The organism is Allobosea sp. 10N428 (genome assembly GCF_056394545.1).
Genome location: NZ_JBFTIC010000007.1, coordinates 1 through 55,580, shown reverse-complemented (window position 1 = coordinate 55,580; position 55,580 = coordinate 1). Strand labels below are relative to the sequence as shown.

Sequence of the window (55,580 nt, the reverse complement as noted above, 5' to 3'; positions counted from 1 at the left end):
ATCGACCCCCACCGACATCTATCTGCTGCTCGGAGTCGCCTGGGCAGCCGGCATCGGCGCCGGCACGTTCCTGAGCCTGATGAGCGGCGACTGGGTGGCGTCCACGCTCGCCTGCCTGTCGGCGGCTGCGATGGTGGGCGGCATCTGCTTTCGAAATTTCGCGGCGCCGCGCATGGCCGGCGTGATGGTCGCACTCACGCTCGGTCCCTGCGTGCTTGCGGCGCCTTTCCTGTCCGAGCCGATGATGCTCATCACCTTCATGCAGATCCCGTTCTATCTCTTCAGCATGACGATGGCGGCCTACAAGCTGAACGGGATGCTGATCTCGACCATGCGGGCGGAACGCGAGAATGCCTTCCACGCGCGGCACGACATGCTGACGGGGCTGTCGAACCGGACCGGGCTGGCCAAGGCCTTCACGACGAAATTCGACGATGCGAAGCCTCCCAAGGGGCTTGCCCTGGTCTATCTCGATCTCGACGGCTTCAAGGCCGTCAATGACAGCTACGGCCACATGGCGGGGGATGCTTTGCTCCAGCTGGTGGCCGAGCGGCTGCGCGGCCTCGTCCGGGCGTCCGACATCGCGGCGCGCATCGGCGGCGACGAGTTCGTCGTCCTCTCCGAGCAGACCGAGCACGTTCAGCTTCAGCGCTTCGGCGAGCGGATCGTGCGGGAAATCTCGGAGCCTTACGAGCTCGACAGCGGCCACAGGCTCCATATCGGCGCCTCCGTCGGCATTGCGCTCGCTCCCGAGCATGGCCGCGACATGAACAGCCTGATGACCGCGGCCGATGCCGCGCTGTACCAGGCGAAGTCGCGCGGCAAATCGCTGTGCGTCATCGCTTCGCAGCGTCCGGTGATCGGGGGCGCCTCCTCCGGCGGGACGCTTCGCCTGCAATAAGCGGTTGCCGGCGCGGCGGGGCTTGACCCGGCGGCCCCGCTCGGGCTTGCCTGCCATGCGCAGCAGCCGGGATCTCAGGCGTGACGGATATCGGGCGGCTCGTCCGCGACATTGCCGACGAGATGCGCGACGCCAGCGAACGCGGCGAGGTTGCGACCTATATCCCGCCGCTCGCCCGCATCGACCCGCGGCAGTTCGGGCTCTGCGTCGTGACGGCGGATGGCGCAGTGCACGCCGCCGGCGACAGCGAGGAACCCTTCTCGATCCAGAGCGTCTCCAAGGTCTTCGCCCTGACCCAGGCGCTCGGCAAGGTGGGCGACACCCTCTGGCGCCGGGTCGGGCGCGAACCGTCCGGCACGCCTTTCAACTCGATCGTTCAGCTCGAGCGCGAGCAGGGCGTGCCGCGCAATCCCTTCATCAATGCCGGCGCGCTCGTCGTCGCCGACATCAATCTCGCCGGCCACGAGCCCCGCGTCGCGATCGGCGAATTGCTGCGCTTCGTGCGCTACCTGGCGGATGACGACAGGATCGTCATCGACGACGCTGTCGCGCGGGCCGAGCAGGCGACCGGTTTCCGCAACATCGCGCTCGCCAACTACATGAAGGCCTTCGGCAACGTCATCCACGCGCCGGAGCTGACGCTCGGCGTCTATTTTCATCAATGCGCGATCGCCATGAGCTGCCGCCAGCTCGCCATGGCCGGGCGCTTCCTGATGCATGGCGGGGTCTACGAACCGGGCGGCCCGCGCGTCGTCTCGGCCCAGCGGGCGCGGCGCATCAACGCGCTGATGCTGACCTGCGGCCACTATGATGCTTCGGGCGACTTCGCCTTCCGCGTCGGCCTGCCCGGCAAGTCCGGCGTCGGCGGCGGCATCCTCGCCGTCGCTCCGGGCAAGGCCGCGATCGCGGTCTGGTCGCCCGGCCTCAACGCCAACGGCAATTCGCTGCTCGGCACGCTGGCGCTGGAACGCCTGGCCGAGGCGACCGGCTGGTCGGTCTTCGCGCGCTAGCGAGAACGTCTAGCTCCGCAGGCCCGGCGCCTCTTGCCCGGTGCGCGCAACGTATTCCGTGTAACCGCCGCCATAGGCATGGACGCCTTCGGGCGTCAGCTCCAGCAGCCGGTTCGACAGTGCGGCGAGGAAATGCCGATCGTGCGAGACGAAGAGCATCGTGCCCTCATATTGCGAGAGCGCGGTGATCAGCATCTCCTTGGTCGCGATGTCCAGATGGTTGGTCGGCTCGTCCAGCACGAGAAAGTTCGGCGGGTCGTAGAGCATCATCGCCATCACGAGGCGCGCCTTCTCGCCGCCGGACAGGAAGCGGCAGCGCTTCTCGACATCGTCGCCGGAGAAGCCGAAGCAGCCGGCCAGCGACCTGAGCGAGCCCTGCCCTGCCTGCGGAAAGCGGTCTTCCAGCGCCTCGAACACGGTGCGCTCGCCGTCGAGCACCTCCATGGCGTGCTGGGCGAAATAGCCCATCTTGACGCTGCTGCCCACGGTGACGGTGCCCGCGTCGGCCTCGGTCGCGCCGGTGACTAGCTTGAGCAATGTCGACTTGCCGGCCCCGTTTACGCCGAGGATGCACCAGCGCTCCTTGCGGCGGATATGGAAGTCGAGCCCCTCATAGATGCTGCGGCTGCCATAGGCCTTGTGCACGTTCTTGAGGCTGGCGACATCGTCGCCGGAGCGCGGCGCCGGCTGGAACTCGAAGGCGACGGTCTGGCGCCGGCGCGGCGGCTCGACGCGCTCGATCTTGTCCAGCTTCTTCACCCGGCTCTGCACCTGCGCGGCATGCGATGCGCGGGCCTTGAAGCGCTCGATGAAGGCGATTTCCTTGGCGAGCATCGCCTGCTGGCGCTCGAACTGCGCTTGCATCTGCTTTTCGGCCAGCGCGCGCTGCTGCTGGTAGAATTCGTAGTCGCCGGAATAGGTGGTCAACGCGCCGCCGTCGATCTCGATGATCTTGCCGACGATGCGGTTCATGAACTCGCGATCGTGCGAGGTCATCAGCAGCGCGCCTTCGTAACCCTTGAGGAAGGATTCCAGCCAGATCAGGCTTTCGAGGTCGAGATGGTTGCTCGGCTCGTCGAGCAGCATCGCGTCCGGGCGCATCAGCAGGATGCGGGCGAGCGCGACACGCATCTTCCAGCCGCCCGAGAGCGCGCCGACATCGCCTTCCATCATCTCTTCGCTGAAGCCAAGGCCCGCCAGGACTTCGCGGGCCCGCCCGTCCAGGGCGTAGCCGTCGAGTTCCTCGAAGCGGCCCTGCACCTCGCCATAGCGGGCGATGATGTCCTCCATCTCGTCGGCCCTGTCCGGGTCGACCATGGCGGCCTCGAGCTCGGCGAGCTCCGCCGCGACCGTGCTGACCGGCCCGGCCCCGTCCATCACCTCGGCGACCGCGCTGCGGCCGGACATCTCGCCGACATCCTGGCTGAAATAGCCGATGGTGACGCCGCGATCGATCGAGACCTGACCCTCGTCCGGTGCTTCCTCGCCAGTGACCATCCGGAAAAGCGTGGTCTTTCCAGCGCCGTTGGGGCCGACGAGGCCGACCTTTTCGCCCTTGAGGAGCCCGGCCGACGCCTCGATGAAGACGATCTGCTTTCCGTTCTGCTTGCTGATGTTCTCGAGGCGAATCATGCGTTTGGAAACCCTGGGAAGCGGCGCCCCCGTGCCACTAAGCCATCGGGAGCGAGTGGGAAAGGCGGCGCGAGGCCGCGATCAGGTTGAGAGCGGGGCGCTGCGCGCGTCGGCAGCACGCAGGAGATCGGCGGGCGTGAGCGCGATCTGCAGGCCGCGCTGGCCGCCATTGACGTAAACCAGCGCCTCGCCTGCCGCCGCTTCGTCGACGATGGTCGGCAGCTTGCGCTTCTGGCCGAAGGGACTGACGCCGCCGACCTTGTAGCCGGTGAGCCTTTCGGCATCCGGCACCGGCATCATCGCTGCCGACTTGCCGCCGAAGGCCGCCGCGACCTTCTTCATGCTGGCCTCGCGATCGGAGGCGAGCACGATGCAGACCGGCTTGCCGTCGACCTGCGCGATCAAGGTCTTGAGGATGCGATGGGGCGGCTCGCCCAGCGCTTCGGCTGCCTGCAATCCGACCCGCTCGGCATTGGGATCATAGTCGTAGCTGCGCAGCTCGAAGCCGACGCCGAGCCGCTTCAATGCCTGGGTGGCAGGGGTCGTCTGGGCCATGATCCGGTGAATACTGGGCTAGTGACGGAGCCGGTGCAGGGCGCGAGCGCTCTCACCGCGACAGCCAAGTACCCCCTTGCCGGCGACTTGGAAAGCGCAGCGCCCGCGACTTCCTGCAGATCCTTCGACGTCGGTCGGCTAGTACTTTACCACACGGGCGCCAGGCACGGGCTCGGGCGGCGGCGCTGCCTGCGCGACGGCGCCGAGCGGGAACGCGATGCTGAAAAGACCGATCGTCCCCTGTGGCCGGTTCTCGACGCTCACCTCGCGCAGCACTTTGAGGCGTGCCGTGACCGGCGTGCCGGCGACGGCGAAGGAATAGGCGATCGTGCCGCCGACCGCGGTCGGACGCGGTAACGAGGACATGGCGGCGCGGGCCGAGCTTTTCGTCGATGCACTCGCCATGATGCTGCAGAGGGCTTCCTTCTCCATCCGCGTGGTGCCGTCGGATGAGCGCCGGGCGGCAGTTGAGTCGATTCAGGCCATCTACTCCGCGCCGCATGAGGCGTTTTCGCTCGATATCGCCGTGCGCCCCGTCGACAGCACGATGCGCTATCCGCCGCCATCGGCCTGCGTCGGCACGCGCGCGGCGCCGGGCGACCGTAACTGTTACAAGCTTAAGCCCGGAATGCCCCCGTGCGATGCATTCGATCGTGTGCGCGGACGAACGCTGTGTCGGCAATGTCTCCACTGTCGCGATGCGAAACCAGGAGCATTTCATGGAACGCCAAAAATTCCTGGCTGCGGTGGCGGCGGCGGCGTTGGCCACCGTCATGGGCCTCTCAGGGGCCGCAAAGGCCCAGCAACCCGCCCCGGCCTCGGCCCCTGCTCGGCCCAACATCCTCGTGATCTTCGGCGACGACATCGGGCAGAGCAACATCAGCGCCTATTCGCATGGGGTCGTCGGCTACCGGACGCCGAACATCGACCGCATTGCCCGGGAAGGCACGATGTTCACCGATTATTACGCGGAGAACAGCTGCACGGCCGGCCGTTCCACCTTCATCACCGGTCAGGTCTGTCTGCGGACCGGCCTCTGCAAGGTCGGCATCCCCGGCGCCACTGTCGGGCTGCAGGACCGCGACGTCACCATCGCGCAGACGCTCAAGCCTTTGGGCTACGCGACCGGACAGTTCGGCAAGAACCACCTCGGCGATCGTGACGAATATCTGCCGACCCGGCACGGCTTCGACGAGTTCTTCGGCAATCTCTACCATCTCAATGCCGAGGAGGAGCCGGAGCGCCCCTATTATCCGAAGAACGACGCCAACTTCGTCAAATCCAATTCACCGCGCGGCGTGCTCAAGACCTCCGCCGACGGCAAGATTGAGGACACCGGCCCGCTCACGGCCAAGCGGATGGAGACGATCGACGACGAGACCACCGCGGCTGCGATCGATTTCATGCAGCGGCAGGTGAAGGCGCAGAAGCCCTTCTTCACCTGGATGAACACCACCCGCATGCATGTCTACACGCATGTGCGCGAGTCGATGAAGGGCCGCAGCGGCATGCCCGGCAACGACTATGCCGACGGGATGCTCGAGCATGACGAGGATGTCGGCAAGCTCCTGAAGGCGCTCGACGATCTCGGTGTCGCCAACAACACCATCGTCGTCTACACCACCGACAACGGCCCGAACCAATGGTCCTGGCCCGATGCGGCGACCACGCAATTCCGCTCGGAAAAGGATACGAATTGGGAAGGCGCCTTCCGCGTCCCGGCAATGATCCGCTGGCCGGGCAAGATCAAGGCGGGCGAGGTCTCGAACGAGATGGTCTCCGGCCTCGACTGGTTCCCGACACTGGTCGCCGCCGCTGGCGATGGCGATATCAAGGACAAGCTCGCCAAGGGCACGACGCTCGGCAACCAACAGGCCAAGGTCCATCTCGACGGCTACAATCAGCTGCCCTACCTGACCGGCCAGCAGCCGAAATCGGCCCGCAACGAGTTCTTCTACTTCAATGACGATGGTGAACTCGTCGCCTATCGCTACAACGACTGGAAGATCGTGTTCTGCGAGCAGCGTCAGCCTGGCGGTTTCATCGTCTGGGCGAACCCCTTCACCTGCCTGCGCGCGCCGAAAGTCTTCAACCTGCGCATGGACCCGATGGAGCGGGCCGACATCGTCTCGGACCAGTATTATGACTGGCTCGCGAAGAACGCCTATCTGATCCAATACGGCGTCTGGAAGGTCGCGCCGTTCCTGCAGACCTTCAAGGAGTTTCCGCCGAGCCAGCGTCCGGCGAGCTTCAGCGTCGACCAGATGGTGGATGCTCTGATGCGCAATCTGGACCGCACGGGCGCCTCAAAATAGCCGCCGGCCGAACGAGGGGGCCTGCGAAGGCGGGCTCCCCAGCTTTCGCGGGGGCGGAGGACGGGCGTGGTCGCAAATGGCGATTGCGCCCTCTTGGGGCGGCATGCGATCCAAGCAGGGAAGTGTAGCAGAATGCCGCGGCGTTGCCTGCGCGGCCGATCTTCGCGAGAAAGGGCTGGCGATGCGGCCGGATGACATCATCGCTCGCTTCCGGGTCGCCGATGGCGACAGCTTCCGACTGAAGCAGTTCGATCCGGCCGAGACCTGCGGTCTCGACATCGAGAAGGACGAGGCGAAGGAGCTGCTGCAGCTTGGCGTCAAGCGTCTGCACGACCTCCAGGAGCGTCTTTACGCCGAGCGCCGCTGGTCGATCCTGATCGTTCTGCAGGCGATCGACACGGCGGGCAAGGACAGCACGATCAAGCACGTCATGTCCGGCGTAAACCCGCAGGGCTGCATCGTGCATTCCTTCAAGGCTCCGAGCCTGTCGGAGCTTCGCCACGATTTCCTGTGGCGGGCCGCCTGCAAACTGCCGGAGCGCGGCGAAATCGGCATCTTCAACCGCTCCTATTACGAAGAGGTGCTGGTCGTGCGCGTCCATGAGGATTTGTTGCGCAAGCAGAACCTGCCGCCCGAGCCCGCCGGCGAAGAGCTCTGGACCAAGCGCTTCGAAAGCATTCGCGACTTCGAGAAACATCTCGCGCGGAATGGCACGGTCGTGCTGAAGTTCTTCCTGAACCTCTCCCGGGAGGAGCAGAGGCGTCGGTTGCTCGCGCGCATCGACGAGCCAGACAAGAACTGGAAGTTCGATCTGAACGACATCGTCGAGCGGGAACATTGGGACGACTACCAGCGGGCCTATCAGGCCGCGATCGCCGCCACCGCGACGAAGGTCGCTCCGTGGCATGTCGTGCCGGCCGACAATAAATGGTTCACGCGGCTCGTCGTGGCGGCGACGATCGTCGAACGCCTTGAAAAGCTCGACCCGCGCTTTCCGGCCTTCGACGAAGATCTGCGCAAGGCGATGGCGAAGGCGCGCAAGCAGCTTCTCGCCGATGGCGAACGCAAGAACGGCAAGGGAGACTAGGGCCATGGCAGATGCCGCGGAGATCGAGGCCCGCGCCGGGACGGATGGAATGGTGCATCTCCCCGGCGGCCTGTTCCGGATGGGCTCGGACAAGCACTATTCCGAGGAGGCGCCGAGCCATCGTGCCTGCGTCGACCCGTTCTGGATCGATGTGACGCCGGTCACCAACCGGCAGTTCCGCGCTTTCGTGGAGGCGACGGGGCATGTCACCTTCGCCGAAATCGCCCCGGACCCGAAGGACTATCCAGGCGCCCTGCCGCATATGTTGCGGGCGGGGTCGCTGATGTTCGACCCGCCTTCGCATCCCGTCGATCTGCGCGACTGGTCGCAATGGTGGACCTTCAAGTTCGGTGCGACCTGGCGCAAGCCCTATGGCGCAGGCTCCTCGCTCAAGGGGCTGGACGATCACCCGGTGGTCCATGTCGCCTATCGCGATGCCGAAGCCTATGCGGCCTGGGCCGGCAAGGCGCTGCCGACGGAGGCGGAATGGGAATTCGCCGCCTGGGGCGGCCGCGACGATTCTGAATTCGCCTGGGGCGACGAGCTCATGCCGGGTGGCCGACACATGGCCAATACCTGGCAGGGGAACTTCCCCTTCGAGAACACCAAGGAGGATGGCTGGGCCCGTACCTCGCCGGTCGGGACCTTCCCGCCGAATGGCTATGGCCTCTATGACATGATCGGCAATGTCTGGGAGTGGACCGCCGATTTCTGGTCGGTGCAACATCAGGGCGATGCGCCGAAAGCCTGCTGCGTGCCGCAGAATCCGCGCGGCGGCCCCGAAGCCGAAAGCTATGATCCGCGCATGCCGGACATCCACATCCCGCGCAAGGTCCTGAAGGGCGGTTCCCATCTCTGCGCGCCGAATTATTGCCGGCGGTACCGGCCGGCGGCGCGTCACGCCGAACCGATCGATACCTCCACCAGCCATGTCGGCTTTCGCTGTGTTGTCCGCGGGCGCTGACCCCTCTAGAGATGAGCTGCAACCACGCGCGACAAAAGGACGGCTGAGGCCGAAATCCGCATGATCGACACCAGCAGTCTCCGTTTCTCCGCCTTGCTCACGCTCATCGTTCCCGCCGCCATGCTGGGTGCCTGTACGACCCAGGAGGCTGCTTCGTCGCCGGAGCCGCAGCTCAGCGTGACGTCGGTGCCGCCGCCGCGCAGCTATCTTGATCCCGGTCCGATCCCGGCGCGCGCCGGCGGACCTGCCTACATCCAGGCCGGCACGAACAGCTTCGCGCGCCAGACGGACAGCTTCGGCAACGATCTCGTTCCCAAGATTCCCTGAAGCCGGCGATGCCGGTTCGGGGCTTCGGCCCCGACCCGGCATTTACGGTTACACGCTTGACGACGCAGGCATGGGCCGCACAGAGCCGCTTCTCGCCATGGCGCGGGCGCGGCCGCCCCCTGCCGCCGTAACGGTTACGCGGCTGACTTGAGCTCAGCTTTCGCCACAGTCCGATCCGGATGCAGTTGAGGGATCGGGCCATGGATGGAGCCGGGCGGACCGCGCGCGATACCGTGAATGACCTGCAGAGCCGGATGAATGCCGACATCATCGGGCAGGAGCGGGTCGTCGAGCGCATCGTCGTCGCGCTGCTCGCCAACGGCAATGTCCTGCTCGAAGGACTGCCGGGCCTTGCCAAGACGCGGGCGATCAAGAGACTCTCGGCCAATCTCGAATCCGAGTTCAGCCGCATCCAGTTCACGCCGGACCTGCTGCCCTCCGATGTGACCGGCGGCGAGATCCTGCGGGCCAATGGCCAGTTCGAATTCCGCAAGGGCCCGGTCTTCGGCAACCTGATCCTCGCCGATGAGATCAATCGCGCCCCGCCCAAGGTCCAGTCGGCCTTGCTCGAGGCGATGGAGGAGCGCCACGTCACCGTGGCCGGCAAGCGCTACGACCTACCGCCGCTCTTCATGGTGCTCGCCACGCAGAACCCGATCGAGCAGGAGGGAACCTATCCGCTGCCCGAGGCGCAAATGGACCGGTTCCTGATGCATGTTCGCATCGACTACCCCTCCGATGCCGACGAGGTGAAGGTGATGCGGCTGGTGCGCTCCGAGCCGCCGCGAATGTGAGGCCGCCGGAGACAGCCGCGTCGATCCCGCAGCAAGTGATCTTCGACGCCCGCGCCGAGATCGACCGGGTGACGACGAAGGGTGTTGTCGAGGCCTATATGGTCGGGCTCGTCGCGGCGACGCGGCGGCCCGCCGAATATGGCGAGCGCCTCAAGAACTGGATCGCGGTCGGCGCCAGCCCGCGCGGGACGCTGGCGCTCGACAAATGCTCACGGACCTATGCCTGGCTGCAGGGGCGGGACTACGTCACCCCCGAGGATGTGCAGGCCGTGGCGCATGACTGCCTGCGGCATCGGATTTCGCTCGGCTACGAGGCGGGTGCCGCAGGTGTCAGCGCCGATGCGGTGCTCGACGAGGTGGTGAAACAGGTCGCCGTTGCGGCGTAGCGAGGCGCGTCATGGCGTTGATGCGGGAGAGGGCGAGGACGGGAGGGCCGGCTCCGGCCGCGGGAGCCCGTGCCTTCGCCACGCTCGACGACCTGCTTCGGCTCAAGCATCGCGCCCTTGGCTTCAGCTTCCTGCCGCGCCAGCCCGTGCATAGCCTGCTCGCGGGGCGCCATGCCTCGCGCCTGCGCGGGCGCGGGCTGAATTTCGAGGAACTCCGGCACTATTTCGAGGGTGACGACACCCGCACCATCGACTGGCTCGCGACGGCGCGGCTCGGCAGCCCGCATGTGCGGGTCTATTCCGAGGAGCGCGATCGTCCCGTCATCCTGCTTGTCGACCAGCGCAGCACGATGTTCTTCGGCAGCAGGCGGGCGATGAAGTCGGTTGCCGCCGCCGAGGCCGCCGCGCTCGCGGCCTGGCGTGTCACCTCCCTCGGCGATCGCGTCGGAGCCGTCGTCTTCGGTGACGACGAGGTCGTGACGGTCCAGCCGCGCGCCCGGGATCTGGGCGCCGTGCGTGTCCTCAGCGAGGTTGCCCGGCAGAATGCGGCGCTCGAACATGCCTCGCCATCCGACCGCAGCCCGGGCCGGCTCAACGAAGCGCTGAGCGCGGCTGCGCGCATGGTGAAGCATGACGGGCTGATCTGCGTCATCTCCGATCTCGCCGGCGAGGACGAGGAAACCCGGCGGCTTGTGACTCGTCTCTGCGCCCATAACGACGTGCTTGCGGTCTTCGTCCAGGACCCCCTGGAGCAGGATCTGCCGGATATCGGCCGGGCGACCTTCAGCTCGGGGCAGGCGCAGATCGAGGTCGATGCCTCCGGGGCGTCGCTGCGCCGGCGCTTTTTCGACGAGCGTGTGGAATGGCGTGCGCGAATGGCGGGGCTCTCGCGCAGCCGCGCCATCCCGGTGCTGCCGATCGCGCCTGATCGCGACGTGGCCGAGCAGATGCGCGAGCTGATCGGCCGGCGGCAGGCGCAGAGGCTCGCGAGCGCCAGCGGGAGATCGCCATGAGCGGCGATCCCGGCGATCTCGCCAACATGGCCGATCTGGCGCCGCCGCCGGCGATCGCCTTTTGGCCGCCGGCCGTCGGCATCTGGATCGTCGGAAGCGCTGCGGTCGCGGCTCTCGCCGTGTTCGGCTGGCGCGCCCTGCAGCGTTATCGCGCCGACGGCTATCTGCGCCGTGCCGCCAAGGAGGTCGATAGCGCTGCGCGAGATGGCGACGCGGTCGGCGCCATTTCGGCCGTACTCAAGCGCGCAGCCATGGTCGCCTATGGGCGCGAGCGCGTAGCCACCCTGACCGGCTCGTCCTGGACGGCCTTCATCCGCGCAACCGCACCTTCCGGCACGCCGATGGACGGATTGGCCGCCCGTCTCGACGCGTTGTTCGCGGCAAATGACGGGGCGCAAGCTCCAGCTCAGGTGGCGCTGGCCACAGAAGCCAAGGCCTGGCTGCGCGGCCAGCGCGGCCGTGTCTCAGGGCGGAGGTGACGATGCTCTCCTTCGCCTATCCCTGGGTCGGATTGCTGGCGCCGCTGCCGCTGCTCGTCTGGTTCGCGCTGCCCGCCCATGCCGAACGGCGCGCCGGCCTGCGGGTGCCCTTCTTCGAGAGGCTGGCGCGGCTGAGCGGAGAGCAGCCCTATTCCGGCGGCGTGGTCGCGCGCCGTCATCTCGGGCGCCTGCTGCTCCTGACGCTGGCCTGGTTCCTGACGCTCGCCGCGCTCGCCCGGCCGCAATGGATCGAACCGCCCCTGCATCACGATGTGCCGACCCGAGACCTGCTCGTCCTGGTCGATCTCTCCGGTTCGATGGACACCAAGGATTTCGTCGACGCATCCGGCAAGACCGTGGATCGGCTGACAGCGGTGAAGCAGGTGCTCGACGAGTTCCTCTCGCGCCGCAAGGGCGATCGCGTCGGCGTGGTCGTCTTCGGCGATGCACCCTTCGCGCTCGTGCCCTTCACCACCGATCTGGAGTTGTGCCGCGCGATGTTGCGCGACACCGATGTCGGCATGGCCGGCCCGCGCACGGCCTTCGGCGATGCCATCGGCCTTGGGATCGGCCTGTTCGCCCATAGCACGGTCAAGGCCAGGACGATCATCGCGTTGACCGATGGCAACGACACGATGAGCAAGGTCCCGCCGGCCGAGGCCGCGCGCGTCGCCAGGGACAAGGGCATCGTCATCCATACGGTCGCGGTCGGCGATCCGCAGGCGGCGGGCGAGGACAAGCTCGACGAAGCCGCGCTGAAGGAGGTCGCGGATACGACCGGCGGCGGCTTCTTCCGTGCGCTCGACCGTGCCCAGCTTGCCGATATCTATCGCAGGCTCGATGAGATCGAGACCCGCCATATCGATACGGTGAGTTTTCGCCCGCGCCGCGACATCTACTGGGTGCCGGTGGCGGGCATGCTGGTGCTGAGCATGCTGGCCCAGGCGCTGTTCATTCTGCGGCGTCACCGGGGCCGGGGAGCGTCTGAGCCCCCCGCGATCGCGGGAGCGCTGCGATGATGGACGCACTCGGCGCCTTCCATTTCCTGCGGCCGCTCTGGCTTTTGGCGCTGCTCCCGGCGGCGGCGCTGTGGCTGATCGAGCGCCGCAGCTCCGACGCGTTGCAGCAATGGCGCCGCGTCATCGATCCGGCGCTGCTGCCCTATCTCCTCATCGGCACGGATCGGCACCAGCGCATCACCCCGTCGGACTGGCTCTTCCTCGCGTGGATCATCGCGACGCTCGCCGTGGCCGGCCCTGCCTGGCAGCGCGAGCCCTCGCCCTTCGCGCAGGCCAAGCCTGCCGTCGCGGTCGTGCTGAAGGTCACGCCCTCGATGCTGACGCAGGACCTCGCGCCGACGCGGCTCGACCGTGCCCGGCAGAAGCTCGCCGACATCATGGCGGCGCGCGAAGGGGCTTCGACGGCGCTCGTCGCCTATGCCGGCTCCGCGCATCTCGTGCTGCCGGCGACGCCGGATAGCGGCGTCGTGCTCGATCTCGCCAAGGCGCTCTCGCCGCGCATCATGCCGAAGGACGGCGACGATCTCGCGGGGGCGCTGAAGCTGGCCGGGCGCGCGCTCGCAGGCAGTGCCGATGGCGGCTCGATCCTGGTCATGGCCGATACGATCGCGCCCGAGGCGGTCGCCGATCTCGGTCGGATCAAGGGGCCGGCCGTGACGCTGCTCGCCCTGGTCCCGCCGGAAGTCGATACGAGCGGCGTGGCCGATGCGGCGCGGGCTATGGGCGCCGCCACGATTCCGACCACGCCGGATCAGACGGACGTCGCCGCCGTGGTGCGCCGCCTCGACAGCGGCGATGCCGCTGCCAGCGTCGCGGGCGAGGGCGAGCATTGGCGCGAAACCGGCTACTGGCTGGTTCCCTTGCTCGGTCTGCTCAACCTGCTCTGGTTCCGCCGCGGTTGGGTGCTGACATGAAAAGCCCCCGCTCCCTGTGGTCTTCTCCCTATGCGGCCATCGCGCTTGTTGCGATCCTGGCACTGTCGGCTGCGGCATATCGGATCGGCTGGCGCGATCTCTGGCTGACGCCCGATCAGCGTGGTCGGCTGTTGATGAGCCGCAGCCGTCCGGCGGATGCCGCGAAGGCGTTTCGCGATCCGCTCTGGCGCGGTGTCGCGCTGTTCCGGGCCGGGGAATTCAAGGAAGCGGCGCAGGCCTTCGCCGCGCGCGATACGGCCGAAGGCGCCTTCAATCAGGGCAATGCGCTGGTGATGCTCGGCCAGTACGATGACGCGATGAAGCGCTATGACCGGGCGCTGGCGCTGCGTCCCGGCTGGTCGGCGGCGGTGAACAACCGCGAGATAGCCCGTATCCGCGGCGAGCGGAAGAAGATGGAAGGCGGCGAGACCGGCAACACCGACGACAAGCCCGACGAGATCGTCTTCGACAAGACGAAGAAGGGCGGCGAGGATTCGACGGTCGAGGGCGAGAAGCCGATGTCGGACGAGCAGGTCCGCGCTCTCTGGCTGAAGCGCGTCCAGACGCAGCCCGCCGATTTCCTGCGGGCCAAGTTCGCCTATCAGCTCCAGTCGCGGGCGGAGGGAGCGGCGCCATGAAGCTCGCCATGGCGTTCGTCTGGACGCTGATCCCGGCTTTGGCCTGGGCGCAGGCCCCTGCGGGCCAACCGGTGATCCGCACGACGATCAGCCCCGCTCAGGGCATCGTGATCGGCCAGCCGGTGCGGCTCGACGTTCAGGTCATGTTTCCGGGCGAGATGCTCCATCCGCCACGCGTAAGCATCTCCGAAGTCCCCGGAGCGCAGATCCTGCGCTTCGAGACGCAGGCGACGACGATGCGGGACCGGATCGACGATCAGGACTATGTCGGCCAGAGCTTCGAATTCATCGTCTTTCCGCGCCGCGGTGGTGAGATAGCCGTTCCCGCGCCGAATGTGACGCTGCTCGATCGCAATGGCGATTCCGTCGGGACAGCGAAGGGCGACCCGATACGGATCGCGGTCACGGTGCCGCCCGGTCTCGATCCGTCCGGTCCGGTGCTCGCTGCCGACGGCGTCAGCGTCGCGCAGAGCTGGTCGCCGGATCCCCGGACCGCGCAGTTCAGGCCCGGGAGCGCGCTTGTGCGGACCATTCGGCGACAGGCGGATGGCGTGCCTGCGCTCGGCATGGCCGAGTTCGCATTTGCCGCACCTGACGGCGTGCGCATCTATGCCGATCCGCCGGTCGTCGAGGATCGCAGCGAGCGCGGTGCCGTCGAAGGCCACCGCACCGACAAGGTCACCTATGTCTTCGAGAAGGCCGGAGCCTATGATCTGCCGGCGCTGACGCAGCCCTGGTGGAGCCTCTCGGCCAAGCGGGCGCGGACGGAAACGCTGCCCGGCGTCGCGGTGACGGTCGCAGCGCCGGCGGGCCGTCCCGAAGTTCTCTTGGGTTGGACGTCGAGACCTCTATGGCTCGCAGCCGGCTTCATTCTCGCCGCACTCGCTCTTGGTTTGATCCTGCTGCGCGGGAGGTTGGCCGCGCTCTGGCAGCGGGCCGAACAGCGCCACCGCGCATCGGAAGGCGCGGCGCGACGGGAGCTGGCGCGCACGGCCAAGGCGGGAGATGCTTCAGCGACCTACTGCGCGCTCATTCAATGGCTCCAGCGTCTGCCGGCCGATCAGCAAGCACATGCGCGTTCGACCGGCGAACTGGGCTCGGCCATCGCGTCGCTCGAGCGCAGCCTCTTCGGCGCCGGCCCGACCTGGGATCGCAAGATGGGGGAACGGCTGGCGGGTGCGGCAGTCGCCTTTCGCAAGCGAAGCGACGGCTCAATACGAGGCTCCGGGAATTCACTGCCACCACTGAATCCAACTGCTTGGAGCGCGAGCATGAACAAAGCGTCCAGCGATGTCCGGCCTTGATCTCTTCGCCTGGATCGTCCTGATCGTGCTGGCCGCCAGCACGGTCTTCGTCATCGTCTTCATGGCGATGTGGCCCGGCATGGTCGCAAGACGACGCAACCATCCCTGGGCCGAGGCGGTGGCGATCGGCGGCTGGATCACGCTCTTCTTGGGCTTCGTGCTCTGGCCGGCCGTGCTGATCTGGGCCTATGTCGATATCCCCGCGAGGCCGGAGCGCCCATCCTCCGGAGCGGAGGCCGCGCGATGATCGTCGTCCTCCTCAACGCCTATCTCGCCCTGCTCTTCATCCTGGTGAAACTCAGGATCGTGCCCTTCAACTCCTTCTGGAAGGTCTCGCCCGTCCTTGTCTTTCTGCTGCTGCTCATCGGCCTTTTCATCCCGATGGGCTGGGGCGCGCCGCAGGGCAGCGTGCTTGTCGTCCGCAACTCCGTCGCGATCGTTCCCGATGTCGCCGGTGAGGTGATCGACGTTCCCGTTCAGGCCAATCAGCCGTTGAAGGCCGGCGACATCCTGTTCCGGATCGATCCGACGCCTTTCCAGTCGCAGGTCGACGCCATCCAGGCGCAGCTTTCGCTCCAGGAGACGCGCCTTGCCCAGATGACGCAATTGCAGACCCAGGGCACCGGCCGCGCCTTCGATGTCGAGGAGCGTCAGGCTTCCGTTGCTCAGCTCCGGGCCCAGCTCGACGGCGCGAAATGGAATCTCGACAAGACGACAGTCCGCGCACCGGCCGACGGCTATGTCACGAATGTCGCGTTGCGCAAGGGCGCTCGCGTCTCCAGCCTGCCGCTCTCGCCGGTCATGGCCTTCATCGACACGGCAGACACGATCACGGGGGTCGAGATCAACCAGGTCGATTCGCGCTATCTCGCGCCGGGCCAGCCGGTTGAGCTCACCTTCAAGATGACGCCGGGAACGGTCCAGGCCGGCAAGGTCGAGAGCATTCTGCAGGCCGTCTCGACCGGACAAGTCCAGACCTCGGGTGCCGCCGTTACGCCGAGCGCGATCACGGCCGCTCCTTTCGTGGTGCGCGTGAAGCTCGACGACGAAGCCTTCGCCCGTTCTCTGCCGGCGGGCAGCACAGGCACGGCGGCGATCTTCACCGACCGGGTCAAGCCGGCCCATCTGATCCGCAAGGTCCTGCTGCGGCAGATCGCGATCACCAACTACATCAATCCCTTCTGAACCGAGGAGACCATGATGAAGCACGTTGCAAACGCTCTTTCCCTGCTCGTGGCGATCCTGATGCTGGCGCTGCCGGCCAGCGCGCAGCAGGGCAATCTTGGCCCGGCGACGGGCAGGGTCCATATCGAGCAAGTCCAGGTCGCGTTCATCGGCTCTGGCCAGGTGGGTGGCGGCACGCTCAACTTCCGCAAGCGGAATTACGGCATCACTGTCGGAGGCCTCGGCGTCGGCGGCATCGGCGCATCGAAGCTGACGGCGAACGGAACCGTCTATGGGCTGACCCGGCTCGACGACTTCCCGGGCGCTTATCTCCAGCTGCGTGAAGGCTGGGCGCTTGGCGGCCAGGGGCGCGGCACGCTCTGGCTGCGAAACGACAAGGGCGTGACCCTGAAGCTGGCCACCCGCCGCAAGGGGCTGCAGCTTTCGCTGGGCGCGGACGGCGTGCTGATCGGCTTCAAATAACGAGAAAACCCGCGCAGATCAGGGTCCGCGCGGGCTGCCGACTTCCCGGATCGGCCTCGGCACCGAATGCGGGGTGGCCGGGCGTCCTCGCTTCGGCCTCGTCGGCGGCCTTCCTCAGCCCTGAGCTGGTGCCGGCGCCGCGGGAGCGCGCACCAGCGGCACCATCTGGTCGCCCCAGTTGCCGCTGCCGTCATGAAAGCGGGAGGCCCGCACCAGTTCGATCGAAATGCCTGCCTCGACCGCGCGCTGGACGGCCTCATTGAGGCGGTGAACCGCATCCGCAAGGCGGTGGATGGCGCGATCCTCGGTGGAAAGTTCGGCCTTCGGGACGATCTTGAATTCCGGCTGGGACATGACGGCCTCCCTCTGGTTGATGGGGCAGAAGCCGGCGCGGGAGCGCGCCGGCCGATTGGATCAGGCGGCGGCGAACTGGTTCATGGTGTTGGCGTGGCCGCCCGCCTTCAGCGCGCGCTCGCCGGCGACCATTTCCTTGAAGCTGTCGCCGAGATCGGAGCCGACTTCGTGCTGGTGCTTCACCGCCGAGATCCCGCGCCGGATTTCCTCGCGTTGGACGGTGTTGACATAGGCCTTCATCCGGTCCGCCCCGAAATAGCCGCGGGAGAGCTCGTCGACGCTCTTCGCGGTGAGGTGGAAGGTCGGCAGCGTGATCAGGTTGTGGAAGACGCCGGCCTCGGCCGAGATATCGACCTGGAAGCAGGCGAGCCTCTCATCGGCCTCGCGCCCGAGCGCGCTGTCGTCGAAATCGGGGCCCATCAGCGCATTGTTGTCCGGGTAGTCCTCGGCCTTGATGCGACCGTCCTTCAGCCATTCGGCCCGGACCTGCTTGCGCAGGTTCAGCGTCCAGTTGAACGAGGGCGAGTTGTTGTAGGCGAGCTTGGCGCTCGGTGCCGCCTTGCGGATTTCAGCGACCATTGCAGCGATCTCGTTGACGTTGGGCGTGTCGGTCTCGATCCAGAGCAGGTCGGCTCCGCCGTCGTTGATGAAGGCGATGCAGTCCTCGATGACGCGCGCGCGCCCCGAGCCTTCCTGGAACTGGAACAGGCCGTTGGGCAGCCGTGCCGGCTTGACGAGCTTGCCGTCCTTCCAGAGCGCGACGTCGCCGTCGCGTAGCGGCGCCTCGGCCGTCACCGGCTCGGTCTTGAGCCATTTCGTATATTCCGCCGCGAGGTCGCCCGGCTGCTGGCTGACGGGGATCTTCTGGGTGAGGCCGGCGCCGAGGCTGTCGGTGCGGGCGACGACAACGCCGTCGGTCACGCCGAGCTCCTCGAAGGCGAGGCGGCAGGCGCGCAGCTTCTCGATGAAGTCCTCGCGCGGCACCGTGACCTTGCCGTCCTGATGGCCGCACTGCTTGGCGTCGGAGACCTGGTTCTCGATCTGCAGGCATGAGGCCCCGGCCCTGATCAGCTCCTTCGCGAGCAGATAGGTCGCATGCTCGTTGCCGAAGCCGGCATCGATATCGGCGATGATCGGCACGACATGGGTCTCGAACGTGTCGATGGCCGCGATCGCCTCGGCCTCGGCCTTGGCGTCGCCCGCCTCCCGCGCCGTCTTCAGCGCACGGAACAGGTCGTTCAGCGCGACCTCGTCGGCCTGGCGCAGCGAGACATAGATCTCCTCGATCAGGTCGGCGACCGCCGTCTTCTCATGCATGGACTGATCCGGCAGGTGGCCGAAGCGGTTGCGCAGGCCGGCAATCATCCAGCCGGAGAGATAGACATACGCGCCCTTGGCCGTGCCCCGCAGCCGCTTGACCGACTTGATCATCTGCTGGGCGTGGAATCCCGACCAGCAGCCAAGCGACTGCGTGAATTGCGATGGGTCGGCGTCGTAGATCGCCATGTCGCGGCGAACCACGCTCGCCATGGCGCGGGCGATGTCGAGATGCGTGTCGAAGCTGTTCTGCTGCCGCAACTGCACGATATCATCCACCGCGACGCCGCCGGGGCCGAAGCCGGAGGGATAGCGGGCCAGAAGCTCGGCCCTCAGTTCCGAATAGGTTTTGCGGGGAGCCGCCTGCGCCTTGGCGGCGGTGTTCGTCCCGCGATGTCCGGCGACTGGGTCGAAACCGATCACATCCATTGCGAAAGCCCTCTCGTTTGATAAGAATGACTCACACAATATTCGCTATTGCTGCAGCGCAAAATGATTGAAAATGTGAAATAATGCGAACGGCATAGGACCTGTTTGCGAATTTTGCGAATGGAACTTGCCTATGAAGAAGGTCTTTGCGGGCGTCCGCCTCAAGCGCCTGCGCGAAGAGCGCGGCTTGACCCAGCTCGCGCTCGCCCAGGCGCTCGAGGTGTCGCCGAGCTATCTCAACCAGATCGAGAAGAATCTGCGCCCGCTGACCGTCCAGGTGCTGCTGAAGATCAACGCGGTCTTCGGCGTCGACGTCCAGCTCTTCTCGGAAGGGGATGAGGCGCGGATGGTCGCCGACCTGCGCGAGGTCTTCGCCGATCCGGCCAATGGCGATTCCGTGAGTGTCAGCGAGATTCGCGAGGTGGTGGAGAACATGCCCGCGCTCGGCCGGGCGGTCGTCGCCCTGCATCGGCGCTACCGCAACGCGCTGGAGCGGGCCGATGCGATGGCGGGGGAACTCGGGCTCGGCAGCGGCGGCGAGGCGACCTTCCGGGCGCTGATGCCGCATGAGCAGGTGCGGGACTTCTTCTACGCGCACCACAATCATTTTTCCGAACTCGACGAAGCGGCGGAGCGCATCTTCGATACGGCGGATTTGAAGGTCGGGCAGGTAGCGGAGGGGTTAGCCCGCCGCCTCGATCGCCGGCATGGCGTCCGTATCCAACTCTCCAACGACATGGCGGGGCAGGCCCAGCGGCGCTATGATCCGAAGGAGCGCCGACTTCACCTTTCGGCTCTCCTCGATCCCGGACAGCGCGCCTTCCAGATAGCCACGCAGATCGGCTTCCTGGAAATGGAGGAGGCGATAGGGCGGCTGGCCGAGGAGGCTGCGGCCGGGGCGGCGGAGGTGCACGCGCTCGCCCGCATTGGCCTCGTCAATCATTTCGCCGCGGCGCTGCTCATGCCCTATCGCACCTTCCTCGATGCAGCGGAGGCCGAGCGCTATGATATCGACCGCCTCGCCCGGCGTTTTGGTGTCGGCTTCGAATCCGTCTGCCACCGCCTGTCGTCGCTGCAGCGGCCGGGGGCGCCCGGCGTGCCGTTCTTTTTTGTCCGGGTCGACCGGGCCGGCAATATCTCCAAGCGGCAATCCGCGACCGATTTCCACTTCTCGCGGGTGGGCGGAACTTGTCCGCTCTGGAACGTCTACGAAGCCTTCGCGCAGCCCGGGCGCATTCTGACGCAGACCGCGCAGATGCCGGACGGGCGGACCTATCTCTGGATCGCCCGCACCGTGAACGATGCGGTTGGCGGCTATGGCGACATCGGCAAGACCTTCTCGATCGGGCTTGGCTGCGATATCCGCCATGCGAGCCGCCTCGTCTATTCGAAGGGGCTCGATCTGGGCGACCCGAGCGCGGCGACGCCGATCGGCGCCGGCTGCAAGGTCTGCGAACGCTCGAACTGCCCGCAGCGGGCTTTCCCGCCGATCGGCAAGCCGCTCGCCATCGACGAGCGCATGCACGGCTTCGTGCCGTACAATGCCGTGTAAAGCCCATCATACTGGACGCTGTGGTATGCCTTCCCGGCCGAAGGCGGCGATGATCGAAAGCGCGAATGAAGGGCATAGCGACCTATTGACACCGGAACGGCGTTGACCACTAGATCTGGTGGTCGATGGTCTCTCGAATCGCAAGATCGAGAGCTAAGAGGGAACCCGGTGAGACACCGGCGCTGCCCCCGCAACTGTAAGCGGCGAGTTCGCGTCCACGATTGAGTCACTGAGACCGCAAGGTCTTGGGAAGACGGGACGAGAGCGCTGACCCGCGAGCCAGGAGACCTGCCGCGACACCATGAACGTCCACGGGCGGGGTGTCCCGGTGGTGCGCTGGCAGGTCACGATCCTCGAGGTCGTGCGCCCTTTCCAAGCGTCCGCTCTGGCCTTTGCCCCCAACATTTGGGGTTGATGCCGATGTCTCTTTCTCTCGAAGCCGAACGGCCTGCCGCCGTTTCCCTTGCCGTGAATCCTTCGGAGAGGAAGGCACCCGGCAGTGAACCCGGATATCAAGTCATCCGGCGCAACGGCGCGGTGACGCCGTTCGACCCTTCGAAAATCTCGGTCGCGCTGACCAAGGCGTTTCTGGCGGTCGAGGGATCGAACGCCGCCGCTTCGCGTCGTATCCACGAAGCCGTCGCGGAAATGACCGAGCAGGTCGTTGCAGGACTGACCCGCCGCGCCGCCACCGGCCGCACCTTCCATATCGAGGACGTGCAGGATCAGGTCGAGCTCGCGCTGATGCGCGGCGAGCACCACAAGGTCGCTCGCGCGTATGTCCTTTATCGCGAGGAGCGTGCCAGGGAGCGGGCAAGGGCGGTTGCCGAGACGCAGCCTGTCGCCTCCGCGGCGCCCTTGCTGCACATGAAGCTCGCCGACGGGACGCTCGTCCCGCTCGACGCTGCCCGCTTGGAGAAGGTCGTGCGCGAGGCCTGCGCGGGTCTCGACGGCGTCTCGGCCGAGCCAATCCTGACGGAAGCGCGCCGCAACCTCTATGACGGCATCTCGCTCGACGAACTCGCGCTGGCACCGATCCTGGCCGCGCGCACCTTGATCGAGAGCGAGCCGAACTACGCCAAGGTCTCGGCCCGCCTCCTGCTCGACAAGCTCCGCCGCGAGGCGCTGAGCTTCGTCCGCGGCAGTGCCGAGCAGGCGACGCAGGAAGAGATGGCCGCCGGGTACGGCGAGTACTTCACCGCTTATCTCAAGACCGGCATCGAGAACGAGCTGATCGATCCTGAGCTCGGCCGTTTTGACATTTCCCGCATCGCGGCTGCGCTGAAGCCCGAGCGCGATCTCCAGTTCGACTATCTCGGCTTCCAGACGCTCTACGACCGCTATTTCCTGCATGTCCGGGGCAACCGCTTCGAGCTGCCGCAGGCCTTCTTCATGCGCGTCGCCATGGGCCTCGCCATCCGCGAGATCGATCGCGAGGCGCGGTCGATCGAGTTCTACGATCTGCTCTCATCCTTCGATTTCATGGCATCGACGCCGACGCTGTTCAACTCGGGCACGCTGCGTCCGCAGCTCTCCTCCTGCTTCCTGACCACGGTCGCCGACGATCTCGACGGTATCTTCAAGGCAGTGAAGGACAACGCCCTGCTCGCCAAATATTCCGGCGGGCTCGGCAATGACTGGACGCCGGTGCGGGGCTTGGGCGCCCATATCAAGGGCACCAATGGCGAGAGCCAGGGCGTGGTGCCGTTCCTGAAGGTCGCCAACGACACCGCCATCGCCGTCAACCAGGGCGGCAAGCGCAAGGGCGCGGTCTGCGCCTATCTCGAGACCTGGCATGTCGACATCGAGGAGTTCCTCGATCTCCGGAAGAACACCGGCGACGATCGCCGCCGGACCCACGACATGAACACGGCGAACTGGATTCCCGACCTGTTCATGCAGCGGGTCGAGGCCGGCGGTGACTGGACGCTGTTCTCGCCGGATGAGGTGCCTGACCTGCACGATCTCTATGGCAAGCCGTTCAAGGCGGCTTACGAGGCCTATGAGGCGAAGGCTGCCAGCGGCGAGATCAAGGTCTTCAAGCAGATCAAGGCTGTCGATCTCTGGCGGCGCATGCTGACCATGCTGTTCGAGACCGGCCATCCCTGGATCACCTTCAAGGACGCCTGCAACCTGCGCTCGCCGCAACAGCATGCCGGGGTGGTGCATTCCTCGAACCTCTGCACCGAGATCACGCTCAACACCTCGGCCGACGAGGTCGCGGTCTGTAATCTCGGCTCGGTCAACCTCGCCGCGCATGTCACGGCGGAGGGGCTCGACCGGCCGCGGCTGGCTCGGACGGTGACAACCGCGATGCGGATGCTCGACAACGTGGTCGACATCAATTTCTACACAATCCCCGAGGCGCGCCGCTCCAACCTGCGCCATCGGCCGGTCGGGCTGGGCCTCATGGGCTTCCAGGATGCGCTGCAGACACTGCGCTTAGCTGCAGCGTCCGAGGATGCCGTCGCTTTCGCTGACTCTTCGATGGAGGCGATCAGCTTCCATGCGATCTCGGCCTCGGTCGATCTCGCCGCCGAGCGCGGCCGCTACCCGAGCTTCGAGGGTTCGCTCTGGTCGAAGGGCATCCTGCCGATCGACTCGCTGGATATCCTCTCAGAGGCCCGCGACGGCGATGTCGAGCTGGATCGCTCCGCGACCCTCGATTGGGAGGGCCTGCGCGAGCGGGTGAAGACCACCGGCATGCGCAACTCGAACACGATGGCGATCGCGCCGACCGCGACGATTTCCAACATCGTCGGTGTCTCGCAGTCGATCGAGCCGTCCTATAGCCAGCTTTACGTCAAGGCGAACATGTCGGGCGACTTCACCGTGGTGAATGCCGGGCTCGTCCACGACCTGAAGGCGAGGGGGCTCTGGGACGAGGTCATGGTCTCCGACCTGAAATATTACGACGGCAAGGTCAGCCAGATCGATCGCGTCCCGGCCGATCTCAAGGCGCTCTATGCGACCTCGTTCGAGATCGATACGAGCTGGCTGATCAAGGCGGCGGCGCGCCGGCAGAAATGGATTGATCAGGGGCAGTCGCTGAACCTCTACATGGCCCAGCCCTCCGGCCGGAAGCTCGACGAGGCCTATCGTCTGGCGTGGCGGCTCGGTCTGAAGACGACCTATTACCTGCGGGCGCTGTCGGCGACCCATGTCGAGAAATCGACCCTGAAGGGTACCGACGGCAAGCTCAACGCCGTCTCTGCCACCATGCCGGTTGCCGCGAAGGCGGCCCAGCCGATCCTCGTCGATATCCCGCTTGAGAACGGCATGGCCGTGCCCAACGCTTGCTCGATCGACGATCCGACCTGCGAAGCCTGCCAGTAACGGCCGCCTTCATCGCAATCCGCGTCATTCTCGGGCGAAGCGAAGCGCAGACCCGAGAATCTCTGTCCGAACGAGGCGCCGGAGCCTCCGTGTCATGAGATGCTCGGGTCAAGCCCGAGCATGACGCCCCGCACTCCATTGAACGGAACATCCCATGCTCGACTGGTCCGACACCAAGCCGGCGACCCCGGCCGACCCCGCCATCCTGACCAACCCATCGCCCGCGCCCGATGCCACCGGCCTCGGCGAGATCGACCGCAATGGCGGGCGCGTCACGGTCGACGAGAAGCGCATGATCAATGCGCGCGCCGACGTGAACCAGCTCCTGCCGCTCAAGTACAAATGGGCCTGGGAGAAGTACCTCTCCGGCTGCAACAACCACTGGATGCCGACCGAAGTCTCGATGCAGGCCGACATCGCGCTGTGGAAGTCGAAGGATGGCCTCAGCGAGGACGAGCGGCGCATGCTCAAGCGCAATCTCGGCTTCTTCGCGGCATCCGAGAGCCTCGTCGCCAACAACATCGTGCTGGCGATCTACCGCCACCTCACCAACCCGGAATGCCGGCAGTATCTGCTGCGCCAAGCCTTTGAGGAGGCGATCCACACCCACACCTTCCAGTACATCGTCGAGAGCCTGGGCCTCGACGAGGGTGAATTATTCAACATGTACCGCGAGGTGCCCTCGATCACCGACAAGGCGGCCTGGGTGCTGAAGCACACGCAGAGCATCGAGAACCCGGAGTTCTGCACCGGCACGCCGGAGAACGACCAGGCCCTGCTGCGCGACCTGATCACCTTCTACGTGATCTTCGAGGGGATGTGGTTCTACACCGGCTTCGCGCAGATCCTCTCGCTCGGCCGGCGCAACAAGATGGTGGGGATCGCCGAGCAGTACCAGTACATCCTGCGCGACGAGTCGATCCACCTGAACTTCGGCATCGACGTGATCAACCAGACCAAGATCGAGAACCCGCATCTCTGGACCAAGGCCTTCCAGGACGAGGTGCGCGGCATGCTCCGGGAAGCCGCCGAGCTCGAGGCCGCCTATGGCCGGGACACGATGCCGAGGGGCTTCCTCGGACTGAATGCAGCCCTGTGCGAGCAGTACATGCACTTCATCGCCAACCGCCGCTGCGCCCAGCTCGGGCTGACGCCCGTCTTCGCCGAGACCGAAAACCCGTTCCCCTGGATGAGCGAGGCGATGGACCTCAAGAAGGAGAAGAACTTCTTCGAGACCCGCGTGATCGAGTACCAGAACGGCGGCGCGCTGAGCTGGGAATGAGGATGACCGGCGAGGCGGCCTGATATGGCGGCGCCGACGAGCCGGCCATCGAGCGCATCATCGCGGAACACGGGCTCGGAAGCGAACCAGCGGCGGAACCGAGCGGGCTCGCATCGGCGGCGCGCCGAGCTTCCCGATGCCCCGGGGCTCGCCTGAGCGGATCAATGCGCTCCTGGTCAACTGCGAGCGGAGAAGCCGACGCAAGTTCCTGTCGGCCTGCGACCGCAAAGCCATTTGATCTCGGCCGCGTCGGTGATATCGAGGCATCGGAGGTCGATGCCTTGAGCCATCGCAGCGGATCTGATGTCAGGAGCTGGGTCGCGATTTTCGCGGCCTATCTGCTCGTGATCCAGGCCCTGTTCGCGGGCTTCGCCGCCGGTACATACGCCAACGCGCTCTCGTTGGACCGCACGCTCGCGTTGACGCACTGCGCGCCGGGCGGCGATGTGCAGACGGGAAGCGACCATGACAAATCGCAGAACCACGCCGGCATGAGCTGCTGCACGGCCGGCTGCCCAATGCTCGCTGGAGCCGATCCGGCCCAGCCGGAATTCCAGCTGCTGCTGCACCGGCCGGTCGATCAGGTCGCCTTTGCTCGCCGGCTCGACCGGCCCGTCGGATTCCTGTCCGACCATTCTCCCGCGAATCCGCGCGCGCCTCCGGCTATCGTCTGAGCCGCCGTCCGGCGCTCTGAGCGTCCGCGACGGCTGACTTCAGCCTGCCGCCGGCCGTTGTGACGCGCTTCATAGCCCGATCCGACGCCGGCACGGCGCGGATCCGGTGCCATGCCATCCCATACCCCGGCTCGCCTCGCGGGCTGCTTCGCGACAGGCGCGCTCGCAGCCGCCATCGCGCTCATCGATGATGTCCTGGGCGGACGCGAGCGGCCACTTGCCGCCGCCGGGCTGCCGCATGGCGCATCGCTTCCGCACTGTCGTTCCCCGCTTTTCCCAATCCGGCGGGCTGCCAGCCTGTCGCAAACCGGCCGACGAAACGGCCTCAATCAGCAAGGGCAAGCATCATGAAATATCTTCTCGCAGTGGCCGGCCTCATCGCTGCCGGTCCGGCTTTCGCGCATATCACGCCTGAAGGCCCCTCAGCCGCCCTCGGCTCGACCTACAAGGCGGTGCTCCGCGTACCGCATGGCTGCAAGGGCGCGGCGACGACCAAGGTCCGCGTCCAGATCCCGGAAGGCGTCATCGCCGTGAAGCCGATGCCGAAGCCGGGCTGGACCCTCGAGACCGTCAAGGGCAAGTACGACAAGTCCTACGACTACTACGGCACGCCGACTTCCGAGGGTGTGAAGGAAGTGGTCTGGAGCGGCGGCAAGCTGCTCGACGAGCATTACGACGAGTTCGTCCTGCGCGGCTATCTGACCAAGGATCTGAAGGCCGATACGACGCTCTATATGCCGGTCGTGCAGGAATGCGAGGGCGGCGCCGTCGAGCGCTGGATCGAGATTCCGGCCGCCGGGAAGGTAGCGGACGATTACAAGTTCCCGGCGCCGGGCGTGAAGCTCACCCCCGCGAAGTGACCGCTTGGCGGCGGGGCGCATCCTGCGCTCCGCCGCGAGGATTCGCCATGTCAGTCCGATTCCGCCTCTATTTGCTGTTGCTTCTCCTTGCTCTGGTTGGCGCCGGGGCGCCCGGTCTCGCCTGGGCGCATGCGGCGCTGAACCGTGCCGTTCCGGCCGATGGCAGCGTGCTCATGGCTCCTCCGGGGCAGATTGATCTCGTTTTCAGCGAGCCGGTCTCGCCGCTTGCGCTGAGGCTGTTCGGGCCGGATGGCGCAGCCCGCATACTCGATCGCTTCGCGCTGAAGGACGGCACGGTCGTGATCACTGCTCCGGCCGGACTGGTGAGCGGCACCTACGCGCTGAGCTGGCGCGTCGTCTCGGAGGACGGCCACCCCGTCGGCGGCACGTTGGTGTTTTCGATCGGTGCGCCCAGCAGCACGGCGCCCGAGACCGGCGAGCAGTTCGATACGAGCGTGCGAATGCTCGTCTGGCTGAGCCGGCTGGGTCTCTATCTCGGATTGTTCCTCGGCTGCGGCGCCGCTGCGAGTGGGGCATGGGTCGGCCCGCTCCCCGGCCCGGCGAGGCGCTTCGCCACCGTCATGACCGTGCTCGGCCTGATCTGCGTGCCCGCCGCTTTGAGCGCGCAGGGCCTCGACGCGATGGGGGCTTCGCTCGTTGCCTTCTTCCAACCGGCGATCTGGAAAGCCGCGGCGTCGACCAGCTATCTCTGGACCGCCGTCGGCGCGGCCATGGCCCTGGCCATCGCCTTCGTCGGAATCCAGCTGCGTGGAACGGCGGCGGGCGTAGCCGGGCTTCTCAGCGCATTGCTGGCCGGGGTTGCCCTCGCGAGCAGCGGCCATGCCAGCGCCGCCCATCCACAATGGCTGATGCGTCCTGCCGTGTTCCTGCACGCGAGCGCGATCGCCCTCTGGACAGGCGCGTTGCTGCCGCTGTCTCTGGCCCTGCGGATCAAGGCAGGTCGTGGCGCACTGCGGCGATTTTCCTCCGGAATTGCGATCGTCGTCGCCGCGCTTCTGCTCAGTGGATTCGTTCTGGCCGTCGTGCAGGTCGAAACGCCTGCGGCGCTGCTCTGGACGGCTTATGGCCGCGTCCTGCTCGCCAAGCTTGCCCTTGTCGCCGTGGCCTTCACGCTGGCCGGATTCAATCGCTGGCGCCTGACGCGGCGGACCGAGGCCGGCGACCTCATCGCCGCACGCGTCATGAGGCGTGTCATCGCTGCCGAGCTTGCTGTGCTGGTCGCGGTCCTGGGCACCGCTGCGCTCTGGCGCTTCACGCCGCCGCCGCGCTCCATTCTGGCGGCGCAGACGCAGCCAGCCTTGGTCCATATCCACACCATGCAGGCGATGGCGGACGTCACCGTCTCGCCCGGCCGGGTGGGACGGGTCTCGGTCGATGTTGTGCTGATGAACGGCGAGTTCGGTCCGCTGCCCGCCAAGGAGCTCAGCCTCGGCTTCAGCAACCCCGCGGCCGGGATCGAGCCGATCGAGCGGCGCGCGCGTCTTGGGGAGGACGGCATCTGGCGGGTGGATGAGCTGAACCTGCCGGTGCCTGGCCGCTGGGAGGTCGAGCTCGAAATCCTGATCTCCGACTTCGAGATGCGCCGGATCAAGGACGCCGTCCTGATCCGGCCATGAGTTTCAAACCGCGGACGACAGGAGCATTCCATGAACAAGCGCATTCACTATGTGGCTCTGAGGGCGATGTGACGAGGTGCTCTACCGGAACGGGGGCGAGTATTGCAGTCCGCCTTCCATCCAGAGGGCGTTGGGCCCCCGCTGGAGCTTCATGGGCGAGCTCATGCCGAGATTGCGCTCGAAGCTCTCGCCGTAATTGCCGACCGCGGTGATGATCCGAACGGTCCAGTCGGCGGTCACGCCGAGACCTTCGCCATATTTCCCGTCCTTGCCGAGAAAGCGGCGGATCTCGGGATTGGCTGAAGTCTCCGCCAGCTCCCTGACATTCGCCTTGGTCACGCCGAGCTCCTCCGCATTGATCAGGGCGAACAGGGTCCAGCGTACGAGATTGAACCAGGTATCGTCGCCGCTGCGGACCCAAGGACCCAGCGGTTCCTTCGAGATGATCTCCGGCAGCACGACATGTTCGCTTGGGTCGCGGAACTTGAGCAGATTCGCAGAGAGCGCAGAGACGTCCGTGGTGTAGGCATCGCACCGTCCGGACTCGTAAGCCTTGAGAGCATCCTCCGCCGTGCCGAAGGCTGCGACCTCGTATTTCATCTTGGTGCGGCGGAAATAGTCGGCGAGGTTCAGCTCGCTCGTCGTGCCCTGGGCGACGCAGATCGATGCTCCGTCGAGCTTGCTCGCACTGGCGACCCCGAGCTTCTTCGGCACCATGAAGCCTTGCCCGTCATAGTAGTTCACGCCGGTGAAGGTGACGCCCTGGCCCGTGTTGCGCGCCAGCGTCCAGGTGGTCGTGCGCGGCAGAACGTCGACCTCTCCCGCCTGCAAGGCGATCAATCGGTCCTTGGAAGTCAGCGGTACGAAGGAGGCTTTCTCCGTATCGTTGAAGATTGCGACGGCGAGTGCGCGACAGATGTCGATGTCGAAGCCCTGCCAGCGGCCATTGGCGTCCTGGGTCGAGAAGCCGGCGACGCCTGTGCTGGTGCCGCATATGATTTTGCCGCGATCTCGAATCGTCTTGAGCGTATCCGCGGCAGCCGGCTGCGTGGCGAGACACGCCGCCACGAGGGCTGCGCCGAGCCCGGTGAAAACCATCTTCATCGTACTTCCCCTTCTTTTTGTGTTCCAGACGCCGTCTTCGGGCAAAGTTCTCCCGATCACGGCGCGAGCCTCGCGCCGTGTCTTCGTCGTCCCCGGCTTGGCTTTGCTTCTTGTCAGGCAGCCTTGTTCGCGGGGGCCTGTCCGAGGACCGAAAGCAGTCGGCTCAGGTCGGCCCACAGCTCCTCCGGATCTTCGAGGCCGATGCTGATGCGCAGCAGCGGACCTTTGGCTGTCCAGTTCGTCGCGGTCCGATCCTGCACGACCGCCTGCGGCGCGACGAGGCTGCGCGTGCCGCCCCAGGAGGCTCCGATCGCGAAGATGCGCAATGCGCTCAACGCCGCGCTCATGGCGTCGTCGTCGACAGGCTTCAGCACGAGGCTGAAGAGCCCCGAGGACCGCCCCATATCGCGCTTCCAGATCGCGTGACCCGGGCAAGACGGCAGGGCCGGATGCAGCACGCGCTCGACCATGGCATGATGGACGAGCCGGCGCGCGAAATCCTCCGAGACCTTGCCCATGTGAGCAACGCGCAGGCCCATGGTCTCGATGCCGCGCAAGGCGAGCTGGCATTCGTCCGGCGAGACGCCGACGCCGAAGCCGCGCAGGATCTCCTTCATCTTCTGGCGCAGCGCCATGTCCTTGACGGTGATGGAGCCGAGCAGCAGGTCGGAATGGCCGCCGACATATTTGGTGAGCGCCTCGCAGGCGAAATCGGCGCCATGCTCCAGCGGCTTGAAGATCAGCGGCGTCGCCCAGGTGTTGTCGCAGCCGACGAGCGCGCCCTTCGCCTTGGCGGCAGCCACGATGGCGGGCACGTCCTGCACCTCCATCGTATTGGAGCCGGGCGACTCGACCCAGACCAGCTTGACGGTCTCGTCGATGAGATCGGCGATGCCGGCGCCGATCAGCGGATCATAGACGCCATAGGCGATGCCGCGCTGCGCCAGATATTCGGCGCAGAAACTGCGGACCGGCGGATAGACATGGTCGGGGATCAGGACCTTGTCGCCGGGCATCAGCACGGACAGCATCACGAGAGTGACGGCCGCCTGCCCTGAGGGCACCAGCACGGTGCGGACACCATCGTGCAGGACCGTCAATTGCGCTTCGAGCGTGCGGGTCGTCGGCGTGCCGTGCAGGCCATAGGTATAGCCGTCGAAGCCGCGATACTTGCGGGCCATGAAGCTTGCTCCGTCCGGATAGACGATGGTCGAGGCGCGATGCGTCGGCACGGCGAGCGAGGCATAGCCCTCCTCGTCGACGGCCGGGTGATGAACGCAAAGTGTCAGGTCGTGCATGGTCGTTTTCCCTTGTCGGGCTGATACTCAAAGCTTTGGAAATTGGCGGCAATCGACCGGAGGGTATCGAGCGATGCCGGGATGTTATGAATTCGGAGGGTCGGCCCGCAGCGCACGCGTGGCGACGTCGTACATTCAGCTGCTCGCGACGGCGGGATGGCGTCATTGACGCCGTGGCGGACCGTCCGGCCGATACAATCTCGACATCCGGCGCTGGAAGGCCGTCCTGATGCCGGCCGCAGGCCCATCGACGCGGCGGGTAGCATCAGCTTGCCGCCGGATTGAACCTTTCGGCCGTGCGCGGGGTGCTAGCGCCGCATATCCTGAAACAGGGCAAGAAATCGATCCTGTGCAGGCAGCATGTCCATTCTCGCCAACTCGCGATCACGCGGTTGCCGGCCTGCGAGGCCTTCTGCATTCTGCGGAAAGAACTGGACCGCCGGGGTGCCGATGATCCCGTAACGGGCGGCAAGCCGCTTTTCGGTCAGCCTGGTCCCGTCGAAATCCGTCACCTCGCGCGAACCCAGGATGTTGAGGTGCAGGATGGCGAAATGGTCGCGGATATAGGTCTCGATCGCGGGGTCGGCCATGTAGACCTCATGCATTCGCCGGCAGGCGGGGCAATTGCGCAACCCCCACAGGATCGCAAAGCGCTTGCCGTCTCGCGTTGCCGCTCCGAGATCGTCCGCGAGATCCAGAAAGCTCTCAAGATACCAGTCGAACGCGTAGAGGCCGTCCTCGCCGAGCCGCGCCTTGCCGAAGACCGGCCGCAGGTTCGACGCGGCGAGGGCCGCGCCCAAGGCCGGGGCGAGCAGGTCTCTTCTGGTGATCATGGGCAGCCTCCCGCGGCAGGCTTGGAAGTCGCTGGTATAAACATATGAATATGACTATGTTGTCGATATGATTGCAAGCTGGTGGCATGGGGGGAAGATCGCTGCGGCAGCCTTTGTGCTGTCGGCCCAATCCCTCGCATCGGCAGGTGCTGCGGAACTTGTCATGTACCGGCGCAACGGCTGCCCGTTTTGCGTCCGCTTCGAGCGCGAGGTCGCGCCGGTCTACGCCAAGACGCGCGAAGGCGCGCTCGCCCCGTTGAGGCGCATCGATCTTTCGGCAGGAGGAGTGCGAGATGCCGGCCTGCGGGAGCCGGTCATCGCGACGCCAACCTTTGTGCTGGTCGACGATGGCCGTGAAGTCGGCCGCATCACCGGCTATCTGAACGACGATATGTTTTGGGGTTTGCTCGGGCAGCTCTTAGCTGGCATGGACAAGCGCGATGGCAAACCGAAGCCTTGAGATGGGGGCAGAATGACCGCGATCGTCTCGAAAGCGCTCGAAACCGAGCTGCGCGACGGCGCCGAATTCTCGCCGGAGCTCGATCAGCTCATGCGCAAGGCGCGCAAGGCGAGCGATTTCCTGAAAGCGCTCTCGCATGAGAATCGGCTGCTGCTGCTGTGCCTGCTGGCCGAGCGCGAAAGGACGGTGACGGAGCTTGAGAACCTGCTCTCGCTTCGTCAGCCGATGGTTTCTCAGCAATTGGCGCGGCTCCGGCTGGATCAGCTCGTCACGACGCGGCGCGACGGCAAGGCGATGTATTACAGCCTCGCCAATGACGATGTCCGCCGCGTGATCTCGGTCATCTACGATATCTTCTGCGGCACCGGCGCAAGCGAGACGACCAAGCTGTGAGCCCGTTTCCGGCGGACCGGCTGCTCGGACCATGACGGAGTTCTCCGCCTGGGGCGCAGCGCTGGCGGGCGTCGCAACTGGAGCGGTCTGCGGCTTCACGGTCCGGCGCGCGCGGCTGTGTTCCTTCGGCGCGGTCGAGGATGCCTGGATCGGCGGGGATACGCGCCGGCTGCGCATCTTCGGGCTGGCCCTCGCGGTCGCGCTCGCAGGAACGCAGTCTCTGGTCGCTCTCGGCCTGCTCGACCCCTCCAGCTCGACCTATGTCCAGCCCGCCTTGCCATGGCTGTCGATCATGGTCGGCAGCACGCTGTTCGGGCTCGGCATGGCGTTGGTCGGAACCTGCAGCTTCGGCTCTTTGGTACGGCTCGGCGCCGGCGATCTGCGCAGCCTGATCGTCATGATGGTGTTCGGCTCGGTGGCCTATGCCACGTTGCGCGGAATGCTGGCGCCCGTTCGTATCGATGTCCTCGAAAAGGTCGCCTGGCCGCTGCCGGGCCAGATCAAAGGCAATCTCGACAGCGTGCTGGACTATTTCGGGTTTCCGCACTCCCGGCTGCTTTTGACGCTGCTCGGAGCCGCCCTGCTCGGAACGCTGGTCTGGATCGATCCGCGGCTGCGGCGGTCGCCTCGCCTGCTCATCGCCGGGGCGACGCTGGGGTTGGCGGTTGTGGCGGGCTGGTGGGTGACGGGCGTTGCGGTCGACGCTTTCGAGCATGTTCCGCGCGCCCAGAGCCTGACCTTCGTTTCGCCCGTCGGCCGCGCCCTTTACGCGGTTCTGACGGCGCCGGCGGCGCTGCTCGAATTCGGTATCGGAACGCTGGCCGGCGTCGTGCTCGGTTCCTTCCTTTCCGCGCTCTATGACAGGGAGTTTCGTTGGGAAGCGTTCGATGACGATCGCGAAATGCGCCGCCATCTGCTGGGTGCCGTGCTGATGGGCGGCGGCGGCGTGCTGGCAGGGGGATGCACGATCGGGCAGGGGATTTCGGCCGGTTCGATGATGGCGCTTTCTTGGCCGCTCGCGATCGCGGGCATGATGATCGGGGCAAGGATCGGCATCGCCTTTCTGATGGAAGGCTCGCTCAGAGGGCTTCTGCAGAGACGCTGACACCGGCTTCGCTTCCGCAATAGAGCCGGTGAAGCGTTTCGAGAACGGCCGCCGCCTCCGCGCTCGCCAGGGAAAACATCACAGAAATCCCGCGGCGGCGCGCGGCGATCAGGCCGAGCCGCCGCAATTGAGCGAGGTGAGACGCGACGCCGGCCGAACTCAGGCCCGTGACGCCCGCCAATTCCGCGGCTGCAGCCTCGCCCTCGACGAGCCGGCACAGGATGGCCAGCCGCCGCGGATTCGCCATGGCCCCGAGCAGGGCGGCAGCTTTCTCGATTGGCGGCGCCGTCAGGCCGGCTCCGGAGGCGATCGTGATTGACATATTCTAATTTCGATATATATCGACTATTGCATATCAAATAGACCCGGAGCCTGACATGGTCAGTATCGGTTCTCGCGATCGCATGCTGCGCTTCATTTTCGGCGCGGTGCTCGTCGCAGCCGCCTTCGTACCGCCGCTGGCCGGTTGGGCCGCGCCGCTCGGAGCCTGGAAATACGCGCTCACCGCGTGGGGTGCGGTGATGCTCCTGACGGCGACCATCCGGCATTGCCCCGTGTATGGTCTGCTTGGCATCAGCACTTGCGGCGTGGGGCGTTCGTCATGATCGCGACCAGCTTTGCGCCGTTCGCCCCGCTTGCCGGCGGGGCGCTGATCGGCCTGGCGGCCGTCGCGCTGATGCTGTTCCAGGGACGCATCGCTGGTATCAGCGGTATCGTCTCGCGTCTGTTGCCGCCGGAGCGCGACGGGCAGACCTCCGGTCGCGTCGCGATGGTCCTGGGGCTAGTGCTGGCGCCTCTCGCCTATGCGGCGCTTGTCGGGGTCTGGCCGGTGCCTCAGGTGAGCGTGGCGATGCCGGTGCTCGCGGCCGCGGGGCTGTTGGTCGGCTTCGGTTCGGTCTGGGGCAATGGCTGCACCTCCGGACACGGCATCTGCGGGCTCTCGCGGCTCTCGCTGCGCTCGCTCATCGCAGTAGCGACCTTCATGACGACGGCGATCGCGACCGTCTTCGTCGTCCGGCACCTGTTGTGAGCCGACCATGTCGATTCTGATCCAATTCCTCGTAGGGCTCGTCTTCGGTCTCGGCCTGATCCTGGCCGGCATGGCGGATCCGGCCAAGGTCCTGGCCTTCCTCGATCTCGGCGCCATACCGCGCGGAACGTGGGATCCGAGCCTGATCTTCGTGATGGCCGGAGGCATCGGCGTGACCCTGGTCGGTTATCGTCTCGTGCTGGGCCGGGGCCGCCCGCTGCTTGCGAAGCGCTTTGCATTGCCAGCAGCGAACCGGCCTGACAGGCGGCTCGTCACCGGGGCGGCGCTGTTCGGCATCGGCTGGGGGCTCGCCGGCTTCTGCCCGGGCCCGGCTCTTGTCGCCACCCTGACCGGCGGCCTGCCCGCTCTCGTCTTCATCGTGGCGATGCTGGCCGGGATGGCTCTCGCGCGGCGGCTCGCCGCAAGCCCGGCAACATCGCCGACCGCGCCGGCTCACCGCAGCTGAGGATCGATCCCATGCAAGGCATTCCCCATCCCGTCGACCTCGCGACCAGGCCCGAGGTCACCGCCTTCTTCGACAGGGCGACCAACACAGTCAGCTACGTCGTGAAAAACCCGGCCTCGACCGCCTGCGCGGTGATCGATTCCGTCATGGATATCGACTATGCCGCCGGCCGCATCTCCTATGAGTCCGCCGACGCGATCATCGCCTTCATCCGCGAGCGCGGGCTTCTCCTCGAATGGCTGATCGAGACCCATGTGCATGCCGATCATCTCTCGGCCGCGCCCTATATCCAGGGCAAGCTCGGCGGCAGGATCGGGATCGGCGAACGGATCACCGTCGTTCAGGAAACCTTCGGAAAGATCTTCAACGAAGGCACCGAATTCCAGCGCGACGGCAGCCAGTTCGACCGGCTCTTCGCCGATGGCGACACCTATGGCATCGGGGGATTGACCGCCTTCGCCATGCATACGCCCGGACATACGCCGGCTTGCATAACACATGTCATCGGCGACGCCGCGTTTGTCGGCGACACCATGTTCATGCCGGATGGCGGGTCCGCGCGCGCCGATTTTCCGGGCGGGGATGCGCGCACGCTCTACCGCTCGATCAAGCGGGTCCTGGCGCTGCCGCAGCAGACGCGGCTGTTCATGTGCCATGATTACGGTCCCAATGGCCGTGAAATCCGCTGGGAAACCACGGTCGCCGAGCAGCGCGAGCACAACGTCCATGTGCGCGACGGCATTGGCGAGGATGAGTTCGTGGAGAAGCGCGAGGCGCGCGACCGCACGCTCGACATGCCGAAGCTGATCATCCCGTCTCTGCAGGTGAACATAAAGGCCGGCGAGCTGCCGAAGGCCGACGACAGCGGCAAGCGCTTCCTCAAGGTGCCGCTCAACGTGCTCTGAACCGCCCGCGATCCACTCCGGGGGCCGGTTCACGGGCTCCGACCTTGCCCAGAGAGAGAGAGAGAGAGCGCGGATGGCGCCGGACTCGGGAGGACGACCATGCAGATCGAATGCATCGACGACACCCTGTTGGGATCGGGACGGATCGGGCGGGCGGACGCCGCAAAGGCGGAGCTCGCGGCATGATCGCGGCGCTCGATATCGCTTCGGTCGGATCCGGCTCGCTGGTCGGCTTCGTTCTCGGCCTCATCGGTGGCGGCGGTTCCATCCTGGCCGTGCCCCTGCTGGTCTATGTCGTCGGCGTGGGCTCCCCGCATATCGCGATCGGCACCAGTTCGGTCGCGGTGGCGCTCAGTGCATTTTCCAACCTCGTCGGGCACGCGCGGGTCGGCAATGTGCGCTGGCCCTGCGCGCTTGTCTTTTCCGCCGCCGGCATCGCCGGAGCCGCTGCCGGCTCGGCCATCGGCAAGCGCTTCGACGGGCAGAAGCTGCTTTTGCTGTTCGGGCTGCTGATGATCGTGATCGCGGTCATGATGCTTGTTCGCAAGAAGGGCGATGGCGTCGCGTTCCAATCGCTCGGCCGGGCGACGGCCAGGACGCTGCTGCCGAGGTTGCTCGGCATGGGCGGGCTGGTCGGCGGCCTGTCGGGGTTCTTCGGAATCGGAGGCGGCTTCCTGATCGTGCCGGGTCTGATGGGTGCGGCGCGGATGCCGATGATCATGGCAATCGGCTCTTCGCTCGTCGCGGTCACCGCCTTCGGGATCACAACGGCAGTGTCCTATGCGCTGTCAGGCCTGGTCGATTGGCGCATTGCCGCCCTCTTCGTCGCCGGCGGGATTGCCGGCGGCATCGGAGGGACGCTGCTCGCGCATCGGCTCGCAGCCGGCAAAACGCTGCTCACGCGTGTCTTCGCTGGCATTGTCGCGCTGGTGGGCTTCTACGTCGTGTGGCGCGGCTATGGCGCGGTGTTCGGCGGGGTTGGTACCTGATCGCCGCTCAGCTCACGGCGAACCGATAGGCCGCGCCGTGCTTTTCGACACGGCCTGCCGCTCCGGGAAGATGATAGCCGATCGCGATCGTCCGGTCCGCGCTCAGCCTGTCGAGCAGGGATCGACGCGTGGCGACCGCCACATCGGCGTCTTGGTCGGATACGGGCCGCCATTCGGGATAGGCGAAGGAAATTCGCGGATGGGTGAACGCATCGCCCAGAACCATGACGGGCTGGCCTCCCGCCTCGAAGGCGAAGGAGACGTGTCCGGGCGTGTGACCGGCCGTCTCGACTGCCGCGATTCCGGGCAGCCATTCGCCCCCGGCCTGCAGACGCTCCAGCTTGTCGCCAAGCCCTCTGGCGATGCGCTGCGCCCCTGCGGCGAAGGCGTGCCGGTCGGCCGGCAATTGTTCGTAGACCTTCGGCGCCGTCCAGAAATCGATCTCCCGGGCGGCGGCGAGCCAGCGCGCATTCGGGAAGAGGGGGCTATCGAACTCGTCGAGCGCGCCCCAGAAGTGATCCGGATGCAGATGGGTGAAGAGCACATGCGTCACGGCTTCCGGCTCGATGCCGGCAGCGCGCAGGCTCTCCTGCAATTGCCCCGAGCCGGGCAGAAAATGTGCGCCGGCTCCGCAATCGAACAGGATGAGGTCGGCGCCGCGCCGCAGGCAGGTGATGTTCAGCACCGTCCGATAGGGATCGGCCGGTCCGGTCTCGGCCGCGATCGCGTCGGTCGGCACCTCGCGCGCCAGCATCGCGAGCGGCATTTCGAAGCCCCCATCGCTCAGGATGGTGAGCTGCTCCGCCTCGGGCCCGAGCCTGGTCACGACTTGGGCGGCGGCCGGAGCGGCGAGGCTCGCGGCTCCGGCGGCGAGCAGCAGGCGGCGTGTCAGCATGGCCCGGCCTATTTGTTGACCGGCGATTCGGGGTCGAACAGATAGGCCATCACATCCTTGATCTGGGCCTCGCTGAGGACCTTGTTCACGCCGAAGCGCGGCATGTTGGAGCAGGGCACCACCGCCATCGAGTTGTAGATTTTGGTGTAGGCGTCCTTGATGGTCTCGGCATCGTATTTGCGGTCCTTGCCATAGGCGGTGAGGCTCGGGCCCAATGTGCCGTAGCTCACTTCCTTGGGATCGAGCTGGTGGCAGGCGAAGCAGTTGCCGCCGGCGACCGTGCCGGGCGGATCGGAAAACTGGCCGCCGCGGCCGTTATTGGCGACGGCGTAGCCCTTCTTCCAATCGCCGAGGAACTTGCCGTCGGCCGGGTAGGTCACGCGCGTGGCCTCACGCTTCAGGATCTCGTCGGACTGCGCCGACGACGGATTGTTCCGCGTCGTGTTGCAGATCGCGAGGGTTTCGTCGGGCTTGATCCGGGCCTGCCATTCCGGCGAGGCCTTGCCGAAGGTCGAGTGCAGATAGGCGTCGATGACCGCCTGGCCCGGGCGCTCCTGCGCAGCCGCCTGCCCGGCGAGGAGAACGCCGGCGGCGAGCGCGATGGCGAGTTTCAGCATCGTCTTGTCCTCAGCGCTTGATCGAGGGAACGTTGAGCTCGCCGCCTTCCGCCCGGGTCTCCAGGAAGACGGTCAGGGCGGTCAGTGCCTCCGAGCCGTAGGCCGGCTCGGGCCAGCGCTGCTGGCGGTAGCAGTCCCAGAGCCGATGCTGCATGGTGCGCAGCGCGCTCTGCGAGACGCGATAGGTCGGCCAGGAGGCCATGGTTTCCTGCGCGGTCTTTCCCTTGACCGAGAGATTCGGCAGGCCCTGAAGGCGGATGCGCTTGCCTTCCTCGGCATGGCAGGTGGCGCAGGAGAAGTCGTTGACGCCGCCGCGGGTGTAGAACAGGGCCTCGCCGACGGCGGCCGCCTCCTTCTCCTTCGGGTGCGAGAGCGGTGGCTCGATCTTCATGCCGTTCGACTTGTTGGCGATGAAGGCGACGAGATCTTCCAGGTCGGAGGCCTTGCCTGGACCGGAGAAGCGGCGGGCGACGACGTCCTTGGTGTCGAGCCCCTGGACCTTCTCCATGCACCAGACCAGGCGCTGCTCCAGATCCATGACCTTGTCCGCATCGGCGAAATGGCGTGGCAGCTTCGCATAGGCGCCTTCGAGCTTGCCGGCGCCTTCGCCGAGGTCGCAGCCTTCGAGCGAAACGTTCTTCGTTCCTCTCGCCTCGCTCCACAGCGCCTCGCCGCGATCGACTGCCAGGAAGCCGGGATTCGAGAACGGGTCCGACAGCATCTGGCGATAGCGTTCGATCTCTTTCTCGCTGTCGTCCTGTGGTGACTGCGCCGACACGAGGCCGGCAGCAAATGTCAGGGCAGCCGCGAATGCGGTTGCCGCGATCACCGGAATCTTCATCCCTAGCCCTTTCGTTTCCTCATCGCCCGCTTATGCTGCGGGTGCCTTCAGCCCTTCGAGGGGCTTTACATTCAAAAAAATCGATATAACGATACGTGCAAATGATGTGCGGCGTTTCGCCGCCCCGTCAAGCATTAAAATGAGACCAGTTCCAGGGAGGAACGCGAATGAAGAAGGGCCTTTCAGGGCTGTCGCGCCGCGACTCGATCAAGGCCGCGGCCATGGCTTTCGCCGCTGCGGCGATCGCGCCGCGCCTGGCTTTCGCCGACGAGAAAGCGGTCGCTGCCGAGATCAAGAAGCTCTACGGCGACAAGAAGATGGCGCCGGGCAAGATCAAGCTCGACGTCCCGGAAATCGCTGAGAACGGCCTCGTCGTACCGGTCAATGTCGAGGTCGAAAGCCCGATGACGGATGCCGATCACGTCAAGGCGGTCCACGTCTTCGCCGACGGCAATCCGCAGCCCGGCGTGGTCAGCTACCAGTTCACGCCGGCCTGCGGAAAGGCTTCCGCCGCGACCCGCATGCGCCTCGCCCAGACGCAGGATGTGATCTGCATCGCCGAAATGTCGAACGGCGACCTCTACTCCGCCAAGGCGAATGTGAAGGTCACGATCGGCGGCTGCGGCGGCTGATAAGCCGACCCGGCGAAACGACGAAAAAAGGCGAGGAAACCATGAGCACGAAACCGACGCCCCGCGTCCGCGTCCCGGCCAAGGCTGCGCCCGGCGAGATGATCGAGATCAAGACGCTGATCTCGCATGAAATGGAATCCGGGCAGCGCAAGGACGCCAAGGGCGAGACGATCCCGCGCAAGATCATCAACAAGTTCACGGCGAGCTTCAACGGCAAGCCGGTCTTCGTTGCGGACTGGAACCCGGCGATCTCCGCCAATCCCTACCAGTCCTTCTTCTTCAAGGCCGCCGAGTCCGGCGAGTTCACCTTCGTCTGGAAGGATGACGACGGCTCCGATTACACGGCCAAGAGCAAGCTGACGGTCGGCTGACGCCGGTCCCCGCCGGCGCGCTCCGAGGGCGCCTACGGATCCGCTTCGACCATCGATCATCTCCCGGGGCGCGACATGCGCGTCTCCGAAGGACGACCCATGATCTCAAGACGCGAATTTCTTCAGGCGACGGCCGCGGCGGCGGCGATCACCGCCGCCTCGGGGCTCGGTCCCCTCGGACGTGCCGCCGCGCAGCAGAAGCTCTCGCAGGCCGACATCCTGCGCTTCGATCCGCTGGGCACGGTCACCATCCTCTACCTGGCCGATATCCATGCCCAGCTCGTGCCGCTGCACTTCCGCGAGCCCTCGGTCAATCTCGGCGTCGGCGAGGTCAAGGGCCTGCCGCCGCATCTGACCGACGCCGCCTTCCGCGATTACTTCAAGATCGCCGCGGGAACGCCCGACGCCTTCGCTCTCACCTCTGACGATTTCGTCCAGCTTGCGCGCAACTACGGCCGCATGGGCGGCCTCGATCGTATCGCGACGCTGGTCAAGGCGGTACGGGCCGAGCGTGGCGACGGCAACGTGCTGCTGCTGGATGGCGGCGATACCTGGCAGGGCAGCTGGAGCGCGCTGCAAACCAGGGGCCAGGACATGGTCGACGCCATGACGGCGCTGAAGGTCGATGCGATGACCTCGCATTGGGAGTTCACGCTTGGTGCAGACCGGGTCAAGGAGATCGTCGAAACCGCGCCTTTCGCCTTCCTCGCGCAGAATATCCGCGACAAGGAATGGAACGAGCCGGTCTTCCCGCCGCGCAAGATCTTCGAGAAGGGCGGCGCCAGGATCGCCGTCATCGGCCAGGCTCTGCCGCGCACCGCCATCGCCAATCCGCGCTGGATGTTCCCGGACTGGGAGTTCGGTATCCGCGAGGAGGAACTGCAGAAGCAGGTGGACGAGGCCCGCGCCGAGCGTGCCCATGTCGTGGTGCTGCTCTCGCATGACGGCTTCGACGTCGACCGCAAGCTCGCTTCGCGGGTCAAAGGTATCGACGTCATCCTGACGGCTCACACCCATGACGCGATGCCGGGATTGATCCGCGTCGGCGACACCGTGCTCGTCGCGACCGGCTCGCATGGCAAGTTCCTGTCGCGTCTCGATCTTTCGGTGAAGGACGGCAAGCTCGCCGATCTCCGTTTCAAGCTGTTGCCGGTTTTCGCCGACGCGATCGCGCCCGACCCTGAAATGGCTGCCTTGGTGACGAAGCTGCGCGAGCCCTTTGCCGCCGATCTCGCCAGGGAGATCGGCCGGACGGACGCGCTGCTGTATCGTCGCGGCAATTTCAACGGCACCTTCGACGACCTGATCTGCGATGCGATGATGCAGCAGCGCGACGCCGAGATCACGCTCTCGCCGGGCTTCCGCTGGGGCGGCTCGCTGCTGCCGGGCGAGGCGATCACCTGGGAAGCGATCACCAACGCCACCGCCATCACCTATCCGAACTGCTACCGGATGGAGATGACCGGCCAGCAGCTCAAGGATGTGCTGGAGGACGTCGCCGACAACATCTTCCACCCCGACCCTTATTTCCAGGGCGGTGGCGACATGGTCCGAGTCGGCGGCATGGGCTACGCGATCGACATCGCCAAGCCGATGGGCAGCCGCATCTCCGAGCTCACCCACCTGAAATCCGGCCAGCAGATCGAGGCCGGCAAGCACTATGTCGTCTCGGGCTGGGCGAGCGTCAACGAAGGTACGCAAGGCCCGCCGATCTGGGACGTGGTGCGCGATCATGTGGCCGCGACCAAGACGATCGCGCCGAAACCCAACAATGCCGTGAAGGTCAGCGGCGCATGAGCGCCGCGACCGCCTGGCCGCGAAACCGATCGGAGGACATGAGAGAATGACCTCGCACGCTGACAATCCGGCGCCGAGCCGGCGTGGTTTCCTCGGTGGCGCCGCATTGGCCGGTGCCGGCCTCGCGACGGCAGGCGTCGCCCGCGCGGAAACGGCCAAGCCCGATCCGCTGATTACCGAGGTGCAGGATTGGAACCGCTATCTCGGCGAGGGGGTCGACAAGCACCCTTACGGTTCGCCCTCGCGCTTCGAGAAGAATGTGATCCGTCGCGACGTGCCCTGGCTCACGGCCTCGCCGGAATCCTCGGTGAACTTTACGCCGCTGCACGATCTCGACGGCATCATCACGCCCTCGGGGCTGTGCTTCGAGCGTCACCATGCCGGCATCGCCGATATCGACCCGGCTAACCACAGGCTGATGATCCACGGTCTCGTCGACAAGCCGCTCGTCTTCACCATGGAGGACATCAAGCGGATGCCGCGCGAGAATCGCGTGCACTTCCTCGAATGCGCGGCGAATTCCGGCATGGAATGGCGCGGGTCGCAGCTCAATGGCTGCCAGTTCACCCATGGCATGGTCCACAACGTCATGTATACGGGCGTGCCGTTGAAGGTGATCCTCGCCGAGGCGGGGCTGAAGCCCAGCGCGAAATGGCTGATGCTGGAAGGGGCCGACGCTGCCGGCATGAACCGGTCCCTGCCGCTGGAGAAGGCGCTCGACGATGTGCTCGTCGCCTTCGCCATGAACGGCGAGGCGCTGCGCCCGGAGCAGGGCTATCCGCTGCGGGCGGTCATCCCGGGCTGGGAAGGCAATCTCTGGGTGAAGTGGCTTCGCCGCATCGAGGTCGGAGACATGCCGTGGATGGCGCGCGAGGAGACCTCGAAATACACCGACTTGCTGGCGGATGGGCGCTCGCGCCGCTTTACCTTCATTATGGATGCGAAGTCGGTCGTCACCAACCCTTCGCCGCAGGCGCCGCTCAAGGCCAGGGGCCGCAATGTGCTCTCGGGTCTCGCCTGGTCGGGCCGCGGCACCGTCAAGCGTGTCGACGTCACCTTGGACGGCGGCAAGAACTGGCAGCAGGCACGCATCGACGGCCCTGTTCTCGATAAATCGCTGACGCGCTTCTATGTCGATTTCGATTGGAATGGCGGCGAGTTGCTCGTGCAGTCGCGCGCGATGGACTCGACCGGCTACGTCCAGCCGACGAAGGAGGAACTTCGCAAGATCCGCGGCGCGAACTCCATCTACCACAACAACGGCATCCAGACCTGGCATGTGAAGCCGAACGGGGAGACCGAGAATGTCGAAATCTCCTAGGATCGCGCTGCTCGCCGGCGCGGCCGGGCTCGTGGTCGCTATTGCCGGGCCCCTGCTGGCACAGCCCGCGCACAAGCAGCATTCCCAGCCGAAGCAGCCCCATGCCGTCCAGTCGCCGCCGCCCGGCGGGGCCCTGGCCGCTCCCGCCAAGACGGGTCTCGGCCGCGAGGCGTTGCCCGAGGAAGTGAAAGCCTGGTCGATCGATGTCCGGCCCGATGGCAAGGGCCTTCCGCCGGGCAAGGGCACGGTCCGCCAGGGCGACGAGATCTTTCAGGCGCAATGCGCCAACTGCCATGGCGAGTTCGGGCAGGGCAATGGTCGCTGGCCTGTGCTCGCGGGCGGGCAGGGTTCGCTCAAGGACGACCGGCCGGAGAAGACGATCGGCTCGTTCTGGCCCGATCTCTCGACGGTTTACGACTACATCCATCGCGCGATGCCCTTCGGCAATGCGCAGTCGCTGGAGCCGGATCAGGTCTACGCGCTGACGGCCTATCTGCTCTATCTGAACGACATCGTGAAGGACGAGGATTTCGAGCTCTCGGACAAGAACTTCACCTCGGTGAAGCTGCCGAATGCCTCCGCCTTCTACGACGACGACCGCGAGACGACGGAAAAGTCGTTCTGGGGCAGGCAGCCCTGCATGAAGGACTGCAAGACCGAGGTGCGGATCACCGGGCGCGCCACTGTGCTCGACGTGACGCCGGACTCCAAGACCGCGCCGAAAGTCGATTGATGGGGATGGCACAGGGCACGTCCGGCTGGATTGGCTTTGCCGCCGTGGCGGCAGGGCTGGCTGTCGGGCAGGCCCATGCCGCGGGCGATCGCGCGCTCGGTGAATATCTCTCGGCGGAATGCGCGACCTGTCACGGCAATGCGCCGACGGCCGGCGCCATCCCTGGGCTCGCGGGAATGCCGGTGGATCAGTTCACTGCATTGATGGACGCCTATCGCTTGGGAGACCGGGACAACGCCGCGATGCGCAACGTCGCCCGGCAGCTTTCCGCGGAGGAAGTCGCGGCTCTGGCCGCCTATTACGAGGGGCTGAAAACGGCCCCCTGACCGTCGATATGCGGCGGCGAACAGGGAGGAAGACGATGACGGATTGCGCTGGGATACCATCGCGCCGCGGGCTGCTCGCGGCTGCGGCTTCTGGCTTGGCCGCCGCTGCGACGGCAGCCGCGGCCGCTCCGCCACAGGTCAGCCTGGCGGATCTCAAGAAGGAGGCCGATGTCGCCTGCGTATACCACTGCGATTTTGGCGACCCGCAGCGTTTCGTGCAGATGCTGACGAATATTTCGAACCATTATTCGGCTTATGGGGCCGATCCCTTCGCCTTGCAGATCGTCGTCGTCGCCCATGGTGCAGGCGTCAAGTTCTTCCTCAACTCCCTGGAGGGAACGAGTTGGGCGGACGAGGCCATGGTGCCGAAAATCTTCGAACGGGTCGAGGATGTCGCCAAGAGCGGCCTGCGGATCCACCTCTGCGAGATCACCTTTCAGCGTAACAGGATCGACAAGGCCAAGGCGCGTGACGCGTCCTTCATCAGCTTCGTGCCCTCGGGAGTGGCTGCCGTCGCGGCGCTGCAGTCCAAGGGCTTCGCCTATATGAAGATCGGTTAGCGCCATGCGGATCGATCGCAGGGGATTGATGCGATCCGGCCTCATCGCCGCGGCGACGCTGGCGGCGCCTGCCGTGCTCGGCCAGGCCAGGCCCCGAGTGGTGGTGATCGGCGGCGGTGCCGGCGGGGCCACAGCCGCCCGCTACCTGGCCAAGGACACCGGCGGGGCCCTTGCCGTAACGCTGGTCGAGGAGAACGAGCTCTACCACACCTGCTTCCACTCGAACCTCTATCTCGGCGGGTTCAAGAGCTACGACGAGATCACCCATCGCTATGATGCGCTGGTGAGCCGGCACGGCATCACGCTGGCCAGGGCCCGCGCCACGCAGATCGACCGAGACAAGCGCGAGGTCGTGCTCGCCGACGGCCGCAGGCTGCCCTACGATCGCCTCGTCGTCTCGCCCGGCATCGACCTCAAATATGATTCCGTTCCCGGTTGGTCGGAAGCCGGGGAGGAGGCGATGCCCCATGGCTGGAAGCCGGGAACGCAGACGCAGCTCATCAAGCGCAAGCTCGATGCCGTGCCGAATGGCGGCACCATCGTGATGATCGCGCCGCCCAATCCCTATCGCTGCCCGCCCGGACCTTATGAGCGCGCCTCGATGTTCGCCCATGTGCTCAAGAGCAGCGGCCGGGGCGATGCGCGAATCGTCATCCTCGATCCCAAGGAAAGCTTCTCGAAGCAGGGAGTCTTCCAGGAAGGCTGGGAGGCGCATTACGGCACCATGATCGAATGGCTCGGGCCGAAGGTGCATGACGGCATCAAGTCGGTCGATCCGGCGACGAACACCGTGGTGACCGGCTTCGAAACCTACCGCGACTGCGCCTTCGTCAACGTGATCCCGGCGCAGATGGCCGGCGAGATCGCGCGCAGCGCCGGCCTTGCGCCCATGGGCGGCTATTGTGCGATCGACCCCGCGACGATGAAATCAGCGGCCGATCCGAACATTTACGTCCTCGGCGATGCCTGCATCGCCGGTGATATGCCGAAATCCGCCTTCGCGGCCAACAGCCAGGCCAAGGTCGCGGCAATGACGATCCGCGCGGAGCTCACGGGCGCGCGCAGCTTTCCGCCGCGCTATCTCAACACCTGCTGGTCGTTGGTCGAGACCGACGACGCGATCAAGGTCGGCGGGCGCTACGAGCCGCGCGACGGACGCATCGCGGCGATCGAGACTTTCGTGTCCCAGAACGGCGAAGCGGCCGAGCTTCGTAAGCAGAACGAGGTCGAGAACCTGTCCTGGTATGCCGCGATGACGGCCGACATGCTCGGTTAGCGCAGCTTTTTCCTGTTCACACCGCCACAGAGGAATCCGATGAAGACGTTGATCCCCGTTCCCTTCCTGCTCGCACTTGTCGCGGCGCAGCCGGCCCCTGCGCAGGATGTCTCCGCCGGCGAGCGCTCCTTCAATAAGTGCAGGGCCTGTCACCAGCTTGGTGAGACGGCTAAGAATGGCGTTGGTCCAGAGCTGAACGGCCTCTTCGGGCGCCATACGGGCTCGGTCGAGGGCTACAGCTATTCGACGGCGAACAAGGCGGCGAATCTGACCTGGGACGAAACCAATTTCGCCGAATACATCAAGGACCCGAAGGCCAAGATCCCGGGAACGAAGATGGTCTTCGCCGGCATCAAGAACGAGAAGGAAATCATGGATCTGACGGCCTTCCTCAAACAATTCGGCAAGGACGGCAAGAAGATGTGATTTACAGACCGGCCGCCATCCGGCGGCTGGTCTCCCGTTCGCGGCCTTGCACCCGCGAGTCGCAGCCTCGGTCCCGATTCAAGGCGTTCGGATAAGCTGGTCCGTAAGTCAAAAAGCGAGAATGCACGTTGTTATCTTACAATGACATAAGAAAGACGCGTCAATCAAAACAAGAGACAGTTTCTAGCAAATAATGAGAATGGATCGTCTGCATCAATCAAAAAATGAGACTGGAGTCTCCTGCGTCGGAGAGAACGGCGCCCGAATGCGCGGCTTATCGATCGAACGCTAGCCTGAACCTTCAGCCGCTACGCGCCCTTGCCTGGGCTGCGGCAGCCGGAGTTGTCATCGGCTTCTGGGCCGCGAAGTAGGCCATGGGCGGCCTCGTCGCCCAACTGGTGTCTGCGGCGACGGCGGCGCTCAAGCGCCAGTTGATCGTGTATGGCCTCTGGGTCGCCAGTGCCCTATTGGCAATCTTCGCGGCCGCCTACGCGCTCAATGCGCTGCATGCATCGGCTTGGCCGCACCCAAGTCGTTGCGGATCGTGGACGGCTGCGGCTCCAGACGTCGGCGAGGGGCCAGCTCCAACATTCGGCTGCCGCCGCTTGTCACCTTCTGGAAGCCTAGCCGCGGGCGAACCATTGCCGCTCTTCGCGCTCAACCGACCAAGCCGGCACCGCGCTCGGCACCGCCGCGCATAAGTCATTAGTGCCTGGCCAAAGGGGGCGTTACCTTAGGCCTTTCGTCCATTAGAGTTTTCTGGCACCGAATGAGAGAATTGAACTAACGTCGGATCGCCGCCAGACTGAGGATATCCCACGAGTTGAGTTGGGTGGCACGATTGGCTGCAGTCCGGCGGACCGCAATCTGGAAATAATAGCTCGGGTGCTGGACTTGGCTGCCGTCGCGACCTCGCTCCCAAGGATATAGTTTCGCCGAAAAGCCTCGACTGACGCCGAGGAAATCCGGCTCCGATCGCGGATGCGTCCGCCCGACGATGTGTCGAGCAAGCCCTTTCTGGTCAACGCGGTAATCATGCGCGGATTGACCTGAAGAGCCCTCGCGGCCACGTGAACGCTGATTGCTCGAGGGGTGTTGCTAACTACGCCGGGATCGCTGACGAGAAAATCCAAAAGCGTCACCGGCCGCTTTGATGGTGTCGCTCGGTGAATGGACAGCTTGCGTGCGAAAACTGCCGAAAATACGCCTAGCGCATTGCCCGTACTGCGAGAAAAAACTTCACGCATACTTATCGCATCGGCAGTCGCCGGTGCGGTTAGCGCATCTAGACGCCAGACAAACTGCGCTAGATCTCTCTCCGAAAATACGCCTCGGTGCTGTTCTGGGATTATCGGGCTAATATTTCTCATTGCGACAATCGATTTCATCAACCTTACAGGAATCGCCAAACGAATCGATGCTTCATGCAGGGTGAAATAGGGGGCGGTTTGGGCTCGAAATTTCTCGACAGACCTCCGCGTCAGAACCCAGTGCACCCGGCTTTTGGTTATCCTACGCTCACCGACCAACTGTTTTGCGGAGACTAGCAGTTTCAGTTCTCGGCGCTTCAAACCCAGGAGCTCCGCGGCCTCTTCAATGCGGACGTATTCTCCCGGTTCTGGGTCCTTAGAGCGAAAGTATGCTGTCGACTTGATGAACGGAGCTTCCGGCGACAATGAAACGAATCGCCGTGCTTCCGCGAGGATGTTATCAGCTTCCAAACCCGTGAGGCTCCGCCGTAGGGAGTCAAATAGCTTTCCATACGCAGCGGATAGAGATCCTTGCCTTGCAGTGTCTCGACGCTGCCGCTCCAGCCAGGACCAAAAGCCGTATGGCCAGTCCAACAGGGCATCTGCACAATCGTGAAGAGCGATACCGCTAGCTTGGATGGTGGGCTTTGAGATCCGGAAGCTCCGCCCTCGATCTTGTCCGTCTTTCCACGAGGACAAAAACTTCAGCAGGGAAACGGCTGAACGCAGGCTAGTGAATGGCATAGCCGTAGGATCCAGCGCGCGGCCATCTTTAAGGGCCGTCAGTGCCTCCGAGATTGATAGCAAACGCGGGCTGGGCAAAGCTGATGGAGTAGCGAAGCTTTGACCACAGCGGCAACGCGAAATTCCTCGCCGCAGCCATGTCGATACCTCTCCGCACGAGGAGCAAGTATCGGTTAAGAAGCAACCGTGGGTCGGGCAACAAACAACGCCGTAGGTATCCCATAGAGCTTGATAGCTGGCCCCCGTTGAAAGGCATTCGCAACAGATCCGCTGCGTCGAAACAGAAACCAAATTCCGCCCAATCTCGTGGCCGTTGATTTGGAATGTCTGGCTATCTGGACACCCCGACCAGAGAGCGGTCGAGGAATACTGGCCTGGCTCACACCCGCAGAGCTTTGCAAGTTGAGAAAAATCGCACGGCTCTGTTGCAAAGCTTCCTGGCAAGCGCCCCAGTGAAAGTAGCGGGCGGATGTTTCGAAAGCCATTTGCTTCCGCCAACCTCAGCAAATTCGCAGTCAACGGCTCCGAGGCGTTGGGGGCAATGCGTATTACCAGTCGTGTCGACATCATGCAGCCCGGGTGAGCGTGCCAACAACGTTGTGCTTTTTCTCCCGCTTGGTGCCTCCACCTCGACTCTTTTTGGGACGTTCAAGCAGCATCGTGTGATCTGGGAGCGGGGGCGGCAATCGAGCCTCCCAGTGAGCCACGAATGGATCACCGGAATTAGCAACATCGAACTCGTCGGAAATAAATGCCTCGGCCAATGCACTGCTGAGCGTTGCAAAATCGATTTCGGACAAGCTCTGGTACATTGCGATCTCGGTCGCTTTGATCAGCAATTTTTTCAGAGATCCGATGACACCGCTTGTTACGAAATAGAAGCGCCGGGCGGTCATCGGCTGGGAAACATTGACCTCGTCAGCTAGTGGGATTGGCAGGGTGTCGGCATAGGATTTCAGGATGCTCATGAAGGTCAACGCTTCCCGAGCCGCCTTTCCGTTTCCAGCCGGATCAGACCAGACGTAGGGAGCTAAGGAGATTTCGTTATCCCATCGCCTGCGGATCTGCGCGTCGTGTGCGAACAGATGCTTCGTTCGCCCCATGCCAAACAGGCAAATGCTGACGCCGCCCAGCTCATGAATGTCCTTTAGAAAATCCGCAATATCATATCGACGCACAACACCGTCTCGATCGACCGCGCGCTGAGCCTCGTCAATGAAAACGATCTGAACTCCGCACATCCGAAGATAATGCTTTACGCGATATGTGAGCTCACTCTTGTCCCCTTTCTTCCAGGCGGGATCACCTAACTCGCGCAGCAAAGATCGAGCTATCGAGTTTGCAGTGGGTTGCTTGAGCATCATTATGGACAACGCCGGAATATTGTCGCAGGTAGCTTCGAGGCCGTGGCCTGTATGAACCCTGCGTCCGTCTAGTTGCCGAGGAAACATCCCCTCCAGGTGCTTCCGAAGCGTCGTCTTTCCGACTCCGGTCGGCCCCGTAATCAGGAAGTTGGGCTTTTCTGACAACTCCTGCGCGAATTTGATCCCGAAAAGCAGCCGGTCGACCACCTGCATAAACGAGGGGTGCATGATGAACAATCTGTCCAAGCTGGCGACGGTGTTGTGAGTTGGCATGAGGTCCCCGCCTAACCCGGGAGCTGCGAAGTGGGTAGTGTCGGAATTATGAGTGGCGTAGCTAGGCTTTTGGCCTCACGAGGTGGTGGCGAGCCATCGGAGAACTGCTGATCCTGCGAGATTTGGGGGTGGGGTTGAGCGGGGATCAGCATCCTGTTTGAATGATGTGTGCCCAAGCCATGGGCGCGCGCGACGCGCGCGTTCGTGCCAACGCCAAAGTCCTCGCTCATCCAGGCAGCCAGCTGATCCTCCAGATCAAGTTTGGCTTGCAGGTAAGCCTCAACCGATCTATCCCGCCCAAACAATTTTTCCTGATGCTTAAGCGTGATCTTGTGACAGAAAAGCGTCATACCAGAGGTTATGCTGGGGTTTGTCGAATTGCATTCGATGAAACAGTGGCGCTCGTTGTCAAGGAGGTAAACTTTGGAAATGTCGCTCGGATTCACTTTTATCTTAACGGAAGCTGTCAATCCGTTCCGGTAGCGAAATTCGTGTAATTGGTCGCTGTAGTACCATAAATTCTTGTAGCGGACGCCTTTATGGTTGACCGTAGCGTCACGCATAATTCCAAACATCGCGTCGAGATTCATCTTCGTGCTTAGGAATTGCGGTTTGACGAGCTTGGTTCCTTCGATCCAACGTTCGTTTGGAGAGAGATGCGAGGTAGAATGGGGGAGAGGTTTGCTGTTGCGTTCCATAATCCATTTGTGGATAATGTACAACAACTGCTCAAATGAGATCAATCCGTTCCTCAGCGGATCATAGTCGCCAATGATAAGTTTTAGCGGCGGCGCGTAACCCGGCATATTCTGCAATAATGAGCGATTAATAACGCTAAATGCACTCTCGACGTCTGGCTTCGTGTAAGGCTCGCGTGGCCTGCAAAATTTGTACTGAATGTCGAGGTCGCCATAGATCTGCTCCAGGGTTTTTCCATGCGCGCTCAACGAGTTATCAAATGTCGTCAGTCGAGGAATACCAGACATTAAATAAGGAATCCCAATATCTGGGTAATGGTGGGCTATGTATGATTTGGGTAAGCAGCAATGGCGCAAGACGCTTGAAAATACTTCATCCCCTGGCGGCTCGAACCCTAGGTAAAAACCAAGAATGCCGCCGCTATAGATGTCAATCATCCAAGAGAAATAGGGCTTTCCAAGAGGAATTCGGCGTTCGCCCCAATAGCAGTACACGTCTAAGCGCGTTTCGTCATACTGCGTCTGCTCTAGGCATGCTTCGGGTTCCGCATGGCCGTATGGCCTGCGCATAGACTGCCGAGCAAAGGTTATTCCCCTTCTTGCGGCGAGCAGTTGATATTGATCGCCGGCTGCAATCGCCTTGCAAACAGTAGTTCGCGACGGCACCACCAATACATCAACCAAGCCGGGGTGGGCCTCACGAAGTACTAACAGTTTCCTAAGAAGTCGAGCTTGCACGCTTTGCGACGTAAAAGTTGGAGAGCGGGCGGTGCCGTGAGCGTGGCTGCATTCCTGGAGTCTTTCAGTAATTGCCTCGTTCAGCGCACGCTTCACGAAGGGATGCAATTGCTTCCGGTTGCCTCGCGCGCGATAATTGGGCTCAAGATCCGTTAGGTCGCCGGATATGTAACGCTTCCGGATCTTGTAGTAGTAGGAAACGCTGACATTCTTGGGTTTGCCGTAAATCTTGGTACCGAGACGGGCGCCGGCATCCTTTAGAACAACTGATAGTTCGCTCTGGCTCAGAGCGTCATTGCCGGCAACAGAATAGGCAGCCCTCGTGAAAGAAGCATCGCTAACAGCACGAATTACAGCTCGCCAGAAGGTTATGTAATTTCGCTCTACCTCCGGCCTATTTGAGAGTTGAAGCCGACTTTTCCGGCGCTCCGAACCCGTTGCCGTCGATCCGTTGTGCTCCTCATGAAACTCGAGCGTTCCGTCGCCCAACTGTTTCTCTAATAGCTCCAGGCTGTGGCACTCGACAATCGGCTCAAACTCGACGCCAACTTGTATCACCTGCCAGTGCGGCAAACCTTTGATCTGAACACAATTGAGAAGGCGGTAGAGCTTGCCTTCCACCAGAACTATTTTTCCCTGCTCAAACGAGTGCTTTTGCATGAAACATTTCCTCGCGCACGGGATCCGCCTTTGGGCGATGTCCGCGGGTGAAAGTCGAGCTGTGATCGACGGGACGTGAAATATCCACTGAGATGAAGCCCTGGCGAGTGAGCGCCAAGAGAACGTCAAAGCTGAGCGAGAACCGCTCCATTAACGCCTTGGCGTTTGTGCCACCGGAAGCAACTACGTATTCACAGATCTGCATTCGAATGTGGCATTCGGGCAGTGTTGCCATCCGGTGCGCAAGAATGAGCTTCGCATTCTGATGGTGAGTTGAGTTGCGGATCGAAGCGTCAGTGAACACTTCAAAATCTATGCCAAGGTCATTAAGCGAGCGTGCTATTCTTGGCCAACGCAACTCGTTCTCTGGCCTCGCAGCGTCCGCTTCCATCTTGACCTCTCCGGCCTTCATCTTCCCATTCTCAATAGTAAAAATGTCCGGTGTGTAGGAACGCTCCTTACCGAGCAGCGTGTATTTTATGGAGAAGGGATGCGGGACGATGCGGGTAACATCAGGGTCGACCTCGCAATTTGCTGCGTGATCCATTTCCAGCGTGGAGTCTAACCGGAGGGTGCTCTGAGCCTTCCAGCTGTAAAATCGACAGCGGAGGCCGCGACTCCATGATCTACCTGACGGGCCGATTTTGATTTCCGGCACGGCGGGGAACAGGTCGCACAGCGCGGGGTGTCTTCTTGTGAGAAACGACGCAGCGTCAGCGCTTGGTTGGCGCGGGCAATCCCACCGCCGGATTTTAATCGCAGATTTAGGGCCACGCCGAGTTGGAACTGGCTCATTGAGACGTTCCGCAACCCAGCTTACCAGTTCAGAAGATGCGTTGTATGAATCGCTCATCGTACCGCTCGGCAAGGAAAGCGCTCAAACGACTATAGATCTCTAGCGATCAGGCTACGCGAGGGCAGCAACTAAAACGGCGAAAATATACCCTAAGCCTTTGGCGGAGGCTTTGACGCTTCAATTAAGCGCCTCACTCTCTTTATATGCTGGATCAATCGGTATGATTCCTCAATCCAACCCGCCCTAAATGCTGTGGATATTTCAGGTTGGGACGTCGCTCCGTAGGTTTTGGGTTGCAGGCGTTTCGCTGGGTCGCTTGGACCTATCGCAGGATGACGCTCGCCTGTAAGCAGTTCGGTATGGGCCGGCTCCGGGCAAGGGCAGGCGACCGTTATGCCAGCAATACGAGCTCTTGATGCGCGAGCCCTCTATCAAGCGACAATCCCGCCGATCCGGCGGTTCGGGTGATGTTGCTCAGAATGCACCCTCCCAGCTCAATCAATGGGACTATGCTACGAATATAAAAATATTTCATACGGAAAAGTCAAGGCCGTTGCCGGTCTCCCAGTTGAATCTGGCCCCACTCCCACCGACATCCGAAATCCAAGGGTTCTTATGTCAGGCTGCGCGAGAGGTGGCCGGCGTGACTCAGGCGTGGCTCTGGCGAGCCTCTGGGGTCTCGCGGAAGACGATTAACGATTTTGAGAACGGCTTTATTTCGCCTAAATCGGCGTTGATCGCAAAGTTGCGCGATTCCTTGGAGAGTGCCGGCGTCGCATTCGTCGCGGGGTCTAATTTCGTTGGGGTCGTCTGTTACCTGAGACGTTTTGACGTCGAGCAGCGTGGGTAGCTGGCTCCGCTAGAGAGTATATTGCAGATATAATAACATGGTGATATGGTCACTCCAGTGGCGTGGGTCAGGGGAGTGCCTGGTATGCGTTTCAGGGGTGGCTTACCGCTGGGAAGACTCTCTCGATCTCTTCCTCGCGTTCTACTCGACACGAACCCCGCGGGGACCTCCTATCGGAACCGCGCTCTGAGATTGAGCGCCCCTTCGCGGGCTATGATGCAGCGGCTACGCTCACGCGAGTTTTGGGTGCTCGCGATGCTATCGGGCGTCTGGCTACGTTGCAGGTCGGGGCGAATTCCAGCGCAGCAAGAAACCGGCTTGGCCTCTAGTTCGAGACGGGCGCCGTCGCAGGCGCGCTTTCGTTAGGTCATTGATGCGGTGCTCGTAGCTGACGAAGCGGATTCCGAGCAATTTCGGCGCCGGATGGACGACATGAAGATGGGGCTGCACTCGTGGACACAATTCGGGCTGTGTGTTTCGACGGGGCGGGCGCCTTCGTCGAGTTTGGGCGCCTCGAAGGCAACATAGGTTGCAAGCCACGCGATGGAGCAGATTTCATTTGGGCGGCGCTGCGGCGGCTAGACATAAGGATCGCCCTGAGGGCGAATTGGCCACGATCGTTCGACGAACATGTGCTGAGCTGTGTGCCTGGCATACCCGACAGGTATTTTTCGGGTGAGATTTTCCGAACAGCCTCGAACCGAGCCGCTTGGCCAGTGATCTGCGAAACTCTGGCAATTTCGAGCAGGCATGTTCTCTTTCTCGTTGGCGACAGAAATCGGCTGACCGCCGTCGCCGATTTTCCGCATGTTATGCGTCTTTCAGCATTCTCGGACCTGATTAGGCACGGCCGCTTAGGTGACCTCCAAAGAAAGACGCCGGGAGGCGCGATTTTGGCGTTGCTCGAAGCGATCCGCGGCGTTTTAGAAAGTGATTTAGCTGTCCCTTGGGAGCGGCATCACACCCGGCTTTCCTCTCCTGCGGGCAAACGTTGGAGCGGCTTCCGAAAAGCCCGGCGAAAAACTGTCGAGATCACAAGTTGGCCTCGACCAAACTCGAGACGCCGTGCTCGCCTGGTTCGTTACTAGGTCCTTCATAACCGGGTAGCTCGATGGAACGGAACTTCGAAGAGCGGGCGCGCCTGAGCGCGCCCGGGATGAGAACGTTTATCAGCATCCCCCGTCGGTGGCAGCTGACCTCGCGTCAAGAAGCCCAACTGCTCGCATGTGACGAAGCCTCGTTACAGTCGTGGTCCTGATCCGCCCCCGCGGAGAGGTCCGATGTGATTGTTAGTGTACGGTTGGCCTCGGCGCTAGCGCGGGCGGCGTAGCCGGTCTGGTTTGCGCAGCCGGCCGCGCGGTCATGGCTGGGATGAAGACCTCTGGCGCGGGAGGCCTGTAGCC

At 64.3% G+C, this 55,580-nt stretch carries 54 protein-coding genes, 1 pseudogene and 1 riboswitch (1 of these 56 running past the window's edge); of the genes and pseudogenes, 39 read left to right on the top strand and 16 right to left on the bottom strand.

What is annotated here, in order from left to right; genetic code table 11:
- Together AC1DDA_RS20380 and AC1DDA_RS20375 are read left to right on the top strand one after the other, a co-directional pair.
- On the top strand, positions 1-901 hold the 3' portion of the coding sequence (locus tag AC1DDA_RS20380) for a diguanylate cyclase domain-containing protein (RefSeq protein WP_476797142.1). 290 nt of this gene lie to the left of the window's left edge; the window shows 901 of its 1,191 coding nt (coding positions 291-1,191); its start codon lies off the left edge, out of view; its stop codon occupies positions 899-901.
- An 80-nt stretch (positions 902-981) separates the two neighbouring features.
- Positions 982-1,911, top strand: coding sequence for a glutaminase (locus AC1DDA_RS20375; protein WP_476797141.1), 930 nt, complete (start codon positions 982-984; stop codon positions 1,909-1,911).
- 9 nt (positions 1,912-1,920) lie between these two features.
- Here the strand turns inward: AC1DDA_RS20375 and AC1DDA_RS20370 are convergent, their stop codons facing one another.
- The 3 genes from AC1DDA_RS20370 to AC1DDA_RS20360 form a co-directional block, all read right to left on the bottom strand.
- A complete protein-coding gene (locus AC1DDA_RS20370; RefSeq protein ID WP_441509915.1) occupies positions 1,921-3,543 on the bottom strand; it encodes an ABC-F family ATP-binding cassette domain-containing protein in 1,623 nt (540 codons plus the stop codon).
- A gap of 81 nt (positions 3,544-3,624) precedes the next feature.
- Positions 3,625-4,098 carry a Cys-tRNA(Pro) deacylase gene (gene ybaK / locus AC1DDA_RS20365; RefSeq protein WP_476797140.1) on the bottom strand — a complete coding sequence of 158 codons (474 nt, stop codon included), beginning with the start codon at positions 4,096-4,098 and terminating at the stop codon, positions 3,625-3,627.
- A 138-nt stretch (positions 4,099-4,236) separates the two neighbouring features.
- Positions 4,237-4,503, bottom strand: coding sequence for a hypothetical protein (locus AC1DDA_RS20360; RefSeq protein ID WP_476797139.1), 267 nt, complete (start codon positions 4,501-4,503; stop codon positions 4,237-4,239).
- A 314-nt stretch (positions 4,504-4,817) separates the two neighbouring features.
- On the opposite strand from AC1DDA_RS20360, the gene AC1DDA_RS20355 reads away from it, so the two are divergent.
- The 14 genes and pseudogenes from AC1DDA_RS20355 (at position 4,818) to AC1DDA_RS20290 (ending at position 16,985) form a co-directional block, all read left to right on the top strand.
- On the top strand, positions 4,818-6,413 hold the full coding sequence (locus AC1DDA_RS20355; protein WP_476797138.1) for an arylsulfatase: 1,596 nt from the start codon (positions 4,818-4,820) through the stop codon (positions 6,411-6,413).
- Positions 6,414-6,594: 181 nt separating this feature from the next.
- Positions 6,595-7,500: a polyphosphate kinase 2 family protein gene (locus AC1DDA_RS20350; protein WP_476797137.1), complete on the top strand. Its 906-nt coding sequence runs from the start codon at positions 6,595-6,597 to the stop codon at positions 7,498-7,500.
- A gap of 4 nt (positions 7,501-7,504) precedes the next feature.
- Complete coding sequence (locus tag AC1DDA_RS20345; protein WP_476797136.1) at positions 7,505-8,464, top strand: formylglycine-generating enzyme family protein; 960 nt, start codon at positions 7,505-7,507, stop codon at positions 8,462-8,464.
- A gap of 60 nt (positions 8,465-8,524) precedes the next feature.
- The gene (locus AC1DDA_RS20340) at positions 8,525-8,791 is read left to right on the top strand and encodes a hypothetical protein (protein ID WP_476780070.1); all 267 of its coding nucleotides are present in this window, start codon (positions 8,525-8,527) and stop codon (positions 8,789-8,791) included.
- A gap of 179 nt (positions 8,792-8,970) precedes the next feature.
- Positions 8,971-9,971 (top strand): annotated as a pseudogene (locus AC1DDA_RS20335) (AAA family ATPase).
- Positions 9,972-9,982: 11 nt separating this feature from the next.
- The gene (locus AC1DDA_RS20330; protein ID WP_476797135.1) at positions 9,983-10,984 is read left to right on the top strand and encodes a DUF58 domain-containing protein; all 1,002 of its coding nucleotides are present in this window, start codon (positions 9,983-9,985) and stop codon (positions 10,982-10,984) included.
- A complete protein-coding gene (locus AC1DDA_RS20325) occupies positions 10,981-11,463 on the top strand; it encodes a DUF4381 domain-containing protein (protein ID WP_476797134.1) in 483 nt (160 codons plus the stop codon). Before AC1DDA_RS20330 ends, AC1DDA_RS20325 begins: the two co-directional genes overlap by 4 nt.
- A 2-nt stretch (positions 11,464-11,465) precedes the next feature.
- The gene (locus tag AC1DDA_RS20320) at positions 11,466-12,482 is read left to right on the top strand and encodes a VWA domain-containing protein (RefSeq protein WP_476797133.1); all 1,017 of its coding nucleotides are present in this window, start codon (positions 11,466-11,468) and stop codon (positions 12,480-12,482) included.
- Complete coding sequence (locus tag AC1DDA_RS20315; protein WP_476797132.1) at positions 12,479-13,396, top strand: VWA domain-containing protein; 918 nt, start codon at positions 12,479-12,481, stop codon at positions 13,394-13,396. The genes AC1DDA_RS20320 and AC1DDA_RS20315 overlap by 4 nt, the downstream gene beginning before the upstream one ends.
- A complete protein-coding gene (locus tag AC1DDA_RS20310; protein WP_476797131.1) occupies positions 13,393-14,034 on the top strand; it encodes a tetratricopeptide repeat protein in 642 nt (213 codons plus the stop codon). Before AC1DDA_RS20315 ends, AC1DDA_RS20310 begins: the two co-directional genes overlap by 4 nt.
- Entirely contained in the window at positions 14,031-15,338 is a 1,308-nt protein-coding gene (locus AC1DDA_RS20305; RefSeq protein WP_476797130.1) for a BatD family protein, read from the top strand. The genes AC1DDA_RS20310 and AC1DDA_RS20305 overlap by 4 nt, the downstream gene beginning before the upstream one ends.
- Positions 15,325-15,585 carry a DUF3302 domain-containing protein gene (locus AC1DDA_RS20300; RefSeq protein WP_441509899.1) on the top strand — a complete coding sequence of 87 codons (261 nt, stop codon included), beginning with the start codon at positions 15,325-15,327 and terminating at the stop codon, positions 15,583-15,585. The genes AC1DDA_RS20305 and AC1DDA_RS20300 overlap by 14 nt, the downstream gene beginning before the upstream one ends.
- Positions 15,582-16,523 (top strand): HlyD family secretion protein, encoded by a 942-nt coding sequence (locus AC1DDA_RS20295; protein ID WP_476797129.1) that lies wholly within the window; start codon positions 15,582-15,584, stop codon positions 16,521-16,523. Before AC1DDA_RS20300 ends, AC1DDA_RS20295 begins: the two co-directional genes overlap by 4 nt.
- 15 nt (positions 16,524-16,538) lie before the next feature.
- A complete protein-coding gene (locus tag AC1DDA_RS20290; RefSeq protein WP_476797128.1) occupies positions 16,539-16,985 on the top strand; it encodes a hypothetical protein in 447 nt (148 codons plus the stop codon).
- A 114-nt stretch (positions 16,986-17,099) separates the two neighbouring features.
- On the opposite strand, the gene AC1DDA_RS20285 is transcribed toward AC1DDA_RS20290, so the two are convergent.
- Both AC1DDA_RS20285 and AC1DDA_RS20280 read right to left on the bottom strand, forming a co-directional pair.
- A complete protein-coding gene (locus AC1DDA_RS20285; RefSeq protein ID WP_441509896.1) occupies positions 17,100-17,339 on the bottom strand; it encodes a hypothetical protein in 240 nt (79 codons plus the stop codon).
- A gap of 60 nt (positions 17,340-17,399) precedes the next feature.
- Entirely contained in the window at positions 17,400-19,085 is a 1,686-nt protein-coding gene (locus AC1DDA_RS20280) for an isocitrate lyase (RefSeq protein WP_476797127.1), read from the bottom strand.
- A gap of 133 nt (positions 19,086-19,218) precedes the next feature.
- Between AC1DDA_RS20280 and AC1DDA_RS20275 the strand changes: the two genes are divergently transcribed.
- The 6 genes from AC1DDA_RS20275 (at position 19,219) to AC1DDA_RS20250 (ending at position 28,426) form a co-directional block, all read left to right on the top strand.
- Positions 19,219-20,637 carry a short-chain fatty acyl-CoA regulator family protein gene (locus AC1DDA_RS20275; RefSeq protein ID WP_476797126.1) on the top strand — a complete coding sequence of 473 codons (1,419 nt, stop codon included), beginning with the start codon at positions 19,219-19,221 and terminating at the stop codon, positions 20,635-20,637.
- Between the two features lie 108 nt (positions 20,638-20,745).
- Positions 20,746-20,947: riboswitch (cobalamin riboswitch) on the top strand.
- A 110-nt stretch (positions 20,948-21,057) separates the two neighbouring features.
- On the top strand, positions 21,058-23,973 hold the full coding sequence (locus AC1DDA_RS20270) for a ribonucleoside-diphosphate reductase subunit alpha (RefSeq protein ID WP_476797125.1): 2,916 nt from the start codon (positions 21,058-21,060) through the stop codon (positions 23,971-23,973).
- 154 nt (positions 23,974-24,127) lie between these two features.
- Positions 24,128-25,255: a ribonucleotide-diphosphate reductase subunit beta gene (locus tag AC1DDA_RS20265; RefSeq protein WP_476797124.1), complete on the top strand. Its 1,128-nt coding sequence runs from the start codon at positions 24,128-24,130 to the stop codon at positions 25,253-25,255.
- Between the two features lie 281 nt (positions 25,256-25,536).
- Positions 25,537-25,929, top strand: a complete 393-nt coding sequence (locus AC1DDA_RS20260; RefSeq protein ID WP_441509891.1) for a hypothetical protein — start codon at positions 25,537-25,539, stop codon at positions 25,927-25,929.
- Positions 25,930-26,273: 344 nt separating this feature from the next.
- On the top strand, positions 26,274-26,789 hold the full coding sequence (locus AC1DDA_RS20255; RefSeq protein WP_476797261.1) for a YcnI family copper-binding membrane protein: 516 nt from the start codon (positions 26,274-26,276) through the stop codon (positions 26,787-26,789).
- A gap of 47 nt (positions 26,790-26,836) precedes the next feature.
- A complete protein-coding gene (locus tag AC1DDA_RS20250; RefSeq protein WP_476797123.1) occupies positions 26,837-28,426 on the top strand; it encodes a copper resistance CopC/CopD family protein in 1,590 nt (529 codons plus the stop codon).
- An 81-nt stretch (positions 28,427-28,507) separates the two neighbouring features.
- Here AC1DDA_RS20250 and AC1DDA_RS20245 read toward each other — a convergent pair whose 3' ends face one another.
- From AC1DDA_RS20245 to AC1DDA_RS20235, 3 genes are all read right to left on the bottom strand, one after another.
- Positions 28,508-29,530 (bottom strand): amino acid ABC transporter substrate-binding protein, encoded by a 1,023-nt coding sequence (locus AC1DDA_RS20245; RefSeq protein WP_476780053.1) that lies wholly within the window; start codon positions 29,528-29,530, stop codon positions 28,508-28,510.
- Between the two features lie 113 nt (positions 29,531-29,643).
- Positions 29,644-30,828, bottom strand: coding sequence for a trans-sulfuration enzyme family protein (locus AC1DDA_RS20240; protein WP_476797122.1), 1,185 nt, complete (start codon positions 30,826-30,828; stop codon positions 29,644-29,646).
- 308 nt (positions 30,829-31,136) lie between these two features.
- Positions 31,137-31,661, bottom strand: coding sequence for a thioredoxin family protein (locus AC1DDA_RS20235; RefSeq protein ID WP_476797121.1), 525 nt, complete (start codon positions 31,659-31,661; stop codon positions 31,137-31,139).
- Between the two features lie 67 nt (positions 31,662-31,728).
- On the opposite strand from AC1DDA_RS20235, the gene AC1DDA_RS20230 reads away from it, so the two are divergent.
- Genes AC1DDA_RS20230 through AC1DDA_RS20220 form a run of 3 tightly spaced genes read left to right on the top strand, consistent with a single transcriptional unit; the run spans position 31,729 to position 33,619 of the window.
- Complete coding sequence (locus tag AC1DDA_RS20230; RefSeq protein WP_441509887.1) at positions 31,729-32,121, top strand: thioredoxin fold domain-containing protein; 393 nt, start codon at positions 31,729-31,731, stop codon at positions 32,119-32,121.
- A gap of 12 nt (positions 32,122-32,133) precedes the next feature.
- Positions 32,134-32,514, top strand: coding sequence for an ArsR/SmtB family transcription factor (locus tag AC1DDA_RS20225; RefSeq protein ID WP_476797120.1), 381 nt, complete (start codon positions 32,134-32,136; stop codon positions 32,512-32,514).
- 31 nt (positions 32,515-32,545) lie between these two features.
- Positions 32,546-33,619 carry a YeeE/YedE family protein gene (locus AC1DDA_RS20220; protein ID WP_476797119.1) on the top strand — a complete coding sequence of 358 codons (1,074 nt, stop codon included), beginning with the start codon at positions 32,546-32,548 and terminating at the stop codon, positions 33,617-33,619.
- On the opposite strand, the gene AC1DDA_RS20215 is transcribed toward AC1DDA_RS20220, so the two are convergent.
- Complete coding sequence (locus AC1DDA_RS20215; protein ID WP_476797118.1) at positions 33,594-33,941, bottom strand: ArsR/SmtB family transcription factor; 348 nt, start codon at positions 33,939-33,941, stop codon at positions 33,594-33,596. The genes AC1DDA_RS20220 and AC1DDA_RS20215 overlap by 26 nt on opposite strands.
- Positions 33,942-33,996: 55 nt before the next feature.
- On the opposite strand from AC1DDA_RS20215, the gene AC1DDA_RS20210 reads away from it, so the two are divergent.
- From AC1DDA_RS20210 to AC1DDA_RS20190, 5 genes are all read left to right on the top strand, one after another.
- Positions 33,997-34,224: a YgaP family membrane protein gene (locus AC1DDA_RS20210; protein ID WP_476797117.1), complete on the top strand. Its 228-nt coding sequence runs from the start codon at positions 33,997-33,999 to the stop codon at positions 34,222-34,224.
- Positions 34,221-34,649, top strand: coding sequence for a YeeE/YedE family protein (locus tag AC1DDA_RS20205; protein ID WP_476797116.1), 429 nt, complete (start codon positions 34,221-34,223; stop codon positions 34,647-34,649). The genes AC1DDA_RS20210 and AC1DDA_RS20205 overlap by 4 nt, the downstream gene beginning before the upstream one ends.
- Positions 34,650-34,656: 7 nt before the next feature.
- Positions 34,657-35,115: a DUF6691 family protein gene (locus tag AC1DDA_RS20200; RefSeq protein WP_476797115.1), complete on the top strand. Its 459-nt coding sequence runs from the start codon at positions 34,657-34,659 to the stop codon at positions 35,113-35,115.
- An 11-nt stretch (positions 35,116-35,126) separates the two neighbouring features.
- Positions 35,127-36,020: an MBL fold metallo-hydrolase gene (locus AC1DDA_RS20195; protein WP_476797114.1), complete on the top strand. Its 894-nt coding sequence runs from the start codon at positions 35,127-35,129 to the stop codon at positions 36,018-36,020.
- Between the two features lie 182 nt (positions 36,021-36,202).
- Positions 36,203-37,009, top strand: coding sequence for a sulfite exporter TauE/SafE family protein (locus AC1DDA_RS20190; protein ID WP_476797113.1), 807 nt, complete (start codon positions 36,203-36,205; stop codon positions 37,007-37,009).
- Positions 37,010-37,016: 7 nt separating this feature from the next.
- Here the strand turns inward: AC1DDA_RS20190 and AC1DDA_RS20185 are convergent, their stop codons facing one another.
- Genes AC1DDA_RS20185 through soxA form a run of 3 tightly spaced genes read right to left on the bottom strand, consistent with a single transcriptional unit; the run spans position 37,017 to position 39,362 of the window.
- Positions 37,017-37,904: an MBL fold metallo-hydrolase gene (locus AC1DDA_RS20185; protein WP_476797112.1), complete on the bottom strand. Its 888-nt coding sequence runs from the start codon at positions 37,902-37,904 to the stop codon at positions 37,017-37,019.
- Between the two features lie 8 nt (positions 37,905-37,912).
- Positions 37,913-38,521: a sulfur oxidation c-type cytochrome SoxX gene (soxX, locus tag AC1DDA_RS20180; protein WP_476797111.1), complete on the bottom strand. Its 609-nt coding sequence runs from the start codon at positions 38,519-38,521 to the stop codon at positions 37,913-37,915.
- A 10-nt stretch (positions 38,522-38,531) separates the two neighbouring features.
- A complete protein-coding gene (gene soxA / locus AC1DDA_RS20175) occupies positions 38,532-39,362 on the bottom strand; it encodes a sulfur oxidation c-type cytochrome SoxA (RefSeq protein WP_476797110.1) in 831 nt (276 codons plus the stop codon).
- 167 nt (positions 39,363-39,529) lie between these two features.
- On the opposite strand from soxA, the gene soxY reads away from it, so the two are divergent.
- The 9 genes from soxY to AC1DDA_RS20130 all read left to right on the top strand — a co-directional run bounded on the left by soxY (position 39,530) and on the right by AC1DDA_RS20130 (position 46,804).
- Positions 39,530-39,994, top strand: a complete 465-nt coding sequence (gene soxY, locus AC1DDA_RS20170) for a thiosulfate oxidation carrier protein SoxY (protein WP_476797109.1) — start codon at positions 39,530-39,532, stop codon at positions 39,992-39,994.
- 41 nt (positions 39,995-40,035) lie between these two features.
- On the top strand, positions 40,036-40,365 hold the full coding sequence (gene soxZ / locus AC1DDA_RS20165) for a thiosulfate oxidation carrier complex protein SoxZ (protein ID WP_441509874.1): 330 nt from the start codon (positions 40,036-40,038) through the stop codon (positions 40,363-40,365).
- Positions 40,366-40,464: 99 nt separating this feature from the next.
- Positions 40,465-42,162 (top strand): thiosulfohydrolase SoxB, encoded by a 1,698-nt coding sequence (soxB, locus tag AC1DDA_RS20160; RefSeq protein ID WP_476797108.1) that lies wholly within the window; start codon positions 40,465-40,467, stop codon positions 42,160-42,162.
- 46 nt (positions 42,163-42,208) lie between these two features.
- Positions 42,209-43,483 (top strand): sulfite dehydrogenase, encoded by a 1,275-nt coding sequence (gene soxC / locus AC1DDA_RS20155; RefSeq protein ID WP_441509872.1) that lies wholly within the window; start codon positions 42,209-42,211, stop codon positions 43,481-43,483.
- Positions 43,467-44,216, top strand: a complete 750-nt coding sequence (locus AC1DDA_RS20150) for a c-type cytochrome (RefSeq protein WP_476797107.1) — start codon at positions 43,467-43,469, stop codon at positions 44,214-44,216. Before soxC ends, AC1DDA_RS20150 begins: the two co-directional genes overlap by 17 nt.
- 5 nt (positions 44,217-44,221) lie before the next feature.
- Positions 44,222-44,542, top strand: coding sequence for a c-type cytochrome (locus AC1DDA_RS20145; protein WP_476797106.1), 321 nt, complete (start codon positions 44,222-44,224; stop codon positions 44,540-44,542).
- Between the two features lie 35 nt (positions 44,543-44,577).
- Entirely contained in the window at positions 44,578-45,102 is a 525-nt protein-coding gene (locus AC1DDA_RS20140) for a DsrE family protein (RefSeq protein ID WP_441509869.1), read from the top strand.
- Between the two features lie 4 nt (positions 45,103-45,106).
- Positions 45,107-46,378, top strand: coding sequence for an FCSD flavin-binding domain-containing protein (locus AC1DDA_RS20135; RefSeq protein ID WP_441509868.1), 1,272 nt, complete (start codon positions 45,107-45,109; stop codon positions 46,376-46,378).
- 39 nt (positions 46,379-46,417) lie between these two features.
- A complete protein-coding gene (locus AC1DDA_RS20130) occupies positions 46,418-46,804 on the top strand; it encodes a c-type cytochrome (RefSeq protein WP_441509867.1) in 387 nt (128 codons plus the stop codon).
- A 749-nt stretch (positions 46,805-47,553) separates the two neighbouring features.
- Here the strand turns inward: AC1DDA_RS20130 and AC1DDA_RS20125 are convergent.
- The 4 genes from AC1DDA_RS20125 to AC1DDA_RS20110 are packed head-to-tail and all read right to left on the bottom strand — an operon-like array spanning position 47,554 to position 53,384.
- Positions 47,554-49,365, bottom strand: coding sequence for a TniQ family protein (locus tag AC1DDA_RS20125; RefSeq protein WP_476797105.1), 1,812 nt, complete (start codon positions 49,363-49,365; stop codon positions 47,554-47,556).
- Positions 49,365-50,435, bottom strand: a complete 1,071-nt coding sequence (locus tag AC1DDA_RS20120; protein WP_476797104.1) for a TniB family NTP-binding protein — start codon at positions 50,433-50,435, stop codon at positions 49,365-49,367. The genes AC1DDA_RS20125 and AC1DDA_RS20120 overlap by 1 nt, the downstream gene beginning before the upstream one ends.
- An 11-nt stretch (positions 50,436-50,446) precedes the next feature.
- A complete protein-coding gene (locus AC1DDA_RS20115) occupies positions 50,447-52,531 on the bottom strand; it encodes a Mu transposase C-terminal domain-containing protein (RefSeq protein ID WP_476797103.1) in 2,085 nt (694 codons plus the stop codon).
- The gene (locus AC1DDA_RS20110) at positions 52,512-53,384 is read right to left on the bottom strand and encodes a TnsA endonuclease N-terminal domain-containing protein (RefSeq protein ID WP_476797102.1); all 873 of its coding nucleotides are present in this window, start codon (positions 53,382-53,384) and stop codon (positions 52,512-52,514) included. The genes AC1DDA_RS20115 and AC1DDA_RS20110 overlap by 20 nt, the downstream gene beginning before the upstream one ends.
- Between the last annotated feature and the right edge of the window lie 2,196 nt (positions 53,385-55,580).

Bases quoted from the DNA above. Each gene is read 5' to 3' on its own strand.
- AC1DDA_RS20140 (WP_441509869.1), top strand. From the start codon at position 44,578: ATGACGGATTGCGCTGGGATACCATCGCGCCGCGGGCTGCTCGCGGCT.
- ybaK (WP_476797140.1), bottom strand. From the start codon at position 4,098: ATGGCCCAGACGACCCCTGCCACCCAGGCATTGAAGCGGCTCGGCGTC.
- AC1DDA_RS20205 (WP_476797116.1), top strand. From the start codon at position 34,221: ATGATCGCGACCAGCTTTGCGCCGTTCGCCCCGCTTGCCGGCGGGGCG.
- AC1DDA_RS20325 (WP_476797134.1), top strand. From the start codon at position 10,981: ATGAGCGGCGATCCCGGCGATCTCGCCAACATGGCCGATCTGGCGCCG.
- AC1DDA_RS20360 (WP_476797139.1), bottom strand. From the start codon at position 4,503: ATGGCGAGTGCATCGACGAAAAGCTCGGCCCGCGCCGCCATGTCCTCG.
- AC1DDA_RS20280 (WP_476797127.1), bottom strand. From the start codon at position 19,085: ATGGATGTGATCGGTTTCGACCCAGTCGCCGGACATCGCGGGACGAAC.
- AC1DDA_RS20245 (WP_476780053.1), bottom strand. From the start codon at position 29,530: ATGAAGATGGTTTTCACCGGGCTCGGCGCAGCCCTCGTGGCGGCGTGT.
- AC1DDA_RS20120 (WP_476797104.1), bottom strand. From the start codon at position 50,435: ATGCCAACTCACAACACCGTCGCCAGCTTGGACAGATTGTTCATCATG.
- AC1DDA_RS20290 (WP_476797128.1), top strand. From the start codon at position 16,539: ATGAAGCACGTTGCAAACGCTCTTTCCCTGCTCGTGGCGATCCTGATG.
- AC1DDA_RS20370 (WP_441509915.1), bottom strand. From the start codon at position 3,543: ATGATTCGCCTCGAGAACATCAGCAAGCAGAACGGAAAGCAGATCGTC.
- AC1DDA_RS20235 (WP_476797121.1), bottom strand. From the start codon at position 31,661: ATGATCACCAGAAGAGACCTGCTCGCCCCGGCCTTGGGCGCGGCCCTC.
- AC1DDA_RS20315 (WP_476797132.1), top strand. From the start codon at position 12,479: ATGATGGACGCACTCGGCGCCTTCCATTTCCTGCGGCCGCTCTGGCTT.
- AC1DDA_RS20250 (WP_476797123.1), top strand. From the start codon at position 26,837: ATGTCAGTCCGATTCCGCCTCTATTTGCTGTTGCTTCTCCTTGCTCTG.
- AC1DDA_RS20345 (WP_476797136.1), top strand. From the start codon at position 7,505: ATGGCAGATGCCGCGGAGATCGAGGCCCGCGCCGGGACGGATGGAATG.
- AC1DDA_RS20230 (WP_441509887.1), top strand. From the start codon at position 31,729: ATGATTGCAAGCTGGTGGCATGGGGGGAAGATCGCTGCGGCAGCCTTT.
- AC1DDA_RS20135 (WP_441509868.1), top strand. From the start codon at position 45,107: ATGCGGATCGATCGCAGGGGATTGATGCGATCCGGCCTCATCGCCGCG.
- AC1DDA_RS20190 (WP_476797113.1), top strand. From the start codon at position 36,203: ATGATCGCGGCGCTCGATATCGCTTCGGTCGGATCCGGCTCGCTGGTC.
- AC1DDA_RS20305 (WP_476797130.1), top strand. From the start codon at position 14,031: ATGAAGCTCGCCATGGCGTTCGTCTGGACGCTGATCCCGGCTTTGGCC.
- soxZ (WP_441509874.1), top strand. From the start codon at position 40,036: ATGAGCACGAAACCGACGCCCCGCGTCCGCGTCCCGGCCAAGGCTGCG.
- soxY (WP_476797109.1), top strand. From the start codon at position 39,530: ATGAAGAAGGGCCTTTCAGGGCTGTCGCGCCGCGACTCGATCAAGGCC.
- AC1DDA_RS20195 (WP_476797114.1), top strand. From the start codon at position 35,127: ATGCAAGGCATTCCCCATCCCGTCGACCTCGCGACCAGGCCCGAGGTC.
- AC1DDA_RS20275 (WP_476797126.1), top strand. From the start codon at position 19,219: ATGAAGAAGGTCTTTGCGGGCGTCCGCCTCAAGCGCCTGCGCGAAGAG.
- AC1DDA_RS20300 (WP_441509899.1), top strand. From the start codon at position 15,325: ATGTCCGGCCTTGATCTCTTCGCCTGGATCGTCCTGATCGTGCTGGCC.
- AC1DDA_RS20240 (WP_476797122.1), bottom strand. From the start codon at position 30,828: ATGCACGACCTGACACTTTGCGTTCATCACCCGGCCGTCGACGAGGAG.
- AC1DDA_RS20265 (WP_476797124.1), top strand. From the start codon at position 24,128: ATGCTCGACTGGTCCGACACCAAGCCGGCGACCCCGGCCGACCCCGCC.
- AC1DDA_RS20130 (WP_441509867.1), top strand. From the start codon at position 46,418: ATGAAGACGTTGATCCCCGTTCCCTTCCTGCTCGCACTTGTCGCGGCG.
- AC1DDA_RS20355 (WP_476797138.1), top strand. From the start codon at position 4,818: ATGGAACGCCAAAAATTCCTGGCTGCGGTGGCGGCGGCGGCGTTGGCC.
- AC1DDA_RS20270 (WP_476797125.1), top strand. From the start codon at position 21,058: ATGTCTCTTTCTCTCGAAGCCGAACGGCCTGCCGCCGTTTCCCTTGCC.
- soxA (WP_476797110.1), bottom strand. From the start codon at position 39,362: ATGAAGATTCCGGTGATCGCGGCAACCGCATTCGCGGCTGCCCTGACA.
- AC1DDA_RS20210 (WP_476797117.1), top strand. From the start codon at position 33,997: ATGGTCAGTATCGGTTCTCGCGATCGCATGCTGCGCTTCATTTTCGGC.
- AC1DDA_RS20150 (WP_476797107.1), top strand. From the start codon at position 43,467: ATGTCGAAATCTCCTAGGATCGCGCTGCTCGCCGGCGCGGCCGGGCTC.
- AC1DDA_RS20200 (WP_476797115.1), top strand. From the start codon at position 34,657: ATGTCGATTCTGATCCAATTCCTCGTAGGGCTCGTCTTCGGTCTCGGC.
- AC1DDA_RS20145 (WP_476797106.1), top strand. From the start codon at position 44,222: ATGGCACAGGGCACGTCCGGCTGGATTGGCTTTGCCGCCGTGGCGGCA.
- AC1DDA_RS20285 (WP_441509896.1), bottom strand. From the start codon at position 17,339: ATGTCCCAGCCGGAATTCAAGATCGTCCCGAAGGCCGAACTTTCCACC.
- AC1DDA_RS20310 (WP_476797131.1), top strand. From the start codon at position 13,393: ATGAAAAGCCCCCGCTCCCTGTGGTCTTCTCCCTATGCGGCCATCGCG.
- AC1DDA_RS20340 (WP_476780070.1), top strand. From the start codon at position 8,525: ATGATCGACACCAGCAGTCTCCGTTTCTCCGCCTTGCTCACGCTCATC.
- AC1DDA_RS20350 (WP_476797137.1), top strand. From the start codon at position 6,595: ATGCGGCCGGATGACATCATCGCTCGCTTCCGGGTCGCCGATGGCGAC.
- AC1DDA_RS20320 (WP_476797133.1), top strand. From the start codon at position 11,466: ATGCTCTCCTTCGCCTATCCCTGGGTCGGATTGCTGGCGCCGCTGCCG.
- soxX (WP_476797111.1), bottom strand. From the start codon at position 38,521: ATGCTGAAACTCGCCATCGCGCTCGCCGCCGGCGTTCTCCTCGCCGGG.
- soxC (WP_441509872.1), top strand. From the start codon at position 42,209: ATGACCTCGCACGCTGACAATCCGGCGCCGAGCCGGCGTGGTTTCCTC.
- AC1DDA_RS20295 (WP_476797129.1), top strand. From the start codon at position 15,582: ATGATCGTCGTCCTCCTCAACGCCTATCTCGCCCTGCTCTTCATCCTG.
- AC1DDA_RS20125 (WP_476797105.1), bottom strand. From the start codon at position 49,365: ATGTCGACACGACTGGTAATACGCATTGCCCCCAACGCCTCGGAGCCG.
- AC1DDA_RS20330 (WP_476797135.1), top strand. From the start codon at position 9,983: ATGGCGTTGATGCGGGAGAGGGCGAGGACGGGAGGGCCGGCTCCGGCC.
- AC1DDA_RS20225 (WP_476797120.1), top strand. From the start codon at position 32,134: ATGACCGCGATCGTCTCGAAAGCGCTCGAAACCGAGCTGCGCGACGGC.
- AC1DDA_RS20220 (WP_476797119.1), top strand. From the start codon at position 32,546: ATGACGGAGTTCTCCGCCTGGGGCGCAGCGCTGGCGGGCGTCGCAACT.
- AC1DDA_RS20215 (WP_476797118.1), bottom strand. From the start codon at position 33,941: ATGTCAATCACGATCGCCTCCGGAGCCGGCCTGACGGCGCCGCCAATC.
- AC1DDA_RS20115 (WP_476797103.1), bottom strand. From the start codon at position 52,531: ATGCAAAAGCACTCGTTTGAGCAGGGAAAAATAGTTCTGGTGGAAGGC.
- AC1DDA_RS20110 (WP_476797102.1), bottom strand. From the start codon at position 53,384: ATGAGCGATTCATACAACGCATCTTCTGAACTGGTAAGCTGGGTTGCG.
- AC1DDA_RS20185 (WP_476797112.1), bottom strand. From the start codon at position 37,904: ATGCTGACACGCCGCCTGCTGCTCGCCGCCGGAGCCGCGAGCCTCGCC.
- soxB (WP_476797108.1), top strand. From the start codon at position 40,465: ATGATCTCAAGACGCGAATTTCTTCAGGCGACGGCCGCGGCGGCGGCG.